Genomic DNA, 56,445 nt, shown 5'->3' on the forward strand with positions numbered 1-56,445 from the left:
GCTCGAGCGTCGCGACGACGGCGTCGGCCCCCGCGATCGTGGTCGGCACGTAGACCGACCAGAACTGCGCCCCGACTCCTCCGGCCCGCAGCCGGGGGATGTCGGTGTGGGTGCGGTCCGCCGTCGGCCCGGCGATGTCGAGCACGTCCCAGTCGTAGCCGGCCTGCTCGCGGGCCTCCCACGGCAGGTCGTTGTGGCCGTCCCAGACGGGATGCTCGGCCAGCAGGGCCTGGATCCGTTCGCTCACCATGCGGCGACCCTAGCGCCGCCGCTCCCTGCCGGCCGGGCGTGGGGTCAGTGCTCGGCGCCGAGCTTCCCGGCGAGCCGGTCCAGGCGCTCGCGGCTGTCCTCGTTGAGCCCCCGGAACTCGACCGTCTTGCCGTGCGCGGCGTACTTGTGCTCGACGGCGTCCAGCGCGGCGACCGTCGAGGCGTCCCAGATGTGGGCGTTGGACATGTCGATGACGACCCGGCGCGGGTCGCCCGCGTAGTCGAACTGGTACACCAGGTCGTTCGACGAGGCGAAGAACAGCTCGCCGTCGACCGCGTAGACGCGCTCGTCGTCCTCGTCGGACGCGTCGAGGCGGGTGACGGTCGTCAGGTGCGCCACGCGCTGGGCGAACAGCACCGCGGCGACCACGACGCCGGCGACGACGCCGTAGGCCAGGTTGTGGGTCCACACGGTCACGACCACCGTGGCGAGCATGACGGCCGTCTCCGGGACGGGCATGTTGCGCAGGGTGGAGGGCTGGATCGAGTGCCAGTCGAACGTGGCCACGGAGACCATGATCATCACGGCGACCAGGGCCGCCATCGGGATGATGGAGACGACGTCGCCGAGGGTGACCACGAGGATCAGCAGGAAGACGCCCGCCAGGAACGTCGACAGCCGTGTGCGGGCGCCGGAGACCTTCACGTTGATCATGGTCTGGCCGATCATGGCGCAGCCGCCCATGCCGCCGAAGAACCCGGTGACCAGGTTGGCCACGCCCTGGCCCCAGGTCTCGCGGGTCTTGTTCGAGTGGGTGTCGGTGACGTCGTCGACGAGCTTGGCCGTCAGCAGCGACTCGATGATGCCGACCAGCGCCATGGCGAACGCGTAGGGCGCGATGATCTGCAGCGTCTCGAGGGTCAGGGGCACGTCCGGGAAGAACAGGGCCGGCAGCGAGTCGGGCAGGTCGCCCTGGTCGCCGACGGTGGGCACGGCGATCGCGGCCACGACGGTGACGATCGTCAGCAGCACGATGGCCACCAGGGGCGCCGGGACGACCTTGGTCAGCCGGGGGAAGAACACCATGATCGCCAGGCCGGCGGCCACCAGCACGAAGACCGTCCACCGCTGCTCGGAGGGCACCGCGTCGCCGAACAGGTGCGGGATCTGCGAGGTGAAGATGAGGATCGCCAGCGCGTTGACGAACCCGACCATCACCGAGCGCGGGATGAACCGCATGAGCTGCGCGACGCCGACCAGGCCGAGCACCACCTGGATCAGCCCGCCGAGGATCACGGTCGCGATGAGGTAGTCGAGCCCGTGGTCGCGCACGACGGGGGCGATGACCAGGGCGATCGCGCCGGTGGCGGCGGAGATCATCGCCGGGCGGCCGCCGACGAAGGCGATGGTGACCGCCATCGTGAACGAGGCGAACAGGCCGATCTTCGGGTCGACGCCCGCGATGATCGAGAAGGCGATGGCCTCGGGGATGAGGGCGAGCGCGACGACGAGGCCGGCGAGGACCTCGGTGCGCAGCCGCGTCATCGAGCTGAAGGCGGCCCGGAAGGACCCCGTGGAGGTGGCCTCGGGGGCGCCGGTGACGGGCTGGGGCTCGGGGGCCGGATCGGGCAGGGAGGCACGCAGGTCGTTCGACACGCGGAGGCTTCCTCTCGGTTCGGTGGGCGCCGTGGGCGCACGGCGGACCGAGAGGGACCGCGCACGACGGGCTCCCGGCCGGGGACAGGGCACTGGGGGCGCGGCGTCGCGCGGAGGTCAGGGTGTCGCGGTCCCCGGCGCCGGGCGCACGACGGCCCGCGACGGGCGCAACTCTACCCTTACGTGAGGGTAGAGTTCACCCTCGTGTCTCACGACCCGACCATGCACCACATCGGAGCCGTCGCCGAGCGGACCGGGCTGTCGCTGCGCACGCTGCGCCACTACGACGAGGTCGGCCTGCTGCGCCCGTCGGCGCGGTCCGAGGGCGGGTTCCGCCTGTACACCGAGCCCGACGTGGAGCGGCTGCTGCTCATCCGTCGGATGAAGCCGCTCGGCTTCTCCCTGGACGAGATGGCCGACCTGCTGCGGGTCGCCGACGAGCTCGGCGCCGAGGGCGCGGGCCAGGACGGCGTCGGCGCGGACGAGGGGCGCCCCGCGGCCCGGGACCGGCTCGCCGCGTACGTGGCGGCCGCCGAGGAGCGCCGGGCCGACCTGGCCCGCAAGCTGGAGATGGCCGACGAGCTGATCGCCCTGCTGCACCGCCTCTGAGCCGGTCGGCCCCGCGCGAGCCCGCCTACCGCCGTCGGCCCCGGAGCTTGTCGATCTCGCGGCGTTCCTTCTTGGTGGGCCGTCCGGCACCCCGCTCGCGCAGACCGACGGCGGCGCGCTCCTCGCGCGTCGGCACCGGCGGGCTCTGGTCGGTGTAGGCCTTGACCGCCAGCGGCGCCCCGACGCGCTTGGGCAGCAGCTCGCGCACCACGACGACGCGTTGCCGCAACGGATCCTGCCAGGTCACGCGGTCGCCGACCTGGACCTGCGTCGCCGGCTTGGCGACGGTGCCGTTGACGCGCACCTTGCCCGAGCGCAACGTCGAGGCCGCGACCGACCGGCTCTTGAACAGCCGGACGGCCCACAACCAGATGTCGATCCGCATCCGTCCACTCTGCCACGCCCCGCGCCGTGGGGATCAGGGCTCCCGGCCCCGGGTCACGGCTCCCGGAGGACGACGGCCGTCGCGACCCGGGCGTCGTCGCCGGTCACCACGTGCACCGGACCCGTGAGGTCCACCCGCGCGCGGGGCGTCGCCGTGCCCGGCAGCGCGCGCTTCGCCGCCGCCCGCTCGTTCCGGATCGCACCCCGGGTCGCCGCCCGCAGGTCCCGCGCCTCCTCGGCCACGGCCGCCACGTGGGAACCGACCCACACGTCGACCTCGCCCGGCTCGACGACCCGGGCGAGGCGCCGGTCGCTGAACGCGAACCGGGTCGCCGGCACCGAGAACACGACCTGGGCCGACTCTCCCGGGGCGAGGGCGACCCGCTGGTACGCGAGCAGCTGGGCCACGGGCCGGGCGACCGACCCGACGAGGTCGTGCCCGTACAGCTGCACGACCTCGGACCCCGCCACGTCCCCGGTGTTCGTGACCCGCACGGTGGCCGACAGCGTGCCGTCGGTCGCCACGGCGTCGTCCACCCGCAGGTCGGCGTGCTCGAACGTCGTGTACGACAGACCGAAGCCGAACGGCCGCAGCGGCGTGGAGTCGGTGGAGGTGACGTCGCTGGGACCGCCGAGCACCGGGTGCAGGTAGGAGTACGGCTGCGCACCGGCCGACCGGGGCAGGGACACCGGGAGCCGCCCCGACGGGGCGAACGCACCCGTCAGCACGCGGGCGACGGCCGGTCCACCCTCCTCGCCGGGGAAGAAGGCCTGGAGGACGGCGCCGGGCCGCCGGTCGCCGTCGAGCGCCCAGTCGATCGCGTACGGCCGCCCGGACAGCACCACCATGACCACCGGCGTCCCGGTCGCGACGACCGCCTCGACCAGCTCGCGCTGCACGCCCGGCAGGTCCAGCGACTCGACGTCGTTGCCCTCCCCCACCGTGCCCCGGCCGAACAGGCCCGCCTGGTCGCCCACGACGACGACGGCGACGTCCGCCGACGACGCCGCGGCCACGGCCTCGGCGAACCCGGAGGTGTCCTCCCCCTCGACGTCGCAGCCGCGGGCGTGCAGCAGGTCGGGCCCGTCGAGGCCGGCGTCGGCGAACGCCGTGCCGACGGACTCCAGCACGCTGGGGATCTCGAAGCCGAGCGGGTGATCGGGGTGGTGGGCGAGCACGTGGTTGGCGAACGAGTAGCAGCCCATCAGCGCGTCGGCCCGGTGGGCGTTCGGCCCGACGACGGCGACGCGGGCCGGTGCCTTCGTCCACCGCCCCAGGGGCAGGGTCCCGTCGTTCGACAGCAGCACGACCGACTCCTCGGCGAGGCGCCGCGCGACGTCGCGATGGCGCGGCGAGTCGAGGTCGACGGCCGACGGCGGCTCGTCGGCGAACGCGTCGGCCTCCAGCAGACCGAGCCGTTCCTTCTGCGTCAGCACCCGCAGGACCGCCCGGTCGACGAGGGCCTCGTCGACCCGTCCGTCGCGCACCGCGGTCGCCAGCGGGTCGAGGTAGGCGTCGCCGGTGGGCAGCTCGACGTCCAGCCCGGCCGCGAGCGCCTGGGCGGCGGCGTCCGACCGGTCCGCCGCGACCTGCTGCATCACCTCGAGGAACGCGACGCCGAAGTAGTCCGCGACCACCACGCCGTCGAAGCCCCACTGCTCGCGCAGCACGCCGGTGAGCAGCTCGTCGGAGGCGTGCACCGGCACGCCGTCGACGTCGTTGTAGGACGCCATGACGGACTGCACGCCCCCGTCGCGCACGGCCATCTCGAACGGCGGCAGGAAGACGTCGGCGAGCTCCCGCGGTCCGGCGGCGAGCGGGGCGTGGTTGCGTCCGGCACGGGATCCCGAGTAGCCGACGAAGTGCTTGAGGGTGGCGTGCACCCCGGCACCCTGCAGGCCGCGGACGTAGGCGGTGCCGACGGTGCCCACGAGGTAGGGGTCCTCGCCGATGCACTCGTCGACACGGCCCCAGCGGGGGTCGCGCACGACGTCGAGCACCGGGGCCAGGCCCTGGTGGATCCCCAGGGCACGCATGGACCGGCCGATCACGTCGCCCATCTCGGCGACGAGGTCCGGGTCGAACGAGGCGCCCCAGGCCAGCGGCGTCGGGAACGTCGCGGCCTGCCACGCTGCCAGCCCCGTCAGGCACTCCTCGTGCACGAGGGCGGGGACGCCCAGCCGCGTGGTCGCACGCAGGCGCCGCTGCTCGTGCCACAGCCAGCGGGCACGCTCGACGGGGTCGACGGGCCGCGTGCCGTACACCCGGGTGTAGTGGCCGATCCCGTGCCGGGTGATCTCGCCGAGCCGCTCGGGACCCGCCTGGCCGGCGGCCATCTCGTCCTGCATCGGCGCGACGACCTCGCCGCCCTGGTCGAGCCAGTAGCCGACGAGCTGGGCCGTCTTCTCCGGCAGGGTCATCTCGGCGTGCAGCGCGGCGACGCGGTCGGAGACCGTCGGCATCGCGGGCACGGGGGTGCGCACGGCACCGGACATGGGAACCTCGTTCTGCGCGGTCATCCCTTCACCGCGCCCTGCAGACCGTTGACGATGCGCTTCTGCATCGCCAGGAAGAACACCAGCGCCGGGATCATGGCGAGGGTGGTGAAGGCGAAGACGCCGGCCGTGTCGGACGAGTGCTCGGACGAGAAGTCCGCGACGCCGAGCGGGAGCGTCTTCATGTCGCCCTGCAGCAGGAGCAGCGGGAGCAGGTAGGCGTTCCACGACCCGACGAAGGCGAGCACGCCGACGGTGACCATGCCCGGGCCGGACAGCGGCAGCAGGATCCGCCAGAAGAAGCCGATCCGGCTGGTGCCGTCGAGCTGGGCGGCCTCCTCGAGCTCCTTCGGCAGCGCCTGGAGGAACGGGCGCAGGATGACCACCGTCATCGGCAGGGCGAACGCCGCCTGGGGCAGCGCGACACCCCACCAGGTGTTGCCCAGCCCGAAGTTCTGGGTGAGCAGGATGAACAGCGGCACCACGGCGACCGTCGCGGGGAAGAGCAGTCCCGCGACGAACACCATGAACAGCACCTCGCGCCCCTTGAACGAGTACCGCGCCAGCGGGTAGGCGGCCATGACGCCGAAGACGACGACCAGCGCCGTCGTGACGACGGCCACGACGACCGAGTTGAGCGTGTACTGCCAGAAGTCCGGGTTGGTGACGACGCCGGTGTAGTTGCTGACGACCCACGGGTCCGGCAACGACGCCGGGGACTCCGCGAGCTGGGCGTTGCTGCGGAACCCGCCGAGCACGCCGTAGACGACGGGCCCGAGGGTCGCGCAGACCACCACGAAGGCGACCGCGTACACGACCGGGTTGCCGCCCTGGAACCTGCCCGCGCTGCCGCGGCGACGGCGTCGGACCGCCGTCGTCGTCGGCGCGGCGGGCGTCTGAGTCGACGTGGTCATCACGCCACCCCCTTGGCGTCTCGGCTGAGGAAGAGTCGCTGGTAGAGCACCGCCATCACGAGCGCGATCACGAAGAGGACCACGGACGCGGCGCCGGCGATCCCGAAGTTGTTGCTCCGGGTGCCCTCGTTGACGAGGAAGATCGCCATGGTGCTCGTGGCGTTGGCCGGACCGCCCTTGGTGAGGATCCAGACCATGTCGAAGAGCTGCAGGGAGCCGATCATGGACAGGAAGGCCCAGGTCCGGATGGTCGGGCCGAGCAGCGGGATCGTGATCTTGCGCTGCACCTGCCACCACGAGGCACCGTCGAGCTGGGCGGCCTCGTACAGCTCCTCGGGGACGCCCTGCAGGCCGGCGAGGAAGAGGATCACGGCGAGGCCGATGAACTTCCACGTCAGGATGCCCATGACGGTCCACAGCGCCAGGTCGACGTCCCCGAGCCAGCCCTGGGCCGGCGGTTCGAGGCCGACGGCGCTGATCAGCGTGTCGAGCAGGCCGTACTGCGGCTGCAGGAGCTGGAACCAGATGACGCCGGCGACGACCTCGGCGAGGACGTACGGCACGAAGATGATCGTGCGCAGCGCACCCTGGCCCCACATCTTGCGGTTGAGCAGGAGCGCGATCGCGAGCCCGAGCGGCAGCTGGATGGCGATCGACGCGGCCACGATGAACAGGTTGTTGAGCAGGGAGTCGAGGAACACGTCGTCGGTGAGCACCGAGACGTAGTTGCCGATCCCGACGAAGTCCTCCATCGGCCCGCGGCCGTTCCACCGGTACGCCGACATCTGGACGGCGGTGAGGATCGGCCACACCACGAAGACGGCGAGCATCGCCAGGGCCGGCGTCACGAAGAACGCGATCTCCAGACGCTTGCGAAGTGTCGAGTCAGCCGCCCGCCGACCCCCCGCCGGACGTCCGGCTGCCGGACGACCCTGGGGGGTCGTCCCGGCAGCCGGACCGGAGGAGGTGGCAGGCGACGCGGTGGCCGTCGGGACGGTTGCGTCGTCCGCCATCGTGCTCACCCCTGCGACGCCGCGGCTTCTTCGATGGCGTCGACGACGTCCTGCGGGCCGGCCTCGCCGGCGAACAGCAGGGCGATCTCGTCGTTCATCGCGCCACCCACGGACTGGCCGAGGCGGGTGTCCAGGTAGAGCTGGGTCTCGCCGCCGCCGTCGCGGACGGGGATGAGCTGTGCCAGCGTCTCGTTGGACAGCGAGTCGGTCGCGGCCGGGTTCGTCGGCAGACCCATGTCGAGCTCGGCGAAGCCCTGCTGGACCTCGTCGGAGACCAGGTACGCGGCGAAGTCGACCGCCTCGTCCGGAGCGTCGGCGGACACCGCCCAGGCGTCGCCGCCGCCCATCTGGTCCGCCGGGTCGCCGGCCTGGCCCTCGAAGGTCGGGAAGGCGAACCAGCCCATCCAGTCGGGCACCTGCTCGTCCTCGCGCAGGCCGCCGACGACACCGGGCTCCCAGTGGCCGGCGAGCTCCATGCCCACCTTCTCGGCGGCGAGCAGGCCGGACGCGGACGTCGGCCCGGACTGCGCGGCCGTGGCCAGGAAGCCCGGGTTGAAGGGCCCCAGGTCGAGAATCGCCTGGACGTCCTCGCCGGCGGCGAGGAAGCACTCGTCCGAGTAGTCGCCGGACTCGATGGCGGCCTCGACGGTCTCGAACTCGCACTCCCGCACGACGCCGTAGTACCAGTAGTGCGCGGCGGGCCACTTGTCCCCGGCGCCGACGGAGATCGGGTCGATCCCCGCCGCCCGGAGCTGCTCGACGTAGCCGGAGAACTCCTCGAACGTGGGGGCCGGGGAGACCTCGTCGATGCCGGCCTCGGCGAAGAGGTCCTCGTTGTACCAGAACCCGACGATGCCCATGGAGAAGGGCAGGGCGTAGACGCCGTCGTCGATCGTGTACTGGCCGGTGAAGCCCGAGATGGTGTCGACGGTCTCGGCGGCGTCGTCGCTGAGGTCGCGCAGCAGCCCGGCGTCGACGTCGTTCTGCAGCTCACCGCCGCCACGGCTCATGAAGACGTCCGGGACGTCGGTCCCGGCCTGCATGGCGGCCTGGAGCTTGGTGACCATGTCCTCGTGCTGCATGGCCTCGACCTGGACGGTGACCCCGGGGTTGGCCTCGGAGAAGTCGGCAGCGACCTGGTCGTAGTACTCCTTGCCCTCACCGGTGTTGGAGTTGTGCCACCACTCGAGGGTGATCTCCCCTCCCTCGGAGGCGGCGGCAGAGCCGCCGTCGTCGGTCGACTCCTGGTCGGCCGTGCCCTGGCCGGCGCAGGCACCGGCCAGCAGCGCGATGCTCGCACCCAGAGCGACGGCAGATGCACCTCGCGTTGTTCTCGTCATCGTGAACCCCTCGGTCGTCTTCGACGGTGGATCGACTGCTCGGGCGACGCCTCGTGCCCGCCCGGTCGCGCACCACTCTGGCAAAGCGGCGTCCCGTTCGTCAATCGTTTTCGATAACGATTTCGTGATGCCGCCCCGCCGATGTCTCCCCGGCGGCGGTGACGGATACTGTCTGACTGTGAGCACCGCCGCCGAGCCTCCGACACCGAGCACCCGTCCCGCTGCCCCCGCAGGACGCGTGACGATCTCCGACGTCGCGCGCGCCGCCGGCGTCTCCGTCGCGACCGTGTCCAAGGTCGTGAACAACCGCTACGGGGTCTCGCCCGCCACCGCGGAGCGGGTCCTCGGCGTCGTCGCCGAGCTGGGGTACGAGTCCTCCCTGGTCGCGCGCAGCCTGCGGCAGCGGTCGACCAACGTCGTCGGCGTGCTGGTCGCCGGGTTCGAGCCGTACTCCACCGAGCTGCTCAAGGGGATCTCCAGCGCCGTGGAGGGCACCGGCTACGAGCTCCTCGCCTACTCCGGCGGGTCCGACGGCGGGTCCATGGTGGGCTGGGAGCGCCGGTCGCTGTCCCGGCTGGCCGGGACGCTCATCGACGCCGCGATCGTCGTCACCCCGACCCTGGTGCTGACCGAGGCGCAGGGCATCCCCGTCGTCGCCATCGACCCGCACACGGGCCCGGAGGGCACACCGACCGTCGACAGCGACAACACCTCCGGCGCACGGGAGGCCGTCGAGCACCTGATCGGGCTCGGGCACCGCCGCATCGCCCACCTCGGGGGCCGCACCGACCTGGAGTCCGCACGGCTGCGCGAGCTCGGCTACCGGCAGGCCCTCGCGGCGGCCGGGATCGAGGTCGACCCGGGCTGGGTCCGGGTGGGCGGCTACTGGCCCGAGACCGCCGACGCCCCGGCACGCGAGCTGCTGGACCCGCCGTCCGGCGAGCGCCCCACCGCGGTCTTCGCGGCCAACGACCAGTCCGCGATCCACGTGCTGGAGGTGGCGGCCGAGAAGGGCCTGCGCGTCCCGGAGGACCTGTCCGTGGTCGGGTTCGACGACATCCCCGAGTCCGCCTCGTGCACCCCGCCGCTGACGACCGTCGCCCAGCCGCTGCACCGGATGGGCGCCGAGGCGCTGCGCATGGTGCTCGACCTGCTGCAGGGCACCCCGCGCGAGCAGCACCTGCGGCTGCCGACGTCGCTCGTCGTGCGGTCCAGCACGGGCCCCGCCCCCTCGCCGAGGTAGGCAACCCCCGGCCGAGATAGGCAATTCTTCGCCGACGTAGGCAACCTCCGGCCGACGTCGGACGAACCGTTGCTCGCCTACCTCACGGTCGGCTTGCCTACCTCGCCGCAAAGTTGCCTACCTCGGCGAAGATTCGCCTACCTCGGCGCGAAAACGCCTACCTCGCGGAGGAGTTGCCTACCTCGCGAGTCAGACGAGCCGGTAGCCCATCCCCCGCACCGTCTCGATGCGTTCGGCCCCGACCTTCCGGCGCAGGTAGCGCACGTACACGTCGACCACGTTCGACCCGGGGTCGAAGTCGTAGCCCCACACCCGCGACAGCAGCTGCTCGCGCGAGAGCACCCGGCCCGGGTGGCGCAGGAACACCTCCGCCAGCGCGAACTCCCGCGCCGACAGGTCGACGGACCGGCCCTCCACCGACACCCGGCGGGAGGCCAGGTCCAGGTGCAGACCGCCGTGCTCCAGCACCTCCCGCTCGGCACGTCCCGGGTCCCGCAGCCGCAGCCGGATCCGCGCCAGCAGCTCCTCGAACCCGAAGGGCTTGGCCATGTAGTCGTCCGCGCCGCCCTCGAGCCCGGTGACCCGGTCGGTGATGGAGTCCCGCGCGGTGAGGATGACGACCGGCATCGTCGACCCGGAGCCGCGCAGCCGGGTCAGCACCTCGAAGCCGTCGAGGCCCGGCAGCCCGATGTCGAGCACCATGAGGTCGTACTCGCCGCCCAGGGCGTGCTGCACGGCCGACGGCCCGTCGGAGACCACCGTGGGCACGAACCCGTGGGCCCGGAGCCCCTTGCGCACGAACTGCGCGATGCGGTCCTCGTCCTCGGCCACCAGGATCCTGCTCACCCGTCCGCCCTCTCGTCCGCCCCGCCGTCCGTCGCGCCGTCCACCGGCCAGGCCAGGGTGACCTGCAGACCGTGCTCGGCCGCGCCGTCGTGCGCCGCGACCCCGGGCCCGGCGGCCACGGTCCCGCCGTGCCCGGTGGCGACGGCCGCCACGATCGCCAGGCCCAGCCCCGAGCCTCGCACGTCCGGCTCGCCGACCCGCACGAACCGCTCGAAGATCCGGTCCCGGTCGGCCGGCGCCACCCCCGGCCCCTCGTCGCGGACCCACAGCCGGGCGCTGGAGCCGACGACGGCGCTGCCGACCGCGATCCGAGTCCCGGGCCGGGTGAACTTCACGGCGTTGTCGGCGAGCTGCAGCACGGCCTGGGTGAGTCGCTGCTCGTCGCCGGGCACCTGCCCCTCCGCCCGGGCGTCGACCAGCCACGTGCGGTCGCCCAGCGCCCGGGCCTTGTCCAGCAGGTCGTCGGTCAGGGGTCCGAGGCCGACCCGGCCGGGCCGCACGAAGTCGGGGCGCTCGGACTTGGCCAGCAGCACCAGGTCCTCGACGATCCGGCTCATGCGACCCGTCTCGTCCAGCAGCAGGGCGCGCGTCTCGGCCACGTCGGCCGGGTCGTCGGGCTCCAGCAGCTCCAGGTGGCCGCGCAGCACCGTCAGAGGCGTGCGCAGCTCGTGGCCGGCGTCGTCCAGGAACTGCCGCTGGGCGTCGAAGGCGGCGGCGAGCCGGTCCAGCATCGTGTTGAACGCCCGACCCAGCGTGGCGACGTCGTCCTCGCCGTGCACCGGGGCGCGGCGGGTCAGGTCGTCGCCGCCCACCTGCTGCGCGGTCGTGGCGAGCAGCTCCAGCGGCCGCAGCAGCCTTCCCACCACCCACCAGCCCACGCCCCCGACGAGGACGAGGGTGCCGAGGGAGACCAGGGCGAACGTGCGGCGCAGCTCCTGCTGCGAGGCCAGCGCGAGATCCGTGCCCACCGCGACGACGTAGGTGCCGTGCTGCGAGTCGTCGGCCGCGTGCACCGGGACGGCCACGACGTGCATCTCGCCCACGGCGGTGGGGATCCACCCCTCGACCGCGCGGCCGGCCCCGGGGCCGAGCTCGTCCACGAGCGCCACCAGGTCGGGGTCGTCGACCACCGCGGAGGCCCACGACGGCGAGTACAGGTCGGCCTCGCCGTCGACGAAGGTCACCAGCATCTCGTCGGCGCCGGGCACGTTGCGCTCGATCGCGACCCGCAGCAGCTGCTCGACCCCGGCGAAGGGCTCGCCCGTGTCGGGGTCGATGCCTCGCTCGGCCAGCACGCGGAACTCCTCGACCTCCTGGTCCAGCTCGCCGTCGATGCGGTCCAGCACCGCCCGGGCGTGGATCGCGTCGGTCACCGCCCAGGCCACCGCCATCCCCAGGGCGGACAGGAGCAGCACCGACACGACGGCCTTCGTCCGCACCGACAGCGCCGACGGCCGCCACCACCGGCGGCGAGGTCTCACCCCGGCACCCCGCCCAGCCAGCGTTCGACGGCGTCCAGCCGGCGGGAGGTCTGGTGCGGCCAGTCGGCCTCCTGGACCCGGTGCGGACCCGTGGCCAGGGACAGCAGGACACCGCCGACCCGCGCCGACAGCTCGACCGGGTCCACCACGCCCGCGAACCCGGCCGCGTACTCGAGCGCCAGGGCGTGCAGGCGCTCGCTGTCCCACCCCCGCAGCAGTGACAGCGTCTCGACGTGCGCGACCAGGCAGGCCAGGTCGTCCGCCCGCCGTCCGGGGCCGGCCGAGTCCACGTCCAGCAACCCCGTGATGCGTCCGCCGGCGAGCATGATCTGCGCCTCGTACAGGTCGCCGTGCGTCGGGTCCTCGGCGCGCTGGTCGGCGATCCGGGTCACGATCGTCTCCGCCAGGTGCAGGGCACGCTCCGCCTCCGCGGGCATGGCCGCGGCGATGACCGAGGCGTAGTGGCCCGCGTTCTCGCTCCACGACGTGCGCAGCGGCAGCTCGGCGACGCTGTCCGGCAGCCGGTCGAGCATCGCGACCACCTCGGCCGCGGTCGGCACCGGCCCCCCGTCGCGCACGGCGTGCCGCATCGACTCACCCGTCAGCGGGGCGATGACCAGCAGACCGTCGGCGTTGCGGCCCAGCGGCTTCGGCACCGGCAGACCCGCCCCGGCGAGGAGCGCGTGCCGGGCGTGCAGGTCGTCGACCTTCTCGGGGCGCACCACCTTGAGGAAGACACGCGCACCCGGCGTGCTGGCCTCGATGACCGCGCGGCGGGTCGGACGGTAGGCCCGCACCTTCAGCGTCACCGGGCCCCGCGCCACCTCGGGGACGCCCAGGTCCCCCAGCAGGGTCGCCACCGCCTCGGCGTCGTAGGCGGTCGCCAGCGCCGGCAGCGCCGGGTCGCCCGGGAACCGCCACACCGCGACCGCGTGCTCGCCGTCGTCCAGGGTGAGCACGCCGGGGACCTGCTGGTCCCCCGGCCGCCCGAGCGAGGCCCCGAGCGTCTCCGTGCGCACGCGTCCCGGGTCCGCGCCGTCCGCCCAGCGCACCCGCGCGCGGTAGGCGACCGTCGTCGAACGGCCCGGGCGGTGGTCCACCTGCCGGACCGACCAGTCGACGAGCTCTCCGCCCGCGGTGGAGACCGCGGTCGCGAGCAGCTCGGTCGCCTCCTCGCCCGTCAGCAGGTCCAGGTCGTTCTGTGCCATCGGACCATCCTCGCCAGAACCGGCGTCCAGCGCGCGCGCAGCACGCCGGTCGAGGACCGCGGACGGACCGGGCACGGGGTCAGCGCCCCGAGTCGGCGGACCGGGCGCTCTGCGCCGAGCGGTCGTCGTCGGCGTCTCCCGCGGTCTGCGCGGACTGGGCGCTCTGCACCTGCTGGGGCGCCGGTGCGGCCGTCTCGGCGCTCCGGGCGCTCTGCCCGGACGAGCCGTCCGCCGAGTCCGCCGAGTCGACGGCGGGGTCGTCCGGCGATCCGGCCGTCTCCGGCGACGGGTCGGTGACGTCGGTCGACGCGGGGCCCGTGGCCCCCGAGGAGTCGTCCGGCGACGGCTCGCCGGAGGGATCGTCCTGCCCGGTCAGCGTCACCGCGTCGACGCTCTCGACGGGGTCGACCTGGTCGTCCAGCCCGACGGCGGCCGCGCCGGCGACGCCGACCCCCAGGGCCGCCGCAGTCCCGACGACGATCCAGCGCTTCTTCACGGACGGCTTCATGGCTGCTCCCTCGAACGGTGCTGCACGTCCGCTCCCTGCGGACGATCACCATCCTGGGTGGCCGGCATGAGACCTGGCGGAGACGACGATGAGAGTCCTCTCATCGACGACGGCCCACGGACGACGACGGCCCACGGACCCCGAAGGGTGCGCGGGCCGTCGTCGTGGGCCGGGGCTCAGGAACCGAACATCTCCTTGAGCTCGCGGGTCTCGGCGTCCGACATGTTGGAGCTGATCAGGGTCGCCTTGAGACCGTGCAGGCGCTCGCGGAAACGGTCCGGGTCGCCCTGCTCGGAGATGAGGAACAGGCCGGAGGTCCCGGGCACGATCTCGGCCCGGATCCGCTCGAGGTCGTCCTTCTTGATGCCGGTGCTCGACAGGGCGCGGCTGAGCCCGCCGATCGCGGCCCCGGCGACGGCACCGACGACGGGGATGAAGAACAGGGCGCCGATCAGGAGGCCCCACAGCGCGCCCCAGCCCCCGGACCTCGCGGCGTCGTCGTTCACCCCGTGGGTCTTCGGGTGGCTCTCGCCCTCGGGCCACTCGACGACCGCGTGGTCGACCAGCGTGATCAGGCCGTCCGAGGCGGCATCCTTGACGATGCGGGCGGCCTTGCCGGCGCCCTCCGGATCGTCGAACTTCCAGACGGTGAACATGGCCATGCGGGGTCCTTCCTCCGTGCGTCACGGCCGGGCCCTTTCCCGGCCGGTTCCGATCCTGGCACCGGCGCAGGAGGGGCGCCACAGGGGACGAACCGGACGGGCAAGCGCTCACCGTGCGGACCGCACGAGCACGCGCCCCCCGCGGTCACTACGGTAGGCGTCATGACGACCTCCCCTGTCGACGCCACCACCACGCCCGCCTGGGGCGAGCTGCTGCGCCACCACCAGGAGTTCCGGGGTGACCTGCGCGGATGGTTCGCCACCGACCCGGGGCGCGCCGAACGGTTCAGCCACACGACGGGCGACCTGCTGGTCGACCTGTCCAAGAACCTGGCGACCGACGAGACGTTCGAGCTGCTGGTCCGGCTCGCCCGGGAGGTGAACCTTCCTGATCGCATCGAGGCGATGTTCACCGGCGAGCACATCAACGTCACCGAGGATCGCGCCGTGCTGCACACCGCCCTGCGCCGCGCGCCCGGCACCGAGCCGCCGCTCGTCGTGGACGGTCAGGAGATCGACGTCGACGTCGCCCGCGAGCTCGAGAAGGTCGCCGCGTTCGCCGAGCAGGTGCGCTCGGGCGAGTGGAGCGGCGTCACCGGCAAGCCGGTGCGCACGGTCGTCAACATCGGCATCGGCGGCTCCGACCTCGGGCCGGTCATGGTCTACGAGGCACTGAAGCCGTACGGCCGCGAGGACCTCGAGGTCCGGTTCGTGTCCAACATCGACCCGACGGACCTCGCCCAGAAGACCGCCGACCTGGACCCCGAGACGACGCTGTTCATCGTCGCCTCCAAGACCTTCGGCACCCTGGAGACCCTGACCAACGCGCGCATGGCCCGCGCCTGGCTGTGGGACCGGCTGCACGCCGTCGGCGCCATCGAGGACGACCACGACGCCCAGCAGGCCGCCGTGCGCGCCCACTTCGTGGCCGTGTCCACCGCGCTGGACAAGGTCGAGGCCTTCGGCATCGACCCGGCGAACGCCTTCGGGTTCTGGGACTGGGTCGGCGGCCGCTACTCCGTCGACTCCGCGATCGGCACGTCGCTGGCCGTCGCGTTCGGCCCGGACGTCTTCCGCGAGCTGCTCTCGGGCTTCCGCGCCGTCGACGAGCACTTCCGCAGCACGCCGCTGGAGCAGAACGTGCCCGCGCTGATGGGGCTGCTCAACGTCTGGTACACGAACTTCCTCGGCGCGCACACCCACGCGGTGCTCCCCTACGCCCAGCAGCTGCACCGGTTCCCCGCCTACCTGCAGCAGCTCACGATGGAGTCCAACGGCAAGTCGGTGCGCTGGGACGGTTCGCCCGTCACGACGCAGACCGGCGAGGTCTTCTGGGGCGAGCCGGGCACCAACGGCCAGCACGCCTTCTACCAGCTCATCCACCAGGGCACCCGGACGATCCCCGCGGACTTCATCGCCTTCGCCACGCCCGCCTACCCCCTGACCGACGACGCCGGCGACGGCAAGGCCGTGGCCGCCGGGGCGGACGTGCACGAGCTGTTCCTCGCGAACTTCTTCGCGCAGACCAAGGCGCTCGCCTTCGGCAAGACCGCCGACGAGGTCCGGGCCGAGGGCACCGCCGAGGAGCTGGTCAGCGCCCGCACCTTCTCCGGCAACCGGCCCACGACGTCGATCATGGCGCCCGCGCTCACGCCGTCCGTGCTGGGGCAGCTCGTCGCGCTGTACGAGCACATCACGTTCGTCGAGGGCGTCGTGTGGGGCATCGACTCCTTCGACCAGTGGGGCGTGGAGCTGGGCAAGAAGCTCGCGCTGGAGGTCGCCCCCGCCGTGTCCGGCGACGACGCCGCGCTGGCGGACCAGGACGCCTCGACGCGCCGCCTCGTGGAGTACTACCGCGCCCACCGCGCCTGAGCCGGGCCGCCGCCGCGCCGTGTCCGTGCCGCTCGACCCCCGGGCGATCCTCGCGGGTCGTCCCACCGCCCGCCCCTCGGTCGGCGTGGTGGTCACCGTGGCCGTGTCGTCGGTGTGCCTGCTCGTGGCCCTGGCGCTCCTGCTGCGCGGCGGCGCGACCGGCGTGGCGACCGCCGTCGTGCTGGCGCTCGCCCCCCTGCCTCTGCTGCTGGCCGGCATCCTCGCGCTGGACCGCCTCGAGCCCGAGCCGCCCGACGCCCTGGTCGCCGCGTTCGGCTGGGGCGCGGGCGTCGCCGTGCTGCTCGCGACCGTCGTCAACACCGCCGGCCTCGACCTGGTGTGGCGGCCGATGCTCGGCGCCGAGCTCGGGCTGTACGCCACGGCGTCGCTCACCGCGCCCGTGGTCGAGGAGCTGGCCAAGGGGGCTGTCCTCGTCGGTCTGCTGTGGTTCCGCCGCCACGAGCTGAACGGCCCCACCGACGGGATCATCTACGGGTCCATGGTCGCCCTCGGGTTCGCCACCGTGGAGAACATCAGCTACTACGCCTTCGCCCCGGAGGGCACCCTGGCGTGGACGTTCGTCCTGCGCGGCATCGTCTCCCCGCTGCTGCACCCCCTGTGCACAGCACTGATCGGCGTGGGCGTCGCGACGGCGGCGCTGCGTCCGCGGGGCCGACGCGTACTGCCGGTCGTGGCCGGGTTCGCGGGGGCCGTCGCGCTGCACGCCGTGTGGAACGCCTCGACCGCGGCCGGCCTCGTCGGCGTCGGGCTGGCCTATCTGCTCGGCGTCGGGGTGCTCGTGGGGCTCGGCGTGGTGCTCCACCGCGACCGGCGCCGCATCGTCGGCCTCGTGCAGCAGCACCTGCCGCAGTACGCCGCGCTCGGCGTCGTCGAACCCGGTGACCTCCGCATGCTGTCGTCGTTGCGGACCCGGCGTCTCGCGCGCGAACGGGTGCGCAGCACCCGAGGCCACGGCCCGGCCCGCGCGCTGGCGGACTACCAGCAGGCCGCGACCGAGCTGGCGATGCTGCACCGCCGGTACGGCCTGGGTCTGGTGCTCGACGACGAGTTCGTGGCCCGGCGCGACCCCTTGCTGCTGCTCATGGGGCACGCGCGCGCCGTCTTCGTGCGCTGAGCGGGCGTCCGGTCAGGCGCCGGCGAGCCCCAGGAACTCCGCCACCCGGTCCGTCGCCGGACGGTCCCGCAGGGTGTCCGGCGTGTCGACCTGCAGCAGCCGGCCGGCGTCCATGACGGCGACACGGTCGGCCACGGTGAACGCCTCGGTGTGGTCGTGCGTGACGAACACCGCGGTCGTCCCGGTGGAGCGCAGCGTGTCCCGCACGTCGATCGCGAGCTTCTCGCGCAGCTGCCGGTCCAGGGCGGACAGCGGCTCGTCGAGCAGCAGGAGCCGCGGTCGCGGGGCCAGCGCCCGGGCCAGCGCCACCCGCTGCTTCTCCCCGCCGGACAGGGTCGCCACGGCGCGGCGCCCGTAGCCGGCGAGCCCGACGTCCTCGAGCAGCTCGGCCACCCGCGCCCGCTGCTCGGCGGCCGGCACACCCTGCATCTCCAGGCCATAGGCGACGTTGCGCCCGACGTCCCGGTGCGGGAACAGCTGGCCGTCCTGGAACAGCAGCCCGAACTCGCGCCGGTGCACCGGCACCCGGACCAGGTCCTGCCCGCCGAACGACACGGTCCCGGCGGCCAGCGGCTCGAGTCCGGCCACCGCGCGCAGCAGGGACGACTTGCCACAGCCGCTGGGGCCGAGCAGCGCGACGATCTCCCCCACGGCGACGTCGAGGGAGACGTGGTCGACCGCCGTCGTGCCCGCGTCGCGGCGCGTGCCCTCGTAGCGCACGACGGCGTCGCGCACGGTCAGGCCCTCGGCCCCGGCCATCAGAACTCCCCTCCGCCCGCGTCACCGCGCAGGCGCTCCGCCACCATCATGACCGTCGCGGTGAGCACCGCCAGCACGACCGACGCCGCGAGCGCCATGCCGTAGTTCTCCGCGCCCGGCTGCCCGATGAGCCGGTAGATGACCACGGGCAGCGTCGCCGTGTCCGGGCGAGCGAGGAACGAGGTCGCCCCGAACTCGCCCAGCGACACCGCGAACGCGAACCCGATGGCCAGCCCGAGCGACCGGGCCGTCAGAGGCCCGTCGACGGTGCGCAGCACCCGACCGGGCGCGGCCCCCAGCGTGGCGGCGACCTCCCGCAGCCGGGGGTCGATCGCCCGCAGCACCGGCAGGACGGTGCGCACCACCAGCGGGATCGCCACGACGGCCTGGGCGATCGGCACCAGCAGCCCGGAGGTGCGCAGGTCGACGTCGAACCCGAGCGGGCGGTCCAGGGTGATGAGGAACCCGAAGCCGACCGTCACGGCCGAGACGCCGAGCGGCAGCATGAACACGGCGTCGAGCGTCCCGACGGCGCGGCGCAGCCCGAGCGATCGCGGTCGGCGCGAGACGACGAGGGCGACCAGCCCGCCGACGACTACGGCGACGACGGCCGCGAGGGCGGCGGTGCGCAGCGAGTTCGCCGTCGCCTCCCACACCGTCACCGACAGCGCGTTGCGGCCGCCCGTCGTCCCCAGCGCGACGTAGTTGTCCAGCCCCCAGCTGCCGTCCGGGGCGCGCAGCGAGCGGGCCACCAGACCCGCCAGCGGAGTCACGACCAGCAGGCCGACCACGACGAGGGTCGCCAGGGCCGGCACGGCGTCGGACGCCCGGCGCCAGGAGAACCGGTGGGCGGCGGAGCGGTCGCTGCTCAGGTGCAGAGCGCGTTCGCGCCGGGCCCGCAGGCGGGCGCTGACCAGCAGCGCCCCGGTGACGACGACGAGCTGCAGGATGCTGAGCACCGCGGCCGCGCGCAGGTCGAGGAACTGGGTGGTGCGGATCCAGATCTCCGTCTCGATCGTGCCGTAGCGCATCCCGCCGAGGACGAGGACGACGCCGAACGCCGTCGCGCAGAACAGGAACACGACGGCGGCCGCGGACGCGATCGCAGGCCCGAGGGCGGGCAGCGTCACCGTGCGGAACGCCCGCCACGGGCTGGCGCCGAGGGAGCGGGCCGCCTGCTCGGCACGCGGGTCGAGACGTTCCCACAGCCCGCCGACCGTGCGCACCACGACGGCGTAGTTGAAGAAGACCAGGGCGATCACGACCCCGGCGAACGACTCCTCGACGCCGAGCCAGCCGAACGTCCCCCCGGGGGCGAAGAGCGCACGGAAGGCCACGCCGACGACGACGGTCGGCAGCACGAACGGCACGGTCACCAGCCCGCGGGCCACCGTCCGACCGGGGAACCGGCACCGGTACAGCACGTAGGCGCCGGGCAGCCCGAGCAGGACCGCCAGGGCGGTGCCGACGGTCGCCTGCGCCAGCGTCTGGCCCACCACGCGCCACGTGCGCGGCTGGGACAGGACCTCCCCGAACCCGGACAGGTCGAGCACCCGCGTGCCGCCGTCGTCGGCGAAGAAGCCCTGGGCGACCAGGGCCGCGACGGGCCACGCGAAGAAGACCCCGAGGAACAGCAGGGGCAGCCCTGCGGCGAGGGCCCACCACAGCCAGGTCCCCGGGGCCGGTCGACGGCGGGGCGCCCGCACGGACGCCCCGCCGCTGGCGGGGGACGTCACCCGATGACCGTCGCCGTCCACTGCTCGATCCACTCGTCGCGGTGCGCATCGATCTCGGCCGGCGCGACGTCGAACGGGTCCTCGGCCAGCGGGGCGAACTGCTCCCACTCGGCCGGCAGCTCGACGCTGTCGTCGGCCGGGTACATGTACATGTTCGGCGGGACGTCGGCCTGCACCTCGGCGGAGGAGAGGAAGTCCACCAGGGCGCGCGCGCCGTCCGGGTTGTCGGTCCCGGCCAGGACGCCGGCGTACTCGACCTGGCGGAAGCAGGTGTCCAGCAGCGCCGCCGTCGTGGTCTCGCTGCCGTCCTCGGTGACCGTGAACGCGGGCGAGGTCGCGTACGACAGCACGATCGGCCGCTCACCGCCCTCCCCGGCGCCGGAGAAGTCGACGTAGTAGGCGTCCGACCAGCCGTCGGTGACCTTGAGGCCGTTGTCGGAGAGGTCGGCCCAGTACTGCTCCCAGCCGTCCTCGCCGAAGGCGTCGACGGTAGCGAGCAGGAACGCGAACCCGGGCGAGGAGGTCGCCGGGTTCGTCACGACCGTGAGGTCCTCGTAGGCCGGGTCGGTGAGATCCTCGAGCGTGCTCGGCGGCTCGACCCCCTCGTCCTCGAACCAGGTGGTGTCGACGTTGAGGCAGACGTCGCCCTTGTCGATCGGGGTGAGGCCCTCGAGCGCGGGGTCGACAAGGTCGGTCACGGACGGGTCGAGCTCGTCCGGGGTGTACGGCTCGAACACGCCGGCCTCGACGGCGCGTGAGGCGAACGTGTTGTCGACCCCGTAGACGACGTCGCCGAGCGGGCTGTCGGCCGTCAGCACGAGCTGGTTGACCAGCGTGCCGGCGTCGCCCGCGGCGGCCTGCTCGACCGTGAGGCCCGTCTCGGACTCGAAGGACTCCAGCAGGCCCTCGCTCAGGGCGAAGGAGTCGTGGGTGACGAGCGTGACGGTGCCGGACAGCTCCGGGGTGCCGCTCTCGCTCGCGGACGTCGTGGGCGAGCTCTGCGCCTCGCCCGGCGTGTCCTCGCCCGTGCAGGCCGCCAGCGCGGGCAGCAGGGCGACGACGGCGGTGGTCGCCAGCGTGCGACGGGTACGACGATTCATCTGTCCTCCTCAGACGTGCGAGAAGGGGGTCCGCCGATCGGGGGTCCGATGCGACGGGATCGAGAAGCCCGACTTCCTCCACCGGTGCTAACCGGATCAGGTTCGAGGGTCTGCGGTGGTCCGCACTCTCAGCGCCGGTGGCGCTCCCCTGTCGTTCCCTCCGAGCCTACACACCGTGAGCGCGCTACGGTGGTGGCGTTCGTGGTGCGGACGCCCGCCGTGAGACGGCCGTCACGCACCACCCGGCGCACCGATCGACAGGAGGACCCGTGGAGCAGTCCGAGAGCACCGAGCCGACGCTGGCCGTCAAGGTCGGGACGATGGCGGCGACGCTCGCTGCCGGTTGGGTGGCCCAGAAGCTCATCAAGACGATCTGGGAGAAGTCCACGGGCAAGGACGCGCCCATCGACCTGGACGCGGACGACATCCCGATCCTCCAGGCCATCACGTTCGCCGCCGTCACCGGTGGTGCCGCGGTGCTCGCGCGGCGGCTCGCCCGCCAGGGTGTCGCCAAGGCCGTCGACCGGCGCGCGCACCAGGTCTCGACGGTCTGACGCGGTCGACGCCGGACGCGACCGGCCCGGGACCGGCGGCTCGCGCCGTCCGGCGTGCGGTCAGCGCGAGCTGCTCTGGCGCCGGCGCGCCAGCTGGGCCTCGTGCCCGTGCGGCCGGTCCACGCTGTGCACGGACTCCAGGGCGGTCCGCAGACGGTCGTCGGGCTCGCCGGTCGCGGACCGGAGCGCGGTGACGACCTGTGCTGCCGCCGCCTGTACCGGAATCCCGGCGCGTGCCGCGACCTCGCTGATCTGCTCGGCGGCCGCCGCCTCGTCGACGCCCCGCACGACCATCAACGACCCCTTGACCTGCTCGACGGCGGCGGCCGAGACCATGGCCCGCCCGACGGCGCGGTGCGTCTCGCGCTCCAGGGTCTCGCGGGCGACCGGGCTCACGTCGAGGACGTAGCCGCCCACCTGCGCGATCGTGCCGTCGTCGGCGACCTGCCCGCGACCCGTGACGACGACGGTGCGCGCCTTGCCGTGCGGGTCGATGATGCGGTGCGCACTGCTGAACGGGCGACCGGCGCGCAGGGAGACGATGGCGGTGCGGGAGACGCGGGCCCGGTCGTCCGGATGGGTCCGCGCGCGGATGAGATCGACCGTCGGCGTGATGTCACCGGGTTCGCAGCCGTACATGCGATAGACCTCGTCCGACCACCAGACCGCACCCGAGGGTGCGTCGATCCGATAGCGGCCCACGACGAGCTGGGTACCGGTGGACAAGGCGTCGGTGACGCTCGAGAGCGCAGAGCCCCTCATGGTCCTCGACGACGACGGCGAGCTCATCGGATCTCCTCCCGACTGTCCCCGGGCCGGACCGGGGCCGGTGGGGCCACCGTACTCCGACGAGTGACGACCGCCACCTGGGCAGATGTCCGCACGCGCAGGTTCACCCGCAGGTTCACCCGCGGTCCACGATGTGCCCGACCCAATCGTCGGCGGTGACGACGGCGGTGTCAGGCCGGCGCAGGGTCGGCGCGGGTTCGGCCGGGTGGGCGCGGGGTTGGGGGGATAGCAGTCAGGCCCCCAACCCGTGAGGGGTTGGGGGCCTGCTGTGAAGGGTGTCCGGCGGCGTCCTACTCTCCCACCCCGTCTCCAGGGCAGTACCATCGGCGCTGAAGGGCTGAGCTTCCGGGTTCGGTATGGGACCGGGCGTTTCCCCTTCGCTGTGACCGCCGTAACAGTATCGAGTTGTCGGGTCCCCCACGTATTTGCCCCGGCTGCCACGCAGGGTGGCGGGGGGGGTGGGGGTGGTGCCCGTTTCTCGGGAACCGCACAGTGGACGCGGAGCAAGCAGTGTAGGTGTGTTGAAGTTGTCGGCTGATTAGTACCGGTCAGCTGCGACAGTCGTTGGTCCTGTCTTCCACTTCCGGCCTATCTACCCAGTGGTCTAGCTGGGTGCCTTCACAGGTCTAGCCTGTTGGAAACCTCATCTTGAAGCAGGCTTCCCGCTTAGATGCTTTCAGCGGTTATCCCTCCCGAACGTAGCGAACCAGCGGTGCTCCTGGCGGAACAACTGGCATACCAGAGGTTCGTCCGTCCCGGTCCTCTCGTACTAGGGACAGCCCTTCTCAAGTTTCCTGCGCGCGCAGCGGATAGGGACCGAACTGTCTCACGACGTTCTAAACCCAGCTCGCGTGCCGCTTTAATGGGCGAACAGCCCAACCCTTGGGACCTACTCCAGCCCCAGGATGCGACGAGCCGACATCGAGGTGCCAAACCATCCCGTCGATATGGACTCTTGGGGAAGATCAGCCTGTTATCCCCGGGGTACCTTTTATCCGTTGAGCGACGGCGCTTCCACGAGCCACCGCCGGATCACTAGTTCCGACTTTCGTCCCTGCTCGACCTGTCGGTCTCACAGTCAAGCTCCCTTGTGCACTTGCACTCGACACCTGATTGCCAACCAGGCTGAGGGAACCTTTGAGCGCCTCCGTTACTTTTTGGGAGGCAACCGCCCCAGTTAAACTACCCACCAGGCACTGTCCCTGGTCCGGATCACGGACCGAGGTTAGATGGTCGATGCGGTCAGAGTGGTATTTCAACGGCGACTCCACCGGCGCTGGCGCGCCGGTTTCATAGTCTCCCACCTATCCTACACAAACCGCACCGAACACCAATACCAAGCTGTAGTAAAGGTCCCGGGGTCTTTCCGTCCTGCTGCGCGTAACGAGCATCTTTACTCGTAGTGCAATTTCGCCGAGTTCGTGGTCGAGACAGCGGAGAAGTCGTTACGCCATTCGTGCAGGTCGGAACTTACCCGACAAGGAATTTCGCTACCTTAGGATGGTTATAGTTACCACCGCCGTTTACTGGGGCTTAAATTCTGGGCTTCGCCGAAGCTGACCCGTCCTCTTAACCTTCCAGCACCGGGCAGGCGTCAGTCCGTATACATCGTCTTGCGACTTCGCACGGACCTGTGTTTTTAGTAAACAGTCGCTTCTCCCTGGTCTCTGCGGCCCTCACCGCTACCCCCAGCAAGTGGGTTCACGGATCAGGCCCCCCTTCTCCCGAAGTTACGGGGGCATTTTGCCGAGTTCCTTAACCACGATTCTCTCGATCGCCTTAGTATTCTCTACCTGACCACCTGAGTCGGTTTGGGGTACGGGCGGCTAGAACCTCGCGTCGAGGCTTTTCTTGGCAGCTGAGGATCACCCGTTTCCCGCATACGCGGTCACCGTCGACTCTCACCCTGGTGTCTCGCGGATTTGCCTACGAGACGGGCTACGGCCTTGGACGTGGTCAACCATCGCCACGCCGGGCTACCTTCCTGCGTCACCCCTGTTAACACGCTTACCTAGTACCGGTTCGGGTCCCACGCCTAGACACCGGTGACGTCCCGAAGGACGTCGGTGGTGGTTCGGGGTGGTTAGCATCACCGGATTCGGTATGGGCGGTTCTTCGCCGGTAGGAGAATATCAACTCCTTGTCCATCGACTACGCCTGTCGGCCTCGCCTTAGGTCCCGACTTACCCAGGGCGGATTAACCTGGCCCTGGAACCCTTGGTCATTCGGCGGACGGGTTTCTCACCCGTCTTTCGCTACTCATGCCTGCATTCTCACTCGTGTGGTCTCCACCGCTGGATCACTCCGCGGCTTCACCGCCCACACGACGCTCCCCTACCCGCCCACACACCTGAACAGCGACCTGAGTCGCTGCTGGGCTTGTGTGAGCGCCACGGCTTCGGCGGTGTACTTGAGCCCCGCTACATTGTCGGCGCGGAATCACTTGACCAGTGAGCTATTACGCACTCTTTCAAGGGTGGCTGCTTCTAAGCCAACCTCCTGGTTGTCTGGGCAACTCCACATCCTTTCCCACTGAGCACACGCTTAGGGGCCTTAGCCGGTGGTCTGGGCTGTTTCCCTCTCGACTACGAAGCTTATCCCCCGCAGTCTCACTGCCACGCTCTGGCTTGCCGGCATTCGGAGTTTGGTTGACGTCAGTAACCTGGTAGGGCCCATCGGCCATCCAGTAGCTCTACCTCCGGCAAGGAACGCGTGACGCTGCACCTAAATGCATTTCGGGGAGAACCAGCTATCACGAAGTTTGATTGGCCTTTCACCCCTAACCACAGGTCATCCCCTCAGTTTTCAACCTAAGTGGGTTCGGTCCTCCACGCCGTCTTACCGGCGCTTCAACCTGCCCATGGCTAGATCACTTCGCTTCGGGTCTAGACCCGGCGACTGAATCGCCCTGTTCGGACTCGCTTTCGCTACGGCTTCCCCACACGGGTTAACCTCGCCACCGAGCACTAACTCGCAGGCTCATTCTTCAAAAGGCACGCCGTCACCCCCACCAAGGAGGCTCCGACGGCTTGTAGGCACACGGTTTCAGGTACTATTTCACTCCCCTCCCGGGGTACTTTTCACCGTTCCCTCACGGTACTGATCCGCTATCGGTCACTAGGTAGTATTTAGGCTTAGCAAGTGGTCTTGCCAGATTCACACGAGATTTCACGGGCCCCGTGCTACTTGGGATCCCCTCCACCAGGCCGCGCGATTTCGTCTACGGGACTCACACCCTCTACGGTCCGCCTTTCAATGCGGTTCGACTATCACACGACTTTCTTACTGGCCGGAGTCCTGTCAGAGACTCCTAGAAGGTCCCACAACCCCGCACACGCAACGCCTGACAGCTTGACACGCATACGGTTTGGCCTCATCCGCTTTCGCTCGCCACTACTCACGGAATATCTCTTCCTGCCGGTACTGAGATGTTTCACTTCCCGGCGTTCCCTCCAGGCGCCCTATACATTCAGGCGTCGGTGACCGCACATGACTGCGGCCGGGTTCCCCCATTCGGACACCCTCGGATCACAGCTCGTTTGCCAGCTCCCCGAGGCTTATCGCAGGCTACAACGTCCTTCTTCGGCTCCTAGTGCCAAGGCATCCACCATGTGCCCTTCAAAACTTCGACACACTACAAAATTGCTACAGAAATCCAAGAAAACACACCCCGCACCGTCAACGACGATGGGGATGTACTTGAACATCTGGGATGCTCGCGTCCACTGTGCAGTTCTCAAGCAACGGACGAACCCGCCGGCCCACGATGCGCACCTACCCCCACACCACCACCAGCAGCTCGCGCCACCAGCAACAGCATGAAGACGGTCTGCGACCGACCGACGACCCGTATCCATCAAAGACCCCGACCAACAACGTGGCCGGCTGCCTCAGGACCCAACAGTGTGCTCTACCGACCCCCCACCCAGCAGACCGGACGTTCCGACCACGACCCGGCACCCCCCAAGGAGGCACCGCACGCGGTGTACTGATCCGACCCACCCGCAGGCGGCCGTACGGTCAATGTTCCACCCAGAGCAACCACCAGACGCACGTTCGGCGCCTACAGCGGCTGTACATGACCCCCTGCGACCCGACCGACCCCCAAGGGCCGACCGGCAGGAAGTATGTGCTCCTTAGAAAGGAGGTGATCCAGCCGCACCTTCCGGTACGGCTACCTTGTTACGACTTAGTCCCAATCGCCAGTCCCACCTTCGACCACTCCCCCCGGAAAACCGGTTGGGCCGTGAGCTTCGGGTGTTACCAACTTTCGTGACTTGACGGGCGGTGTGTACAAGGCCCGGGAACGTATTCACCGCAGCGTTGCTGATCTGCGATTACTAGCGACTCCGACTTCATGGGGTCGAGTTGCAGACCCCAATCCGAACTGAGACCGGCTTTTTGGGATTCGCTCCACCTTACGGTATCGCAGCCCTCTGTACCGGCCATTGTAGCATGCGTGAAGCCCAAGACATAAGGGGCATGATGATTTGACGTCATCCCCGCCTTCCTCCGAGTTGACCCCGGCAGTCTCCCATGAGTCCCCGGCATAACCCGCTGGCAACATAGGACAAGGGTTGCGCTCGTTGCGGGACTTAACCCAACATCTCACGACACGAGCTGACGACAACCATGCACCACCTGTGCACCGACCTTGCGGAACCACCATCTCTGGCAGCGTCCGGTGCATGTCAAGCCTTGGTAAGGTTCTTCGCGTTGCATCGAATTAATCCGCATGCTCCGCCGCTTGTGCGGGCCCCCGTCAATTCCTTTGAGTTTTAGCCTTGCGGCCGTACTCCCCAGGCGGGGCACTTAATGCGTTAGCTGCGGCACGGAACTCGTGGAATGAGTCCCACACCTAGTGCCCAACGTTTACGGCATGGACTACCAGGGTATCTAATCCTGTTCGCTCCCCATGCTTTCGCTCCTCAGCGTCAGTTGCGGCCCAGAGACCTGCCTTCGCCATCGGTGTTCCTCCTGATATCTGCGCATTCCACCGCTACACCAGGAATTCCAGTCTCCCCTACCGCACTCTAGTCTGCCCGTACCCGATGCACGCCCCAGGTTGAGCCTGAGGTTTTCACACCAGACGCGACAAACCGCCTACGAGCTCTTTACGCCCAATAATTCCGGACAACGCTTGCGCCCTACGTATTACCGCGGCTGCTGGCACGTAGTTAGCCGGCGCTTCTTCTGCAGGTACCGTCCACCCGAAGGCCTTCTTCCCTGCTGAAAGAGGTTTACAACCCGAAGGCCGTCATCCCTCACGCGGCGTCGCTGCATCAGGCTTTCGCCCATTGTGCAATATTCCCCACTGCTGCCTCCCGTAGGAGTCTGGGCCGTGTCTCAGTCCCAGTGTGGCCGGTCGCCCTCTCAGGCCGGCTACCCGTCGAAGCCTTGGTAGGCCATCACCCCACCAACAAGCTGATAGGCCGCGAGCCCATCCCCCACCGAAAAACTTTCCAACACCCACCATGCGGCAGGCGCTCATATCCGGTATTAGACCCCGTTTCCAAGGCTTATCCCGAAGTGGAGGGCAGGTTGCTCACGTGTTACTCACCCGTTCGCCACTGATCCACCCAGCAAGCTGGGCTTCACCGTTCGACTTGCATGTGTTAAGCACGCCGCCAGCGTTCGTCCTGAGCCAGGATCAAACTCTCCGTAAAAGAGAGAAAACACCACCAACCACACAGGCCGGCGATGCCATATCGATACTGGCCAGACCAAACAAACTAGCAAAACTAGCTGTCCAATCTAGTCCAAAGGAACCAATGAAGGTTCAAAATTTGGCATTGACTATCAAGCACACTGTTGAGTTCTCAAACAACCGACACACACCATCCAAGACCGGAACATCCCGTCCCGGCCCCGTCCGGGGCAACCCTTCAACCTTACCCGAACCGATCCGCCCTGTCAAACCGTGGATCTGAGATCCAGCTGACTGGGTGACCCGTCTCAGGCTGACCGGGCACACAACTGTACCTGATCCGAGAGGTCTGTGGGAAGTCCGCTCAGCGAGACCGGCCACCGTTTCCCTGACCTACCGGGCTGGTGTCCGTCGCTCCCTGCCGGGCGAACGACGAGAACATTACACACCCTCTGACCCGCACACCAAATGCGCAGGTCAGAGGGCATGTCGTCACTCCACGACGGCGACCGCGAGGGTCTTCTTGCCGCGGCGCAGCACGGCGTAGCGACCGTGCAGCAGGTGCTCGTCACGCAGCACGTCCTCGTCGCCGGCGACCTTGACGTTGTTGACGTAGGCGCCGCCGTCGGCGATCGCCCGCCGGCCGGCCGCCTTGGACGGCACCAACCCGCTCTCGACGAGCGCGTCGAGCACGCTGACACCCGGGCGGACCGTGGCGCGCGGCAGCTCGGCGGTGGCGGCACCCAGGGTGCCGGCGTCCAGCTCGGTCAGCTCGCCGCGGCCGAACAGCGCCTGGCTGGCGGCGATGACCGCGTCGGTGGCCTCCTGTCCGTGCACGAGCGTCGTCACGTCGGTGGCGAGCGTCTTCTGGGCCACGCGGGCGAAGGGCCGCTCGGCGACCTCACGCTCGAGCTCCTCGATCTCCTCCCGCGTGCGGAAGGTGAAGATCTTCAGGAACCGCACGACGTCGGCATCGGCCTGGTTCAGCCAGAACTGGTAGAAGGCGTACGGGCTCATGAGCTCCGGGTCGAGCCAGACGGCCCCGCCCTCGGTCTTGCCGAACTTCGTGCCGTCGGCCTTGGTGATCAGCGGCGTCGTCATCGCGTGCACCGCCGCGCCCTCGGTGCGGCGGATGAGCTCGACGCCCGAGAGCAGGTTCCCCCACTGGTCGTTGCCGCCGGTCTGCAGCGTGCAGTCGTACCGGCGGAACAGCTCGCGGAAGTCGATGCCCTGCAGGATCTGGTAGCTGAACTCCGTGAACGACAGGCCCTCGTCGCTGCGCAGACGCCGCGCGACGGTGTCCTTGGCCAGCATCGTGCCGAGCCGGTAGTGCTTGCCGACGTCCCGGAGGAAGTCGATCGCCGACAGCCCGGACGTCCAGTCGAGGTTGTTCACGACCCGGGCGGGGTTGTCCCCCGTCAGGTCGAGGAACCGGGACACCTGGGCGCGGATCTTCTCGGTCCAGTCCGCGACGGTCTCCTTGGTGTTGAGGACCCGCTCTCCGGACTCGCGCGGATCCCCGATCATGCCGGTGGCGCCGCCGACCAGAGCGATCGCGCGGTGTCCGGCCAGCTGCAGGTGCCGCAGCAGGATCAGCTGGACCAGGTGGCCGTGGTGCAGGCTCGGAGCCGTCGGGTCGAACCCGCAGTAGTAGGTGACCGGCCCCTTCGAGAGTGCGTCGCGCAGCGCGGCCTCGTCGGTGGACTGCGCCACCAGGCCTCGCCAGTGCAGCTCGTCGAGAACGTCGGTCACCGTGGTGCTCCTTCGGGTCAGCAGACGCGGCCCGGGCGGGCCGCCCTCCTAGTGTGCCCGACGCCGCCGGCATCGTTGCCCCGTGCCGCCAGAAAGATTACTCTGCATGTTTCTTCCTGCCCCCGTCGTCGAGGACCACGATGATCGAGCACTTCACGTACGGACTCCTGACCCCCGCACTGTCGTTCGTGCTCTCGTGCCTCGGGTGCGCCGCAGGGCTGTCCTGCACCGCCCGAGCGCGCCTCTATACCGGCCGGGCGCGGCGGTGGTGGCTCTGGATGGGCGCCGTCGCCATCGGAGGCACCGGCATCTGGGTCATGCACTTCGTGGCTATGCTCGGGTTCTCGGTCGAGGGTGCCGAGATCCGCTACGACATCCCGCTGACCGTGGCGAGCGCCCTGCTCGCGATCGGCGTCGTCGCGATCGGCCTGTTCATGGTGGACCGCAGCGGTGGACGGACGGGAGCCGTCGTCGTCGGCGGGACGGTCGCCGGCCTCGGGGTGTCGAGCATGCACTACCTCGGCATGCGCGCCATGCACACGGACGTGGCGATCGACTACGACCCGTGGCTCGTGACGCTCTCCGTCGCGATCGGCGTCGTGGCGGCATCGGCGGGCCTCTGGCTCGCGTTCATCGTCCGGACCACCGCCGCCGGGGCGGCAGCAGCCGTCGTGATGGGTGTCGCCGTCTCCGGGATGCACTACACCGGGATGGCCGCGATGAACGTCGAAGGGCACGCCGACCACGGCATGAGCGCTCCGGACGGACTCACGACCGGCGAGCTCCTCGTCCCGCTGATCATCTTCCTCACGCTGTCGACGCTTGCCCTCGTCGTCACGGTCGTCCTCGCCCGGAGCCCCGGCGAGATCACGGCCGACCGCGCCTTCGACGAGTGGCGGCACGAGCTGCGCCGTTCGACCGACGACGTCGACTCCCGGGAGCCCGGGAGCGACGATCAGCGCACCCGGCCGGCCACCGGACGGTAGGAGGAGACGGTGGGCTCGTCGACGAGCCAGGAGCGCCAGCCGAACCGGGCAGGATCGGCTCCCTCTCCCCCGACGCCGACGCGGGGTCCCGTCGCGATCGTGCGGGGCAGCGGGTCGACCGGGAGCTGGACGGCCACCGCCCCGGACGGCTCGGTGACGTCGCACGAGTCGTCCTGCAGGTCGAGCGAGAGCGCCACGGCGAGCCGGGCGGGCCCGCGCGCGATCTGCCGCTCCGAGTCGCAGCGGCCGGCGGCCTCGCGCCGCTCTCGTGCCACCGCCCGGCCCTCCACGACCTCACCGGCGCGCAGCAGCACGGCACCCGCGTCGCCGACCGACCCGCAGACGATGTTGACGCAGTGGTGCAGGCCCAGGTGCCGGTAGACGTAGAGCCGACCCGGACGGCCGAACATCGAGCGGTTGCGGGCGGTCGGGCCGCGGAACGCGTGGGAGGCGGGGTCGTCGGCACCGCCGTACGCCTCGACCTCGGTGATGCGCAGGGTGACGTCACCGTCGGGACGTCGCCGCACGAGGTACGCACCGAGCAGGTCACGGGCCACGTCGTGCACGCTGCGCGCGTACCAGGACGTGCCGGGGACCTGCCACGGGACCGCGGCGGCCTGCTCGTGGGTCGTCTCGCTCATCACGCCTCCTCCGCCCGGTCCGGGCCGCGCAACCGTCCGAATCCGTCCAGCAGGACGTCGGCCCGCTCGCGCGTCTGCTCCGCAGCGTAATGCTCGGCCTCGTCGGCCATCCAGCGCAACCAGTGCTCCCGGGCCTCCGCGCCGTCCCGCGCCAGTCCGCGGCGCAGACGCTCGTCGTCGTCGGCGGCGACCCAGATGCGCAGGGCGGCCCACGGGTCGGCGCTGCGGGCGGCTGCTCCGCACCCCTCGACGACCAAGAACGGCGCCGGCTCGACGGCGTGCGCCTCGGCCCATGCGCCCGCCGGCCAGTCGTAGCGGCGGTACTCCCCCGCCGCTCCGCGGGCCAGCGGTTCCAGCACACGTCGCGCGAGCCGCCGGGCACCGCCGTCCGGGCCGTCCTCCCAGCCCTCGTACAGGTCGTCCATGTGCACGACCTGGCAGCACAGCTCGACCGCGAGCTGGGTGGCGAGCGAGGTCTTGCCGGACCCGGCCGGTCCGTCGACGCACACGAGCCGGGTGCGTCGCCACGAGGGCGACGCACCCGGCCCGGGCAGCCGCGCGGAGGCGGCGTGGACGCGGTGCACGACGACGTCGAGCACCTGCGGCGGAACGGTCACTCAGCCCTCGGCCCAGAAGCGGAACTCGGTGGCCCGCTCCTTCGCCGCCTCGAGCTGCTCGGCCACACGCACCGGGGCGGTCCCGCCGACGGCGTCCCGGGACGCCACCGACCCGGGCACGGAGAGCACCTCGCGCACGCCCGGAGTCAGGTGCTCCGAGATCTCCGCGAGGTCGTCGTCCGACAGGTCCCACAGCTCGATGCCGCGCTCCTCGCACACGCGCACGCAGGACCCGGCGACCTCGTGGGCGACCCGGAAGGGCACGCCCTCGCGCACCAGCCACTCGGCGACGTCCGTGGCCAGGGAGAATCCCTGCGGCGCCAGCTCGGCCATGCGCGCGGTGTCGAAGGTCAGCGTGCGCACCATGCCGGCGAACGCCGGCAGCAGCACCGTCAGGGTGCCGACCTGGTCGAAGACCGGCTCCTTGTCCTCCTGCAGGTCGCGGTTGTACGCCAGCGGCAGGCCCTTGAGCGTGGTGAGAAGACCCGTCAGGTCACCGACGAGCCGGCCGGACTTCCCCCGCGCCAGCTCGGCGATGTCCGGGTTCTTCTTCTGCGGCATGATGCTCGACCCGGTCGACCAGGCGTCGTCCAGGCGCACGAACCCGAACTCCTTGGTGTTCCACAGGATGATCTCCTCGGAGATCCTCGACAGGTCGATGCCGATCATCGCCGCCACGAACGCGAACTCGGCCACGACGTCGCGCGCCGCGGTGCCGTCGATCGAGTTCTCCACGGGACCGTCGAACCCCAGCCCGGCGGCGACGGCGGCCGGGTCGAGGCCGAGGGACGAGCCCGCGAGCGCCCCGGACCCGTACGGCGAGCGCGCGGCCCGCACGTCCCAGTCGATGAGCCGGTCGACGTCGCGCAGGAGCGGCCACGCGTGCGCCAGCAGGTGGTGCGCCAGCAGCACGGGCTGGGCGTGCTGCAGGTGGGTGCGCCCCGGCATGACGGCCTCGCCGGCGGCCTCGGCCTGCGTGATGAGCTCGTCGACGACCGTGACGAGCTGCTCGGCGATGACGCGGGCGTGGTCGCGCAGGTACATGCGCACCTGCGTCGCGATCTGGTCGTTGCGCGAACGACCCGCCCGCAGCTTGCCGCCGAGGTCGTCGCCGGCCCGCTGCAGCAGGCCGCGCTCGAGGGCCGTGTGCACGTCCTCGTCCTCCGGGGCGGCAACGAACGCCCCCGAGGCGACGTCCTCGGACAGCCGGTCCAGCGCCTCGTGCATGGCGGTCAGCTCGTCGTCGGTCAGCAGACGCGCGGCGTGCAGCACCTCGGCGTGGGCGCGCGAGCCGCGGATGTCGTACTGCGCCAGCGCCCAGTCGAAGTCCGTCGACTTGCTCAGCCGTGCCAGCTCGGGGGCGGGCCCCCCGGCGAACCGGCCGCCCCACAGGGCGACCGGTCCGTCGCTCGACACGCCGTCGGGCAGGGTCTCGTCGCTCATCGTCAGAGGGTCCCCACGCCGAAGTCCGGGCCGTTGCCGAACCGCTCGTCACGGGCGGCGGCCTGCTTGGCGGCCAGGCCGTAGATCTCGATGAACCCCTTGGCGTGCGACTGGTCGAAGGCGTCGCCCTCGTCGTAGGTCGCGAGGTTGAAGTCGTACAGCGAGGCCTCCGAGCGACGGCCGGTGACCGTGGCACGGCCCCCGTGCAGCACGAGGCGGATCTCGCCCGAGACGTACTTCTGGGTGTCGGCGACGAACGTGTCGAGGCTCTTCTTCAGCGGGGAGAACCACATGCCGTCGTAGACGAGCTCGCCCCAGCGCTGCTCGACGCCCTTCTTGAAGCGGGCCTGCTCACGCTCGAGCGTGACGTTCTCGAGCTCCTGGTGGGCGGCGATGAGCGCCATCGCGCCCGGCGCCTCGTACACCTCGCGCGACTTGATGCCCACGAGCCGGTCCTCGACGATGTCGATCCGGCCCACGCCCTGGGCGCCGGCGCGGCGGTTCATCTCCTCGATGGCCTGCAGCGGCGTGACCGCGACGCCGTCGAGGGCCACCGGGACGCCCTGCTCGAAGGTGATGACGACCTCGTCGGCGACCGGCGGGAACGTCGGGTCGTCGGTGTAGGAGTAGACGTCCTTGGTGGGCTCGTTCCAGATGTCCTCGAGGAAGCCCGTCTCGACGGCGCGGCCCCAGACGTTCTGGTCGATGGAGAACGGGTTGTTCTTCGTCGTCGCGATCGGCAGGTCGTGCTTCTCGGCGTAGTCGATCGCCTTCTCGCGGGTCAGCGCGAGGTCGCGGACCGGGGCGATCGAGGTCAGCTCCGGGGCGAGCGAGGTGGTGGCCACCTCGAAGCGGACCTGGTCGTTGCCCTTGCCGGTGCAGCCGTGCGCGACGGTCTTGGCGCCGAACTGGCGCGCGGCGCGCACCATGTGCTTGACGATGACGGGGCGCGAGATCGCCGAGACGAGCGGGTACCGGTCGAGGTAGAGGCCGTTGGCCTGCAGGGCCGGCATGCAGTACTCGGTGGCGAACTCGTCGCGGGCGTCGGCCACGTAGGCCTCGACGGCGCCGCAGTCGAGAGCGCGCTGCCGGATGACGTCGAGGTCCTCGCCTCCCTGGCCGACGTCGACGGCGACGGCGACGACCTCGGCCCCGGTGGCCTCGGCGATCCAGCCGATGGCCACGGAGGTGTCCAGGCCGCCGGAGTAGGCGAGCACGACGCGATCAGTCATGAGGGTCTTCTTCCTTGCGTTGCGGTCGATGTCGAGTCTGGCAGGCTTTCGCGGGCTCAGGCGTCCTGGGGCGCGGTGAGCTCGAGGAACCGGTGGGCGAGGTCGTCGCCCCCGGCCGGGTCCCGGGCGATCACGAGGATCGTGTCGTCCCCGGCGATGCAGCCGAGGACGCCGGGGAAGACGGAGTGGTCGATGGCCGAGGCGAGGTAGTTCGCCGCCCCGGGCGGGGTGCGCAGCACCACCTGGTTGCCCGACGCCTCGGCGGAGACGAGCAGGTCGGCGCAGAGCCGGGCCAGCCGGGCGGCCAGGTAGCCGCCGTCGTACCCGTCCACGCCGGCGGCGCGCACGGTGCGGTCACCACCCTCGCCGGGGACGGCGTAGACGAGGGCGCCCGAGGCGCTGCGGACCTTCTCGGCCCGCAGCTCGATGAGGTCACGCGACAGCGTGCCCTGCGTGACGGACAGACCCTCGGCGGCGAGCTCGCGGGCCAGCTCGGCCTGGGAGTGGATCGCCGTGCGGTGCAGGATCTCGGTGATACGGGCCTGGCGGGCCGCCTTGGTGGCGGGGGCGTGACCGGACGGCGTGGTCATCGCTGCTCCAGCAGGAACGTCAGGACGGCCTTCTGGGCGTGCCGGCGGTTCTCCGCCTCGTCCCACACGGCCGAACGCGGCCCGTCGATGACCTCCGCGGCCACCTCCTTGCCACGGTAGGCCGGCAGGCAGTGCAGGAAGATCGCGTCGGGCCGCGCGCGGTCCATGAGCTCCGGCGTCACCTGGTACGGCGAGAGGTCCTGGACGCGCTGCGCCGCGGACTCCTCGTCGCCCATCGAGACCCACGTGTCGGTCACCACGACGTCCGCGTCGGCGACCGCCGCGGCCGGGTCGTCGGTCGTCACCGTGACCGAGCCACCCGTGGTGGCCGCGATCTCCTCGGCGCGGCGCACGACGTCGGCGTCCGGCTGGTAGCCCTCGGGCCCGCCGACCAGCACGTGCAACCCGGCCGTCGCGCCGCCGATCAGGTACGAGGCGCCCATGTTGTTCGCCGCGTCGCCGACGTAGGCCAGCCGCTGCCCGGGCAGCGCGTCGAGACCGCCGCGGTGCTGGGCGACGGTGAGCAGGTCGGCCAGGATCTGGCACGGGTGGAACTGGTCGGTCAGCGCGTTGACCACGGGGACGGCGGAGACGGCGGCCATCTCGTCGAGGCGCTCCTGGCCGAAGGTGCGCCACACGATCGCCGAGACCTGCCGGTCCAGCACGCGGGTGACGTCCGCGACGGACTCGCGCACGCCCACCTGGGCGAGCCGGCCGTCGACCACCATCGGGAAGCCGCCGAGCTCGGCGATCCCGGCCGAGAACGAGGCCTGCGTGCGCAGCGTGGGCTTGTCGAACAGCAGCGCGACGCTCTGCGGACCGGCCAGCGGCGTGCGCGCGAACGGCTCGGCCCGCAGCTCGAGCGCCCGACGGAGCACCTCGCGCTGCTCGGCGGGCGTCAGGTCGTCGTCGCGCAGGAAGTGGCGGGGCATCTCAGCCTTCCTTCGGGGTCTCGGGCACGGTGACCTCGGCGAAGAACCGTGCGGCGTCCAGGGCCTGGTCCGTGGTGAGGATCAGCGGCGGGGCGAGGCGGACGGCGTCGGGCGCGACGGGGTTGACGATGAACCCGGCCTCCAGCGCCGCAGCCGCCACCTGGGCCGCCACCGGACGGGTGAGCCGGACCGCCAGCAGCAGGCCCCGCCCCCGCACCTCGGCGACCAGGGGGTTGCCCGCGGCGGTGATCGCCCGGCGCAGGGTCTCGCCGACCTGACGCACCTGGGCGAGCAGCCGGTCCCGCTCGATGACGCCGATCGTCGCCAGCGCCGCGGCGGCCGCCACCGGGTTGCCGCCGAACGTCGTCCCGTGCTGGCCGCGCCCCAGCAGCGTCGCCGCACGCTCGCCGTAGGCGATGACGGCGCCGACCGGGAAGCCGCCGCCCAGGCCCTTGGCGAGGGTGACGACGTCGGGCACGATGCCGCCGCCGATCTCCGGCTGCTGGTAGGCGAACCACGACCCGGTGCGTCCGACGCCGGTCTGCACCTCGTCGAGGACGAGCAGCGCGTCGGCGTCGTGCGTCAGCCGGCGGGCGAGCGCCAGGTAGCCGGCGGGCAGCTCGCGCACCCCGGCCTCGCCCTGGACGGGTTCGACGACCAGCGCCGCGACCTCGCCGCGTTCGGCCACGGCGGCCGGCGAGAAGGCCTCCTCCAGCGCGGCCGTGTCCCCGAAGGCGACGTGCTCGACCCCGCCGGGCAGCGGCTCGAACGGCTCGCGGTAGGCCGGCTTGTGGGTCAGGGCCAGAGCCCCGACGGTCCGACCGTGGAAACCGCCCTCGAGCGCGAGGATCCGGGTCCGACCGGTGCGCCGCGCCATCTTGAACGCGGCCTCGTTGGCCTCGGTCCCCGAGTTGGCGAAGAAGACCTTCGACCCCGACGGCGCCTCGGCGAGCGCCAGCAGCCGTTCGGCGAGCGTGATCTGCGTGGGCGTGCCGAAGAAGTTCGACACGTGCCCGAGCGTGCCGAGCTGGGCGCTGACGGCCGCCGTCAGGGTGGGGTGGGCGTGGCCCAGGGAGTTGACGGCGATCCCGGCCAGCAGGTCGAGGTAGCGCGTGCCCTCGGCGTCCCAGACGTAGGCACCCTCGCCGCGCACGAGGATGCGCTGCGGCGGGCCGAAGGTGTCCATCACGGCGCCGGTGTAGGCGTCCTGCCACTCGGCGGTGGTCAGCTCGCGACGGGTGGCCATCTCGTTCATGCCGCCTCCCCCGTCGGGTCGGGGACGACCATCGTGCCGTTGCCGCGCGTGGTGAAGACCTCCAGCAGCACCGAGTGCGGCTGGCGTCCGTCGATGACCGACGCCTTGGGCACGCCGCCCTGCACGGCGCGCAGGCAGGCCTCCATCTTGGGCACCATGCCCGCGCTCAGCGTCGGCAGGAGCTGGTGCAGGTCGCCGGCGGTGATCTCCTCGACGAGCGAGCCGCGGTCCGGCCAGTCGGTGTACAGCCCCTCGACGTCGGTCAGCACGATGAGCTTCTTCGCGCCGAGCGCGACCGCGAGCGCCGAGGCCGCGGTGTCGGCGTTGACGTTGAGCACCTGGGTGGGGTCGTCGACGTCGGGGGCGACGGTGGACACCACCGGGATCCGTCCGGCGTCGAGCAGGTCCTGCACGGCACCGGGGTTCACCCGCACGACGTCACCGACGAGGCCCACGTCGACCGGGGACCCGTCGACCGTGGCGTGCCGGCGCACCGCGCCGAACAGGCCGGCGTCCTCCCCGGACAGCCCGACGGCACGGGGGGCGTGGGCGTTCAGCAGGCCGACGAGGTCGCGCTGGACCTGGCCGGTCAGCACCATGCGCACGACGTCCATCGCCTCGGGCGTCGTGACGCGCAGGCCGCCTCGGAACTCGGAGTGGATGCCGACGCGGTCGAGCATCGTGGAGATCTGCGGGCCGCCGCCGTGCACGACGACGGGGTGCAGGCCGACCTGGCGCAGGAAGACCATGTCCTGGGCGAAGGCCGCCTTGAGCTCGTCGTCGACCATGGCGTTGCCGCCGTACTTGACCACGACGAGCGCGCCGGCGAACTCCTGCAGCCAGGGCAGCGCCTCGATCAGCACCTCCGCCTTCTGGTCGGGGCGCAGGTCGGTGCGGGTGTCGAAGGTGAACTCGTCGTCGGGAGTCGCGGGGTTCGTGTCGCTCATGAGGAGTACGCGCTGTTCTCGTGGACGTAGTCGTGGGTCAGGTCGTTGGTCCAGACCGTGGCGCTCGCCGGACCGGCGTGCAGGTCGATCTCGACCTGCACCTCGCGGTCGGCGGCGAGGTCGACGAGCTCGCGGGGCTCGCCCACGCCCTGGGCGCGGCACACCTGGACGCCGTTGACGGAGACGTCGAGGGCCAACGGGTCGTACGGAGCGACGTCCTCGGGCACGGTGCCGACGGCGGCCACGATCCGCCCCCAGTTGGGGTCGTTGCCGAAGATCGCTGTCTTGAACAGGTTGGACCGGGTGACGGCACGCGCGACCGCGACGGCGGCGTCCTCCGAGCTCGCGTTCACCACGGTGACGGCGATGTCGTGCCCGGCACCCTCGGCGTCGGCGACGAGCTGACGGGACAGGTCGGCGCACACCTCCGTGAGCGCCTCGCCGAGCGTGGCCTCGTCGACCTCGACGCCGGACGCGCCGGAGGCGAGCAGGATCACGGTGTCGTTGGTGGACTGGCACCCGTCGGAGTCGACCCGGTCGAAGGTCCGGGCGGTGGCCGCGCGCAGGGCGGCCCGGGCGGTCGCCGGGTCCACGACGGCGTCGGTGGTGACGACGCTGAGCATGGTGGCCATCGCGGGCGCGAGCATCCCCGCGCCCTTGGCCATGCCGCCGACGCTCCAGCCCTCGCGCTCGGCCACGGCGGTCTTGGCGACGGTGTCGGTGGTCATGATGGCGTGCGCGGCGTCCGCGCCGCCGTCGGCGGCCAGGGACCCGGCCGCGGTGTCGATCCCGCCGAGCAGGGCGGGCATGTCCAGCCGGACGCCGATGAGTCCGGTGGAGCACACCAGCACGTCCCCGGCCCCGACCTCGTCCTGCGGTGCGGCGGCCGCGGCGGACAGCACCGCCGCGACGTGCTCGGCGGTGCGGTGGGTGTCGGCGAAGCCGTCCGGGCCGGTGCAGGCGTTGGCACCGCCGGAGTTCAGGACGACGGCGCGGGCGGCCCCGTCCGAGACGGCCTGCCGGGTCCACACCACGGGTGCGGCCTGCACCCGGTTGCCGGTGAGCACGGCGGCGGCCGTGCGCAGCGGACCGTCGTTGACGACGAGGGCGACGTCGCGCCCGCCGGAGGCCTTCAGCCCGCCGGCGACACCGGCGGCGCGGAAACCCTGGGGGGTGGTGACGGTCACGGGGCGACTCCTTCGGTGACGAGGCCGGCGGTCTCGGGCAGGCCGAGCGCGATGTTCATCGCCTGCACCGCCTGCCCGGCGGTGCCCTTGACGAGGTTGTCGATCGCCGTGACGGTGACGACGCGGCCGGCCGCGGCGTCGAGGGCGACCTGGACGAGGGCCGAGTTGCTGCCGAGCGTGGCCGCGGTGGAGGGCCACTGGCCGGCGGGCAGGAGCTCGACGAACGGTTCGTCGGCGTAGGCGGCCTCCCAGACGGCCCGCACGGCGTCGGCGTCCGCGACCCGCCCGGGGGCGATCCGCGCGGTCGCGGTGGCCAGGATGCCCCGCGACATCGGCACGAGCGTCGGGGTGAAGCTGATCGACACCTCCGACGCGCCGGCCGTGCGCAGGTTCTGCGTGATCTCGGGGATGTGGCGGTGCGTGCCGGCGACGGCGTACGGGGACGCGGCCCCGAGCCCCTCGGCGGCGAGCAGGTGCGGCTTGAGCGCCTTGCCCGCCCCCGAGAACCCGTTCGCCAGGACGGCCACGAGGTCGGTCGGGTCGAGCAGCCCGGCGGCCACCCCGGGCTGCAGGCCGAGGGTCACCGCGGTGACGTTGCACCCCGGCACGGCGATGCGGCGGGCACCGACGAGCAGGTCCCGCTGGGTGCCGGTGTCACCGTCGGAGGAGTCGAGGACGAGCTCGGGCAGCCCGTAGGGCCAGGTGCCGGCGTGCTCGGAGCCGTAGAAGGCCTGCCAGTCCGCGGCCGAGGCGAGGCGGTGGTCCGCCCCGAGGTCGAGGACGAGCACGTCGTCGGGCAGCTGGGCCGCGATCTCGCCCGAGGCGCCGTGCGGCAGACCGAGGACGACGACGTCGTGCCCGGCCAGCGCCTCGGCCGCGGTGGGCTCGAGCACGCGGTCCGCCAGCGAGCGCAGGTGCGGCTGCAGCGCGCCGAGGCGGCTGCCGGCGTTGGAGTGCGCGGTGAGCGTCCCGATCTCGAGGTGCGGGTGCTGCACGGCGAGGCGGAGGAACTCCCCGCCGGCGTACCCGGAGGCACCGGCGACGGCGACGCGCAGGGGCTTCTGCGAGGGGTGCGTGCTGGCCATGGCGCCACTATACATATCTATGCACCCTGCACTGAACCTATTCGGCTAGGTGTCCACGGACCGGAACATCACGTGCAGTCCCACGTCGCCGTGGGCCGGGCTGCGGAACGCGCCCGGCACGGTCCCCACCGTCCGCCACCCCAGGGAGTGCCACAACCGCACGGCGGCGGTGTTGGTCTCGACGACCGCGTTGAACTGGATGCCGCGGTAGCCCTCGGCACGGTGCCAGGCGATCACGTGCTCGGCCAGCGCACGGGCGACGCCGCGCCCCCGTGCGGCCGGCGCGACCATGAACGCCGCGGTGCCGACGTGGTCGCCGTGCCCGGGCTTGTTCGGGCCCATGCGGGCCGTCCCCAGGACCGCGCCGCCGGCCTCCGCGAGCACCGTGCGGGCGGGTGGCGCAGCCAGCCACAGGTCGCGCGCCTCGTCGCTCGTCAGGTCCGTGGGATAGGTGTACGTCTCCCCCTCGCGCACGACCGGTTCGACGATCCGCCACAGGGCGGGCCAGTCGTCCGGGCGGGCCGTCCGGATCGTCAGGGGCGGCGCACCGGGTGAGGGGTCGGTGATCACGGCCCCATCGTGGCACGCCGGACGGTCCGGGTCGCGGCTACGGTCGCCCCATGACGACCGACCCCGCCGTGCTCGCCGAGTACGAGTCGCGGGCACGCACCTACGACGCCAGCGCCGTGCACCGCGCGCTGGCGGGCGCCGTCGTGGACTTCGCCCGGCCCGACGGCGCCGGCACCGTCGTGGACGTCGCCACAGGCACCGGGCTAGTGCTGCGGATCCTCGCGCGGCGGTCGCCGTCGGCGCGGACGGTCGGCCTCGACCTCGCCCCGTCCATGCTCGCCGTCGCCCGCGACGCACTCCCGCGCGCCACCCTGCTCCGCGCCGACGCCGCCGCGCTCCCCCTGGCCGACGGCTGCGCCGACCTCGTCACCTGCGTCACGGCGCTGCACCTCCTGCCCGACCCGACGCCCGTCCTGCGCGAGTGGGCGCGCGTGCTGCGCCCCGGCGGGCGCGCGGTCACGGCCACGTTCCGGATCGCGGACCGCCCGGCGGGTTCCCGCGGCTTCCCCACGTTCCACACGCGGACGGCCTCGCCGGCCGCGCTCGCCCGGACCGTCGCGCCCGCGGGCCTGCGCGTGACGCGGCACCGCACCTGGGACCACGACAGCGGCGACTCGCTGCTCCTGGCCGAGCTCGAGCCGGTCCCCCGCACCGCCTGACGTCGTAGGCTCGAGCCATGCGTGCAGTGGTGGCCCGCGCCGCGGGTGGTCCCGAGGTCCTGGAGTACACCGAACGTCCCGACCCCACGCCCGGTCCGGACGACCTGCTCGTGCGGGTCGCCGCCGCCGGCGTCAACTTCATCGACACCTACCGGCGGTCGGGCACCTACCCGATGGAGTTCCCGCACGTCGTGGGCGTCGAGGGTGCCGGTGAGGTGGAGGCGGTCGGCGACGACGTCGTCGGGTTCGCCGTCGGCGATCGCGTCGCGTGGCACGCCGCACCCGGCTCGTACGCCGAGCTGGCCCGCGTCCCGGCCGCGGGCGCCGTGCACGTCCCGGCCGAGCTGGACCTCACGACGGCGGCCGCCCTGCCCCTGCAGGGGATGACGGCGCACTACCTGGTCGCGTCCACGTTCGAGGTCGGGCCGGGGCACGACGTGCTGCTCACCGCCGGCGCGGGCGGTGTCGGGCTGCTGGCGACCCAGCTCGCCGTCGCCCGCGGCGGTCGCGTCCTGACGACCGTCTCCTCTCCCGAGAAGGCCGCCCTGTCGTCCGCCGCCGGGGCCGCGCACACCGTCGACTACGCCGCGATGGCGGACCTGACCACCGAGCTGCCCGCCGTCGTGCGCCGCCTGACCGACGGCGAGGGGGTGCACGTCGTCTACGACGGCGTCGGAGCGGCGACCTTCGACGCCTCCCTCGCCGCGCTGCGCCCCCGCGGCACGCTGGCGCTGTTCGGCGCCGCCTCGGGCCCCGTGCCGCCGGTCGACCCGCAACGCCTCAACGCGGCCGGATCCGTCTACCTGACCCGGCCCTCGCTCGTGCACTACACGGCCGGCCGGTCCGAGCTGGAGTGGCGGGCCGCCGAGGTGTTCGACGCCGCGGTGGCCGAGGACCTGGAGGTGCGGATCGGCGCGACGTACCCGCTGGCCGACGCCGCGCAGGCGCACCGTGCCCTGGAAGGACGCCGCACGACCGGCAAGGTGCTGCTCATCCCCTGAACCTCGGCGCCGGGGCGCGTAGCGTGGCGGCCATGACCTCCACCACCCCCGAGCGACCCGTGCGCGTCGCTGTCCAGCTCCAGCCCCAGCACGCCGACTACGGCCAGATCCGCGACGCCGTGCTGCGCGCCGAGGACCTGGGCGTCGACGTGGTCTTCAACTGGGACCACTTCTACCCGCTGTCCGGCGACCCCGACGGCAAGCACTTCGAGTGCTGGACCATGCTCGGTGCCTGGGCCGAGCAGACCGAGCGCGTCGAGATCGGCGCCCTGGTCACCGGCAACGGCTACCGCAACCCCGACCTGCTGGCCGACATGGCCCGCACCGTCGACCACGTCTCCGGCGGCCGGCTGATCCTCGGGATGGGGGCCGGCTGGTTCGAGAAGGACTACCGGGAGTTCGGCTACGAGTTCGGCACGGCCGGCTCGCGCATCGCCGGCCTGGCCGAGGCCATGCCGCGCCTCCGCCACCGGCTGGCCGTCGGCAACCCCGCGCCCACCCGCGAGATCCCGATCCTCATCGGTGGCGGCGGGGAGAAGAAGACCCTGCGGATCGTGGCCGAGCACGCGGACGTGTGGCACTCCTTCGGCGACGTCGACACGCTGCGCCGCAAGTCGGCGATCCTGGACGAGCACGGCGCCGCCGTCGGCCGGGACACCGCCCGGCTGGTCGAGCGCTCCGTCGGGGTCCACGGGGCGCCCGACGCGACCGGTCCCGACCTGGTCGCGGCCGGAGCGACCCTGCTGACGATCGGCGTCGGCGGCCCGGACTACGACCTCAGCACCGTCGCGGACTGGATCGCCTGGCGCGACGCCCAGGGCTGAGCGGTCAGCGCTCCGTGAGGGTCCGACGCAGCGGATCGTCGTCGCCGGCCGGCAGCACCCGCAGCCGGCGCGGCACGGCGGCCGTCGCCTCGGCGGCGACCGCCCGCAACGACTCCGGGGTGTCGTCGGAGACGCGCACGAACCAGCCCGAGCAGTCGTCGAGCTCGCCGCGGGCGAAGGCGACCGCGACGTCCACGGTGCGCTCCACGGGCGTCCACTCCGTGCGCCCCTCGTGGGTCCGCATCCCGGCGGTCATGTCCGTGGCCACCACGCCCGGCGCGAGCTCGAGCGTCCGCAGCCCCTGGTCGTGGCCCGTGGCGTGCAGCTGCTGGCCGAGGCGCATCAGCGCGGTCTTGGACAGGTTGTACGCGCTGGAGTAGGTCATGTCGTGCGAACCCGCCCCGCTGTTCAGGTCGATCACCCGGCCGCCCCCGCGGGCGAGCATCGCCGGCACGACGTTCCGCACGAGGAGGAACGGGCCGCGCAGGTTGGTGGCCATGACCGACCACCACTCCTCCGCGTCCGCCTCCCACACGGGGACCTCGGCGTCGATGCGCCCGGCGTTGTTGACCAGCAGGTCGATCGGGCCGAGCTCGTCCTCGGCACGGCCCACCGCGGCGGAGACGGCCCGCGGGTCCGTCACGTCGCACGGCAGGACGACCGCCGTCCGGCCGGCGGCCCGGACGAGCCCGGCGACCTCGGCCAGCCGGTCGGCGTCGCGGGCCAGCAGCGCCAGGTCGAGACCGGCCTCGGCCAGACCCAGCGCGACGGCCCGGCCGATGCCGCGCGTGGCCCCGGTGACCAGCGCGGTCCGCGCCGCGGGGACCTGGACCTGGTGCGACTCAGCCACGGAGGACCGCCCCGACGCGCTCGGCGGTGACGCGCACGACGCCGTCGCGGACGGCGCGCACGTCGTCGGCGGTCAGCGTCCGGTCCGCGGCACGCAACCGAACGGAGTAGGCCAGCGACTTCTTGCCCTCGCCGACCTGCTCGCCGGTGAAGAGGTCGAAGAGCTCCACGCGCTCGAGCAGGTCCCCGGCACCCGCCACGACCGCGGCCTCGACCTCGGCGGCCGGGACCCCGGCGTCGACGACGAGGGCGAAGTCCTCCTTGGCCGCGGGGAAGGCCGACACCGGCGCGGCCGTGCGGGGCGCCGTGTCCGCCGCCGCGACCAGCGCCGACAGGTCGAGCTCGAACGCGGCCGTGCGACGCGGCAGGCCGAGCTCCTCCAGGACCTTGGGGTGCAGCTCGCCGGCGTGACCCACGGTCCGCAGCGATCCGTCACCGTCGGCGACGGCGAACCGGGCGCACCGCCCGGGGTGCCACGGCATGTGCTCGGGGTCGTTCGCGACCACGACCTCCACGCCCACGAGGTCGGTCACCGTCCGGGCCGCCTCGACGGCGTCGGCCCAGTCGACGGGACGCCCCTCGCCCCACCAGCCGGCGGGCGCGCGGTTCCCGGCCAGGACGCCGGCGACACGGCGGGGCTGGTCCGGCGTGGCGGCGGCCAGCGCGTCGAGCTGGTCCGGCGTGGGCCGCACGCCCACCGGCAGCTGCGGGGCCGCCGGGGCGCCGTCGGCCGGGCGGGTCACCTGGCCGACCTCGAAGACGGCGACGTCGTCGATCCCGCGCGAGACGTTGCGTCGCGCGGTCTCGAGCAGGCTGACCAGCAGGTTGGTCCGCATCAGGGGACGGTCGTCCGCCAGCGGGTTCGCCAGCCGCAGCGCCCGGCGACGCGCGTCGTCGGCGGGCAGCCCGAGCGCGTCGAGGTCCTGCGGGCCGACGAACGGGTACGACAGCACCTCGACCAGGCCCGCGTCCGCGAGCGCCCGGGCGACCGACCGTCGCACACGCTGCTCGGGCGTCAGGCCCCGGCCGCCGGGGGCCGCCGGGAGCTCGGAGGCGATCTGGTCGTAGCCGGCGATGCGCACGACCTCCTCGACCAGGGCGGCCGGCTCCACCAGGTCCGGGCGCCAGGTCGGCGGGGTGACGGTCAGCGTCTCCTCGCCGGTCACCGTGCAGCCGATCTGCTCGAGGATGCCCACGACCTGCGCGCGCGAGTAGGACACGCCCGAGGTGCGCGCGGGCAGGTCGACGTCCATCTCGATCGGCGCGGGCGACGTGGTGGTGTCCAGGTCGCTCACCGCCGGGTCCGCGGTCCCGCCGCCGAGCTCGACGAGCAGGTCGACGACGCGCTGCGCGGCCACGGGCGCCAGCAGCGGGTCGACGCCGCGCTCGAAGCGCTTGGCCGCCTCGGAGGGCAGCTTGTGCCGGCGTGCGGTGCGGGCGACGGTGACCTGGTCGAAGTGCGCGGCCTCGACGAGGACGTCGGTCGTCGCGTCGGACACCTCCGACGAGGCCCCGCCCATGACGCCGGCCAGGCCCAGCACGCGTGCCCCCCGGGCGCCGTCGGGCGAGTCGGTGATGAGCAGGTCCTCGGCGTGCAGGGCGCGGTCGACGTCGTCGAGGGTGGTAAGGCGCTCCCCCGGCGTGGCCCGGCGGACCACGATCGGCGCGGCGACCTGGGCGAGGTCGTAGGCGTGCAGCGGCTGGCCCAGGTCGAGCATCACGTAGTTCGTGACGTCCACGGCGAGCGAGATCGACCGCATGCCCGAGCCCTCGAGCCGGCGCTTCATCCAGGGCGGGGTGGGCGCGGCCGGGTCGATGCCGCGCACGACGCGCGTGACGAACCGGTCGCAGCCGACCTGCCCGTCGATCGGGGCGGCGTCGTCGACCTCGACGGCGAAGCCGTCGTCCGTGGCGGCCGGCGGCGCCGTCGGCAGCGCGTCCGGTCGGCCGCGATCGGTGAACGCGGCGCCCGTGGAGTGGGCGTACTCGCGCGCCACGCCCCGGTAGCTGAACGCATAGCCGCGGTCCGGGGTGACGTTGATCTCGAGCACCTCGTCCCCGAGTCCGAGGAGCGCGACCGCGTCCTGGCCGGGCGTGAGGTCCGCGGCGTCGAAGCCGGCCTCCGTCAGCACCAGGATGCCGGCGTGGTCCTCGCCCAGACCGAGCTCCTTGGTCGAGCAGATCATCCCGTCCGAGACGTGCCCATAAGTCTTGCGCGAGGCGATCGCGAACCCGCCCGGCAGCACCGTGCCGGGCAGCGAGACCACGACCAGGTCCCCGACGCCGAAGTTGTGCGCGCCGCACACGACGCCCCGCGCTCCCCCGGCGGGCACGTCGGCGTCGTCGATGCCCGCGATCTGCGCCGCGTTGTGCTCGCCGCCGACGTCGACCAGGCACCAGTTGATCGTCTTGCCGTTCTTCTGCTCCTCGGGGGTCAGCTCGAGGACGCGGCCCACCACGAGCGGCCCGGTGACCGCGGCGGGGTGGATCTCCTCCTCCTCCAGGCCGACCCGGACGAGGTCGGCGGCGAGCTGCTCGGCGCTCAGGTCCGCGGGCAGCTCGACGTGGTCGGCGAGCCAGTCAGCAACGATGCGGGGCATCAGATCTCCGTCCCGAACTGCATGGAGAAGCGCACGTCGCCCTCCACGATGTCGTGCATGTCAGCGATAGAGTGGCGGAGCATCAGCGTGCGCTCGATCCCCATGCCGAACGCGAACCCGGAGTACTCCTCCGGGTCGACGCCGGCGGCCCGCAGCACGTTGGGGTGCACCATGCCGCAGCCGCCCCACTCGATCCAGCCGGCCCCACCCTTCTTCTGCGGGAACCACAGGTCCATCTCGGCGCTGGGTTCGGTGAACGGGAAGAAGCTCGGCCGCAGGCGGGTCTTGGCCTCCGGCCCGAACATCGCCCGGGCGAAGGCGTCCAGCGTGCCGACGAGGTTGGCCATCGTCAGTCCCTTGTCCACGGCGAGGCCCTCGACCTGGTGGAACACCGGAGTGTGCGTGGCGTCCAGGGCGTCGGTGCGGAACACCTTGCCCGGGCAGGCGATGTAGAGCGGCACGCCGCGCGCCAGCAGGGAGCGCGCCTGCACCGGCGAGGTGTGCGTGCGCAGCACCAGGTTCGGCGCCGCGGACGGATCCTCCCCGGCACCCGCGCCGTCGGTGCCGGGCCCGTCGGTGCCCGCGACGTAGAAAGTGTCCTGCATCTGCCGGGCCGGGTGGTCGGGCCCGAAGTTGAGGGCGTCGAAGTTGAACCACTCGGCCTCGACCTCGGGACCGTCCGCGATCTCCCACCCCATCCCGACGAAGAAGTCGGCGACGCGCTCCTGGACGAGCTCGATCGGGTGCCGGGCACCGACCGGGGCCCGGTGCGTCGGGAGGGTGACGTCCACGGTCTCCTCGACCAGCACGCGGGCGTCCCGCTCGGCCTCGAGCTCAGTCTGGCGGGCGGCCAGCGCCTGGTTGATCCGTCCGCGCCGGGGGCCGACGTTCTTGCCGGCCGCGGCCTTGTCGGGGCCGGGCAAGCCGCCGATGGCACGGTTCGCCAGGGCCAGCGGGCTCCTGTCACCGGTGTGCCGGGTACGGACGGTCTTCAGCTCGTCGAGCTGGGTCGCTGCGGCGACGTCGGCCAGCGCGGCGTCCACCGCCGCGTCCAGGGCGGCGACGTCCAGCGGGTCGGGCAGCGGTTCGGGCGCAGTCATGCGTGCCTTCCTGCGTGGTGGGAGAGCGGCACCGCACAGTCTATGGTCACCCGAGGGGCAGCACCGCGACGTCCTCGTGGGCCGGACCGCCGGAACGACCCGCCCCGAGGCGCGAGGCGACCACGTGCACGGTACGGACCGGCCAGGTCGGGCCCCGGTAGACCGCCAGCGCGCGGGCCCAGCGGGCGAACGGCGTCGCCGGGTCCGCCTCGCGCGCGGCGCCTCGGCCGCGTCCGTTCCGGTCCCTGCCCCGCCGCGCGGCCGAGACCCTCGCCACGGTCAGGTGGGGGCGGCCGCCGGCCCGGTCGGCGCCCGCGATCCCCACGGCGTCCGCCGCGCGGGCCACCTCGTGCGACAGCGCCCGCAGCCGGTCCACCTCACCGCCGACGCCGACCCACAGCGTGCGCCCCCCGAACGTGCCGCTGCCGACCAGCGCCGTCTCGAACGGCGCCGCGCGGGCCACCACCGTGGCGAGCTCGTCGACGTAGTCCTCCACGGCCCCGTCGGGGACCTCCCCGTGGAAGGCGAGCGTCACGTGGCGCTGCGCGGACGGGACCCAGCGCAGCCCGCTGCCCGGTGCGGACGCCGACGGTCCTCCGACCCCGCCCAGCGCCAGGTCGAGGTGCTCGAGCGCCTCCCGGGGCGGGTACACCGCCGTGAACAGTCGCACCCGCCGATGGTACGGCGGCCTCCGTGCCCGGTCGTCCGTGTCGGGGTGGCGGGAGGCGGCTGCGTCGGTCCGGATCGGCCCGGCGAAAAAAAGATCGATCCGTCTGCATCCGATCCGCGCCCCGACGCCGAACACCCGGGTGTCATGGCCCCGAAGGAGAGGAAAGACCCATGAAGCGCATCGCCATCGCCGGAGTGTCCGCGGCGCTCGCCGCCCTGGCCACGGTCGGATCCGCCGGTTCGGCCTCCGCCGCCGCCCCGGTCGGAGCGGGAGACGGCGGCAAGCCGACCGGCGTCGCCTGCCAGCAGTTCGGCATCGGCGTGCTCCAGGACACCGGCGTCCTGAGCAGCGTGGCCGCGAACGGGCTGGAGTGGCCGATCGGAAGCGGCGACTACCTGCCGTTCAGCACGGTGCTGAACATCCACCGTACGGACCCCGGCACCGCGAACGTCGTCCTCAAGGCCTACGCGGACGTGCTGCTGCCCGGCGCGGACGTCGACGCTGCGATCGACGCCGCCTGCCCGGCCTGATCCCGGGCCCATCGACCGGCCGAGGGCCCCGCGTGTTCGTCCCACGCGGGGCCCTCGGTCATGTCCGGGGTCGGACGCCTCAGCGGTGGGCGCGTCCCGAGGCATAGAGGCAGACCGTCGCGGCCGTCGCCAGGTTGAGCGACTCGGCCTGCCCGCGGATCGGGACGCGGACGACGGCGTCGGCCAGCGCGCGGTCCGGCGCCGGCAGTCCCCACGCCTCGTTGCCGAAGACCCAGGCCGTGCCGCACGCCAGGTCCGGCACGTCCGCGGCGTCGCTGCCGGCGACGTCGAGCAGGTCGTCGAGGTCGTACCGGCCGGTGCCGTCGGCGGCGAGCACGGTGCAGTCCGCGGCGCGGGCCGCGTCGACGGCCTGCGCCAGCGTCACCCCCGTCACGACCGGCAGGTGGAAGAGCGACCCCGCGGTGGAGCGGACGACCTTCGGGTTGTGGACGTCGACGCTGTCGCCGGCCAGCACCACCAGGTCCGCCCCGGCGGCGTCGGCGGCGCGGATCACGGTGCCGGCGTTGCCCGGGTCCCGCACCGAGGCCAGCACGGCCACGAGCAGGGCGCGGTCGGGCGACCCGGCCGTGGCGAGCGCGGTCGTCAGCTCGGGAGCCCGGGCGCGGACGACGGCGAGCACGCCCTGGGCGTCGGCGCTCATGGCGTCGAGCACCTCGGGGGTCCCGACGTGGACGTAGAGGTCGGCGTGCTGCGCCGCGTCGAGGATCTCCGGATGGCGGCGGGCAGCGGCCGCGGTGACGTAGAGGTCGCGCACGTCCTGCGGGGCGTGCCGCACGACCTCCCGGACGCCCTGCGGGCCCTCGACGAGGAACTGGCCGTGCTTGGACCGAGCAGAACGCCCGGACAGCGCCCTGACCTGCTTGACGCGACCTGCTCGCGGGTTGGCGAGCGTCACGTCGGGGATGCGGGGCATCGGCAGGCGGGCTGTCCGGGCGTCCTGGGTGACCGAGCGAGTGCTCAGGCGGCCTTCGGCGCGTTGACGTCCTGGGGCAGGGCGTCCTTGGCGACCTGGACCAGCGCGTTGAACGCGGCGGTGTCGTTGACCGCGAGCTCGGCGAGCATGCGACGGTCGACCTCGACGCCCGCGGCCTTGAGGCCCTGGACGAACCGGTTGTAGGTCAGACCCTGCTGGCGGGCCGCAGCGTTGATGCGCTGGATCCACAGCTTGCGGAAGTCGCCCTTCTTGGCCTTCCGGTCACGGTACGAGTAGACGAAGGAGTGGGTGACCTGCTCCTTGGCCTTGCGGTACAGACGGGAACGCTGGCCGCGGTAGCCGCTGGCGCGCTCGAGGGTCGTACGGCGCTTCTTGTGGGCGTTGACCGCCCGCTTCACGCGTGCCACGTGATGCTCCTTGCAGTTCGGGTCGACAAGCGATCTCGGCGGCCGGGGCCGCCGACAGGATCACTTACCGAGCATCTTCTTGATTCGCTGGACGTCGGCCTTGGCCACCGGCTCGTCGGAGGCCAGCCGGCGGGTGCGCTTGGTCGGCTTGTGCTCGAACAGGTGGCGACGGTTCGCCTGCTCGCGCATGAGCTTGCCCTTGCCGGTCGTCCGGAAGCGCTTCTTGGCGCCGGAGTGCGTCTTGTTCTTCGGCATGACTGCCGTCTCTCCTCGTGTCGGTCACCCGCCCGGAGGCGGGGACGTGGTGCTGACCGGGGCCGGTGGGGCCGGCCCGGTGTCAGGTGGTTCGTGCGGCGATCAGCCCTGGCGCGGACCGGGCTTCGGACCCGGCTTGGGTCCGGACGCACCGGCGCCGGACTCGGAGACCGTCGGCTCCGGGGCCGGCTCCGAGGCCACCTCCGGTGCCTCCTCCGGCTCGGGCTGGCCTTCCGCGGCGCGCCGCTCGGCCTTGACCTCCGACTTGGTCTTGCGCTGGGCGTTGACCTCGGCGGACCGCTTGCGCTGCTCGCTCTTGGCCTCGGACTTCTTCTTGACCGGTCCGAGGACCATGGTCATGTTGCGCCCGTCCTGCTTCGGCATCGACTCGACGAAACCGAGCTCGGAGACGTCGTCCGCGAGCCGCTGCAGCAGGCGCACGCCGGCCTCCGGGCGGGACTGCTCACGACCACGGAACATGATCATGACCTTGACCTTGTCGCCGGCCGAGAGGAACCGCTCGACGTGCCCCTTCTTGGTGGCGTAGTCGTGCGGGTCGATCTTGAGGCGGAAGCGGATCTCCTTCAGGAGGGTGTTCGCCTGCTTGCGCCGCGCCTCGCGCGCCTTCATGTCCGACTCGTACTTGTACTTGCCGAAGTCCATGAGCTTGGCGACGGGAGGACGGGCTGCCGGGGCGACCTCGACGAGGTCGAGGTCCGCGTCCTGGGCAAGCTTCAGGGCGACTCCCGTGGCGACCACGCCGACCTGTTCCCCGCCCGGGCCGATGAGCCGGACCTCGGGGACGCGGATCCGGTCGTTGATGCGAGGCTCGCTGATGGTGATGCTCCTAGGTGCTCGTCGTGACGACCGTCAGGTACGGGAAAGGCCCCCGACCCGAGGAGCAGGTGGAGGCCATCGATACCGTCCGTCCGTGGCGTACGCCGACGAACGACCGTGGTGGGACGACGTCGCGCCGTCCGACCGGACCCGGCCCCTGTCGGCGACTGCCTGTCGGTGCTCGGGTGGGATGATCTCCACTTGCATGCACCCGGCCACTGGGCAGCCGGGTCGGTCGACCACCGACTGTAGCACGGAACCCCCCGCGCCCGGCGAGCACCCGAGGTGTCGACTCGGTCACGCCGCCGCGCCCCCCGAAGACTGGAATCATTCCAGAGAACAGCCTAGGGTGGTTGCCATGAGCACCACACCGGTCGACACGTCGACGGAGCGCCGCCTGCTGCGCGACGCCGGTCTGCGCGTGACCGGTGTGCGCCTCGCCGTCCTGCGCGCGCTCGGCGAGCACCAGCACTCGACGGCCGACACCGTGGTGCGGGCCGTGCGCGCCGAGCTCGGCTCCGCCTCGGTGCAGGCGGTCTACGACTCCCTGCACACCCTGACCGACGCCGACCTGCTGCGCCGCGTGGAGCCCGCCGGGCACCCCGCACGCTACGAGCGACGGGTCGGCGACAACCACCACCACGTGGTCTGCCGCGGGTGCGGCGCCGTCGCCGACGTCGACTGCGCCGTCGGGCCGGCTCCCTGCCTCGTGCCCGGCGACGCCCACGGCTTCTCCGTCGACCTCGCCGAGGTGACGTTCTGGGGCATGTGCCCCGCGTGCACCGACGCCTCCTGAAAGATCCCCCGAGAAAGGACGTCCCCCATGACGACCCCCCACACGACGACGCAGACCGGCAGCCCGGTCGCGAGCGACCAGTACTCGCTCACCGTCGGCGCCGACGGCCCCACCGTGCTGCACGACCGCTACCTGGTCGAGAAGCTCGCGTCCTTCAACCGCGAGCGCGTCCCCGAGCGCAACCCGCACGCCAAAGGCGGCGGCGCGTTCGGCGAGTTCGTGGTCACCGAGGACGTCTCGCAGTACACCTCCGCCGCCGTGTTCCAGCCGGGTGCGACCTCCGAGACCCTGCTGCGGTTCTCGTCCGTGGCCGGCGAGCAGGGCTCCCCCGACACCTGGCGCGACGTGCGCGGGTTCGCGCTGCGTTTCTACACGGAAGAGGGCAACCTCGACGTCGTCGGCAACAACACGCCGGTGTTCTTCCTGCGCGACGCGATGAAGTTCCCGGACTTCATCCACTCCCAGAAGCGTCTCGGTGCCTCCGGGCTGCGGGACGCGGACATGCAGTGGGACTTCTGGACCCTGTCGCCCGAGTCCGCCCACCAGGTCACCTACCTCATGGGTGACCGTGGGCTGTCGCGGTCGTGGCGGCACCTCAACGGCTACGGCTCGCACACCTACCAGTGGATCAACGCCGAGGGCGAGCGCTTCTGGGTGCAGTACCACTTCATCGCGAAGCAGGGCGTCGAGATGATGAGCAACGCCGACGCCGAGCGCATCGCCGGCGAGGACGCGGACTACTACCGCCGCGACCTGTACGAGGCGATCGAGCGCGGCGAGCACCCCTCGTGGGACGTCAAGGTCCAGGTCATGCCGTACGAGGACGCCAAGACCTACCGGTTCAACCCGTTCGACATGACGAAGGTCTGGCCGCACGCGGACTACCCGCTCATCAAGGTCGGGACGTTCACCCTGAACCGCAACCCGCGCAACTTCTTCGCGGAGATCGAGCAGGCCGCGTTCTCCCCGGGCAACCAGGTGCCCGGCACCGACATCTCGCCCGACAAGATGCTCATGGCGCGCGTGTTCTCGTACAACGACGCGCACCGCCACCGCATCGGCGCGAACTTCAACCAGCTGCCGGTGAACCAGCCGCACGCCTCCGAGGTGCACACCTACATGCACCAGGGACCGATGCAGTACCACTTCAACGGTCCCGAGCACCCGGTCTACACGCCGAACTCGTTCGGCGGCCCCGCCGCGGACCCGACGCGCGCCTCCGAGGGGAGCTGGGAGACCGACGGCGAGCTCATGCGCTCGGCCTACACGCTGCACGCCGAGGACGACGACTTCGGCCAGGCCGGCACCCTGTACCGCGAGGTCTTCGACGACGCGGCCAAGGCGCGCTTCCTCGAGACGCTGACCGGCCAGGGCAAGGCCATCACGATCGACGAGATCCGTGAGCGGTTCTTCCAGTACTGGACGAACGTGGACGCCGAGCTCGGGGCGAAGCTGCGCTCCGAGGTCGCCGCGTGACGCGCACGCGCTGACGTCCCGGGGGCGCCGTCGGCGCCGGATCTCGCCGGCGTCGCCCCCGCACCGAGGCCGGACCCGCACGCGCGGGTCCGGCCTCGGTCGTCCGGGCGCCGGGAGGTGCCAAGATGGACCCCATGAACGCCAGCACCGACCCCCTCGACGCGACCGGGGCCACGCGCGACATCGCCGACGTGGCCGCCGTCGAGGTCATCACCACCTCCGCGGTCCACCTCATGAGCGCCGCGGCGGTCAAGTGCGGCCTCGCCGCCGAGGACGACGCCCCCGAGCACCTCGACCTCGACGAGGCCCGCAAGCTCATCACCGCCCTGGCCGCGCTCGTCACGGCCAGCGCCCCCGACATCGGGAACCAGCACGCCCGCTCGCTGCGCGACGGCCTGCGCTCCCTGCAGCTCGCCTTCCGCGAGGCCTCCGTCGTCCCGGACGCCCCCGGCGAGGGGCCCGGGGAGGCTTTCACGGGCTCCGTCGTCTGACATGACCTCCCCCACGCCGTCCTGGGAGGCCGCGGGGCCGGTGCACCGGCCCGAGGACCCCGCACCGGGACGTCGCGCGCCCCGCCGTCCCGGCCGCGGGGCGCGCGTCACCGCCGTGGTCCTCGGGATCGCCCTCATCGTGACCCTCGCGACCGCGGGCTACCTGTGGCAGACCACGACGGCCTGGGAGGACCACGCCGCCGAGTGGGAGTCGGAGGCTCAGCGGTACGCCGACGAGGTCGCGGCGCTGCAGGCCGAGCTCGACGGCGTCACGGCCGAGCTCGTCGCGGCCCGTGAGCAGCTCGACACGGCCACCGAGCGGATCACCGAGCTGGCCGACGAGAAGGCACAGCTCGGCGACGAGAACGTCGCCAGCCAGCAGTACCTCGACTACCAGCGCCGGGTCAGCGAGGCCGCGGGGGTCGTGGCCACGGCGCTCGAGCAGTGCACCCAGGCCCAGTTCCAGCTCATCGGCTACCTGGAGAACCGGGAGGCCTACGACCCGGCCGACCTCGACCGGTTCGGCGACGACGTGCAGGCGCTGTGCGACGAGGCCGGCGAGGCCAACGAGCAGCTGCAGCAGGAGCTGGCCCAGTGAGAGCGCCGGTGCGGGGCGCCCTGGCGGCGGCGGGCGTCGCCGTCGTCGCGGCGTGCGGCACGCTGCCGGACATGCCCCCGTCGGTGCCGACCGACATCGTCCCGAGCGTGGCGGCACCGTCGCTGGACGCCGCCGAGTCCGGACGACTCTCCCCCGACGGCTTCGACGCCGTGCAGCGCATGGCGGTGCGGATCCGCAACGTGGGCTGCGAGGGGCTGTCCACCGGGTCCGGGTTCGCCCTCGACGCCACGACGCTGATCACCAACCGGCACGTCGTGGCGGACTCGGAGTCGTTGCAGGTCAACACCTACGACGGCCGCGACATCGACGTCTCGGCGGCGAGCACCGCGACGCTCGCCGACCTCGCCGTGGTGCGCACCGAGGACGAGCTGCCGTCCTCCCCCGAGCTCGCCGAGGCGGACCCCGCGCCGGGTGCCCGGGTGAGCGTCGTCGGCTACCCGTCGGGCGGCAGGCTGACCGTGACCGCGGGCGAGGTGATCGGCACCACGACCGACCCGCTCAACGAGAACCTCGGCGAGGTGCTCGTCACCGACGCCCCCGTCGAGCCCGGGTCCTCCGGCTCCGCGGCGCTGGACGAGTCCGGCCGCGTCATCGGCGTGGTGTACGCCAAGACGACCGACGGACGCTCCCTGGTCGTGCCGCAGTCGACGCTGCGCGAGATGCTCGACGACACCAGCGCGTTCACGCCGCTGCCGGCCTGCTGAGGCCGACGCCGCGGCCTCAGCGGGCGGCGGCGATCCGCAGCTCGAGGGAGTCCACCCGCTCGGCGACGACCTTGGCCGCGGCGAGGCGGGCGTTGACCTGGCCCAGGACGGTGTCGAGACCGGCCCGGTCCAGGCCCGGGTTCAGCTCCAGCCGGACGGCCACCTCCGCCGACCGACCCGGGACCGCCGTCGCGCGGACGACGTGCTGCACCGGGGCGGCCGCGTCGGCGATGGCCCGGGACACCTCCGCGTCCACCTCGAGGCCGTCGTCGG

At 72.0% G+C, this 56,445-nt stretch carries 52 protein-coding genes, 3 rRNA genes and 1 riboswitch (2 of these 56 running past the window's edge); of the genes, 15 read left to right on the top strand and 40 right to left on the bottom strand.

Annotated elements, in window-relative coordinates:
• Together V5O49_RS06500 and V5O49_RS06505 are read right to left on the bottom strand one after the other, a co-directional pair.
• A protein-coding gene (locus V5O49_RS06500) for a dipeptidase (RefSeq protein WP_332901524.1) crosses the window boundary here: on the bottom strand, nt 1–250 show its 5' end (the start). The gene continues 869 nt to the left of window position 1, outside the view; 250 of the gene's 1,119 nt are visible here — the first part of the coding sequence; its start codon is at nt 248–250; its stop codon lies off the left edge, out of view.
• A 44-nt stretch (nt 251–294) separates the two neighbouring features.
• The gene (locus V5O49_RS06505; protein ID WP_405001144.1) at nt 295–1,866 is read right to left on the bottom strand and encodes a SulP family inorganic anion transporter; all 1,572 of its coding nucleotides are present in this window, start codon (nt 1,864–1,866) and stop codon (nt 295–297) included.
• A 222-nt stretch (nt 1,867–2,088) separates the two neighbouring features.
• On the opposite strand from V5O49_RS06505, the gene V5O49_RS06510 reads away from it, so the two are divergent.
• A complete protein-coding gene (locus tag V5O49_RS06510; RefSeq protein WP_332901771.1) occupies nt 2,089–2,475 on the top strand; it encodes a MerR family transcriptional regulator in 387 nt (128 codons plus the stop codon).
• 25 nt (nt 2,476–2,500) lie between these two features.
• On the opposite strand, the gene V5O49_RS06515 is transcribed toward V5O49_RS06510, so the two are convergent.
• Genes V5O49_RS06515 through V5O49_RS06535 form a run of 5 tightly spaced genes read right to left on the bottom strand, consistent with a single transcriptional unit; the run spans nt 2,501 to nt 8,622 of the window.
• Nucleotides 2,501–2,860: an RNA-binding S4 domain-containing protein gene (locus V5O49_RS06515; protein ID WP_278235573.1), complete on the bottom strand. Its 360-nt coding sequence runs from the start codon at nt 2,858–2,860 to the stop codon at nt 2,501–2,503.
• Between the two features lie 53 nt (nt 2,861–2,913).
• Nucleotides 2,914–5,379 carry a beta-xylosidase/alpha-l-arabinosidase gene (locus tag V5O49_RS06520; protein WP_405001145.1) on the bottom strand — a complete coding sequence of 822 codons (2,466 nt, stop codon included), beginning with the start codon at nt 5,377–5,379 and terminating at the stop codon, nt 2,914–2,916.
• Nucleotides 5,376–6,269 (bottom strand): carbohydrate ABC transporter permease, encoded by an 894-nt coding sequence (locus V5O49_RS06525; RefSeq protein ID WP_332901525.1) that lies wholly within the window; start codon nt 6,267–6,269, stop codon nt 5,376–5,378. Before V5O49_RS06525 ends, V5O49_RS06520 begins: the two co-directional genes overlap by 4 nt.
• Complete coding sequence (locus V5O49_RS06530) at nt 6,269–7,282, bottom strand: carbohydrate ABC transporter permease (protein ID WP_332901526.1); 1,014 nt, start codon at nt 7,280–7,282, stop codon at nt 6,269–6,271. The genes V5O49_RS06525 and V5O49_RS06530 overlap by 1 nt, the downstream gene beginning before the upstream one ends.
• Before the next feature lie 5 nt (nt 7,283–7,287).
• The gene (locus tag V5O49_RS06535; RefSeq protein ID WP_332901527.1) at nt 7,288–8,622 is read right to left on the bottom strand and encodes an extracellular solute-binding protein; all 1,335 of its coding nucleotides are present in this window, start codon (nt 8,620–8,622) and stop codon (nt 7,288–7,290) included.
• Between the two features lie 238 nt (nt 8,623–8,860).
• On the opposite strand from V5O49_RS06535, the gene V5O49_RS06540 reads away from it, so the two are divergent.
• On the top strand, nt 8,861–9,865 hold the full coding sequence (locus tag V5O49_RS06540) for a LacI family DNA-binding transcriptional regulator (protein WP_332901528.1): 1,005 nt from the start codon (nt 8,861–8,863) through the stop codon (nt 9,863–9,865).
• A 189-nt stretch (nt 9,866–10,054) separates the two neighbouring features.
• Here the strand turns inward: V5O49_RS06540 and V5O49_RS06545 are convergent, their stop codons facing one another.
• The 5 genes from V5O49_RS06545 to V5O49_RS06565 all read right to left on the bottom strand — a co-directional run bounded on the left by V5O49_RS06545 (nt 10,055) and on the right by V5O49_RS06565 (nt 14,570).
• Nucleotides 10,055–10,711, bottom strand: a complete 657-nt coding sequence (locus V5O49_RS06545; protein WP_332901529.1) for a response regulator transcription factor — start codon at nt 10,709–10,711, stop codon at nt 10,055–10,057.
• A complete protein-coding gene (locus V5O49_RS06550) occupies nt 10,708–12,192 on the bottom strand; it encodes a sensor histidine kinase (RefSeq protein WP_332901530.1) in 1,485 nt (494 codons plus the stop codon). The genes V5O49_RS06545 and V5O49_RS06550 overlap by 4 nt, the downstream gene beginning before the upstream one ends.
• Complete coding sequence (locus tag V5O49_RS06555) at nt 12,189–13,400, bottom strand: phosphotransferase (RefSeq protein ID WP_332901531.1); 1,212 nt, start codon at nt 13,398–13,400, stop codon at nt 12,189–12,191. Before V5O49_RS06555 ends, V5O49_RS06550 begins: the two co-directional genes overlap by 4 nt.
• A 79-nt stretch (nt 13,401–13,479) precedes the next feature.
• On the bottom strand, nt 13,480–13,908 hold the full coding sequence (locus V5O49_RS06560; protein WP_332901532.1) for a hypothetical protein: 429 nt from the start codon (nt 13,906–13,908) through the stop codon (nt 13,480–13,482).
• Nucleotides 13,909–14,084: 176 nt separating this feature from the next.
• Complete coding sequence (locus V5O49_RS06565; protein WP_332901533.1) at nt 14,085–14,570, bottom strand: DUF1269 domain-containing protein; 486 nt, start codon at nt 14,568–14,570, stop codon at nt 14,085–14,087.
• Nucleotides 14,571–14,732: 162 nt separating this feature from the next.
• On the opposite strand from V5O49_RS06565, the gene pgi reads away from it, so the two are divergent.
• Together pgi and V5O49_RS06575 are read left to right on the top strand one after the other, a co-directional pair.
• Nucleotides 14,733–16,442 carry a glucose-6-phosphate isomerase gene (gene pgi, locus V5O49_RS06570; RefSeq protein WP_332901534.1) on the top strand — a complete coding sequence of 570 codons (1,710 nt, stop codon included), beginning with the start codon at nt 14,733–14,735 and terminating at the stop codon, nt 16,440–16,442.
• Between the two features lie 25 nt (nt 16,443–16,467).
• Complete coding sequence (locus V5O49_RS06575) at nt 16,468–17,577, top strand: PrsW family intramembrane metalloprotease (protein WP_332901535.1); 1,110 nt, start codon at nt 16,468–16,470, stop codon at nt 17,575–17,577.
• A 12-nt stretch (nt 17,578–17,589) separates the two neighbouring features.
• Here the strand turns inward: V5O49_RS06575 and V5O49_RS06580 are convergent, their stop codons facing one another.
• Genes V5O49_RS06580 through V5O49_RS06590 form a run of 3 tightly spaced genes read right to left on the bottom strand, consistent with a single transcriptional unit; the run spans nt 17,590 to nt 21,172 of the window.
• Nucleotides 17,590–18,336 (bottom strand): ABC transporter ATP-binding protein, encoded by a 747-nt coding sequence (locus tag V5O49_RS06580; protein WP_332901536.1) that lies wholly within the window; start codon nt 18,334–18,336, stop codon nt 17,590–17,592.
• Complete coding sequence (locus tag V5O49_RS06585; protein WP_405001146.1) at nt 18,336–20,072, bottom strand: ABC transporter permease; 1,737 nt, start codon at nt 20,070–20,072, stop codon at nt 18,336–18,338. The genes V5O49_RS06580 and V5O49_RS06585 overlap by 1 nt, the downstream gene beginning before the upstream one ends.
• The gene (locus tag V5O49_RS06590; protein ID WP_332901537.1) at nt 20,069–21,172 is read right to left on the bottom strand and encodes a thiamine ABC transporter substrate-binding protein; all 1,104 of its coding nucleotides are present in this window, start codon (nt 21,170–21,172) and stop codon (nt 20,069–20,071) included. Before V5O49_RS06590 ends, V5O49_RS06585 begins: the two co-directional genes overlap by 4 nt.
• Before the next feature lie 56 nt (nt 21,173–21,228).
• Nucleotides 21,229–21,332, bottom strand: a riboswitch (TPP riboswitch).
• A gap of 109 nt (nt 21,333–21,441) precedes the next feature.
• Between V5O49_RS06590 and V5O49_RS06595 the strand changes: the two genes are divergently transcribed.
• A complete protein-coding gene (locus V5O49_RS06595) occupies nt 21,442–21,726 on the top strand; it encodes a DUF4235 domain-containing protein (RefSeq protein ID WP_278235587.1) in 285 nt (94 codons plus the stop codon).
• Nucleotides 21,727–21,786: 60 nt separating this feature from the next.
• Here the strand turns inward: V5O49_RS06595 and V5O49_RS06600 are convergent, their stop codons facing one another.
• From V5O49_RS06600 to tyrS, 5 genes are all read right to left on the bottom strand, one after another.
• Complete coding sequence (locus tag V5O49_RS06600; RefSeq protein ID WP_332901538.1) at nt 21,787–22,452, bottom strand: PAS domain-containing protein; 666 nt, start codon at nt 22,450–22,452, stop codon at nt 21,787–21,789.
• A gap of 340 nt (nt 22,453–22,792) precedes the next feature.
• Nucleotides 22,793–22,909: ribosomal RNA gene (gene rrf, locus V5O49_RS06605) — 5S ribosomal RNA — on the bottom strand.
• 124 nt (nt 22,910–23,033) lie between these two features.
• Nucleotides 23,034–26,146: ribosomal RNA gene (locus tag V5O49_RS06610) — 23S ribosomal RNA — on the bottom strand.
• A gap of 509 nt (nt 26,147–26,655) precedes the next feature.
• A 16S ribosomal RNA gene (locus V5O49_RS06615) occupies nt 26,656–28,181 on the bottom strand.
• The 16S, 23S and 5S rRNA genes sit together here, the layout of an rRNA operon.
• A gap of 473 nt (nt 28,182–28,654) precedes the next feature.
• Entirely contained in the window at nt 28,655–29,914 is a 1,260-nt protein-coding gene (gene tyrS / locus V5O49_RS06620) for a tyrosine--tRNA ligase (RefSeq protein WP_332901539.1), read from the bottom strand.
• A gap of 140 nt (nt 29,915–30,054) precedes the next feature.
• Here tyrS and V5O49_RS06625 point away from each other — a divergent pair, with 140 nt between their 5' ends.
• Nucleotides 30,055–30,900, top strand: a complete 846-nt coding sequence (locus tag V5O49_RS06625; RefSeq protein WP_332901540.1) for an MHYT domain-containing protein — start codon at nt 30,055–30,057, stop codon at nt 30,898–30,900.
• Here V5O49_RS06625 and V5O49_RS06630 read toward each other — a convergent pair.
• The 11 genes from V5O49_RS06630 to V5O49_RS06680 are packed head-to-tail and all read right to left on the bottom strand — an operon-like array spanning nt 30,870 to nt 41,399.
• Nucleotides 30,870–31,541, bottom strand: coding sequence for a DNA-3-methyladenine glycosylase (locus V5O49_RS06630; RefSeq protein WP_332901541.1), 672 nt, complete (start codon nt 31,539–31,541; stop codon nt 30,870–30,872). The genes V5O49_RS06625 and V5O49_RS06630 overlap by 31 nt on opposite strands.
• On the bottom strand, nt 31,541–32,158 hold the full coding sequence (locus V5O49_RS06635) for a uridine kinase family protein (protein ID WP_332901542.1): 618 nt from the start codon (nt 32,156–32,158) through the stop codon (nt 31,541–31,543). The genes V5O49_RS06630 and V5O49_RS06635 overlap by 1 nt, the downstream gene beginning before the upstream one ends.
• Nucleotides 32,159–33,601: an argininosuccinate lyase gene (gene argH, locus V5O49_RS06640; protein WP_332901543.1), complete on the bottom strand. Its 1,443-nt coding sequence runs from the start codon at nt 33,599–33,601 to the stop codon at nt 32,159–32,161. It lies immediately after the preceding gene.
• A gap of 2 nt (nt 33,602–33,603) precedes the next feature.
• Complete coding sequence (locus V5O49_RS06645) at nt 33,604–34,833, bottom strand: argininosuccinate synthase (RefSeq protein WP_332901544.1); 1,230 nt, start codon at nt 34,831–34,833, stop codon at nt 33,604–33,606.
• Between the two features lie 56 nt (nt 34,834–34,889).
• Nucleotides 34,890–35,423, bottom strand: a complete 534-nt coding sequence (locus V5O49_RS06650; protein ID WP_278237194.1) for an arginine repressor — start codon at nt 35,421–35,423, stop codon at nt 34,890–34,892.
• On the bottom strand, nt 35,420–36,355 hold the full coding sequence (gene argF / locus V5O49_RS06655; RefSeq protein ID WP_332901545.1) for an ornithine carbamoyltransferase: 936 nt from the start codon (nt 36,353–36,355) through the stop codon (nt 35,420–35,422). Before argF ends, V5O49_RS06650 begins: the two co-directional genes overlap by 4 nt.
• 1 nt (nt 36,356) lies before the next feature.
• On the bottom strand, nt 36,357–37,610 hold the full coding sequence (locus V5O49_RS06660) for an acetylornithine transaminase (RefSeq protein ID WP_405001147.1): 1,254 nt from the start codon (nt 37,608–37,610) through the stop codon (nt 36,357–36,359).
• Nucleotides 37,607–38,557, bottom strand: coding sequence for an acetylglutamate kinase (gene argB / locus V5O49_RS06665; protein WP_332901546.1), 951 nt, complete (start codon nt 38,555–38,557; stop codon nt 37,607–37,609). The genes V5O49_RS06660 and argB overlap by 4 nt, the downstream gene beginning before the upstream one ends.
• The gene (argJ, locus tag V5O49_RS06670) at nt 38,554–39,744 is read right to left on the bottom strand and encodes a bifunctional glutamate N-acetyltransferase/amino-acid acetyltransferase ArgJ (RefSeq protein WP_332901547.1); all 1,191 of its coding nucleotides are present in this window, start codon (nt 39,742–39,744) and stop codon (nt 38,554–38,556) included. Before argJ ends, argB begins: the two co-directional genes overlap by 4 nt.
• A complete protein-coding gene (gene argC, locus V5O49_RS06675; protein WP_278237190.1) occupies nt 39,741–40,829 on the bottom strand; it encodes an N-acetyl-gamma-glutamyl-phosphate reductase in 1,089 nt (362 codons plus the stop codon). Before argC ends, argJ begins: the two co-directional genes overlap by 4 nt.
• 45 nt (nt 40,830–40,874) lie before the next feature.
• Nucleotides 40,875–41,399, bottom strand: coding sequence for a GNAT family N-acetyltransferase (locus V5O49_RS06680; protein WP_332901548.1), 525 nt, complete (start codon nt 41,397–41,399; stop codon nt 40,875–40,877).
• Nucleotides 41,400–41,449: 50 nt separating this feature from the next.
• Between V5O49_RS06680 and V5O49_RS06685 the strand changes: the two genes are divergently transcribed.
• Genes V5O49_RS06685 through V5O49_RS06695 form a run of 3 tightly spaced genes read left to right on the top strand, consistent with a single transcriptional unit; the run spans nt 41,450 to nt 43,883 of the window.
• The gene (locus tag V5O49_RS06685) at nt 41,450–42,058 is read left to right on the top strand and encodes a class I SAM-dependent methyltransferase (protein WP_332901549.1); all 609 of its coding nucleotides are present in this window, start codon (nt 41,450–41,452) and stop codon (nt 42,056–42,058) included.
• Nucleotides 42,059–42,075: 17 nt separating this feature from the next.
• On the top strand, nt 42,076–43,059 hold the full coding sequence (locus V5O49_RS06690) for a quinone oxidoreductase family protein (RefSeq protein ID WP_332901550.1): 984 nt from the start codon (nt 42,076–42,078) through the stop codon (nt 43,057–43,059).
• Nucleotides 43,060–43,091: 32 nt separating this feature from the next.
• Nucleotides 43,092–43,883 carry an LLM class F420-dependent oxidoreductase gene (locus tag V5O49_RS06695; RefSeq protein ID WP_332901551.1) on the top strand — a complete coding sequence of 264 codons (792 nt, stop codon included), beginning with the start codon at nt 43,092–43,094 and terminating at the stop codon, nt 43,881–43,883.
• 4 nt (nt 43,884–43,887) lie between these two features.
• Here V5O49_RS06695 and V5O49_RS06700 read toward each other — a convergent pair whose 3' ends face one another.
• Genes V5O49_RS06700 through thpR form a run of 4 tightly spaced genes read right to left on the bottom strand, consistent with a single transcriptional unit; the run spans nt 43,888 to nt 49,102 of the window.
• Nucleotides 43,888–44,733, bottom strand: coding sequence for an SDR family NAD(P)-dependent oxidoreductase (locus V5O49_RS06700; RefSeq protein ID WP_332901552.1), 846 nt, complete (start codon nt 44,731–44,733; stop codon nt 43,888–43,890).
• Nucleotides 44,726–47,332: a phenylalanine--tRNA ligase subunit beta gene (gene pheT / locus V5O49_RS06705; protein WP_332901553.1), complete on the bottom strand. Its 2,607-nt coding sequence runs from the start codon at nt 47,330–47,332 to the stop codon at nt 44,726–44,728. Before pheT ends, V5O49_RS06700 begins: the two co-directional genes overlap by 8 nt.
• Nucleotides 47,332–48,432, bottom strand: coding sequence for a phenylalanine--tRNA ligase subunit alpha (gene pheS / locus V5O49_RS06710; protein WP_332901554.1), 1,101 nt, complete (start codon nt 48,430–48,432; stop codon nt 47,332–47,334). Before pheS ends, pheT begins: the two co-directional genes overlap by 1 nt.
• Nucleotides 48,433–48,478: 46 nt before the next feature.
• Nucleotides 48,479–49,102 (bottom strand): RNA 2',3'-cyclic phosphodiesterase, encoded by a 624-nt coding sequence (thpR, locus tag V5O49_RS06715; protein WP_332901555.1) that lies wholly within the window; start codon nt 49,100–49,102, stop codon nt 48,479–48,481.
• A 170-nt stretch (nt 49,103–49,272) separates the two neighbouring features.
• Here thpR and V5O49_RS06720 point away from each other — a divergent pair, with 170 nt between their 5' ends.
• Nucleotides 49,273–49,632, top strand: coding sequence for a hypothetical protein (locus tag V5O49_RS06720; protein ID WP_332901556.1), 360 nt, complete (start codon nt 49,273–49,275; stop codon nt 49,630–49,632).
• A 79-nt stretch (nt 49,633–49,711) separates the two neighbouring features.
• Here V5O49_RS06720 and V5O49_RS06725 read toward each other — a convergent pair whose 3' ends face one another.
• The 4 genes from V5O49_RS06725 to infC all read right to left on the bottom strand — a co-directional run bounded on the left by V5O49_RS06725 (nt 49,712) and on the right by infC (nt 52,092).
• Nucleotides 49,712–50,566: a TrmH family RNA methyltransferase gene (locus tag V5O49_RS06725; RefSeq protein ID WP_332901557.1), complete on the bottom strand. Its 855-nt coding sequence runs from the start codon at nt 50,564–50,566 to the stop codon at nt 49,712–49,714.
• 44 nt (nt 50,567–50,610) lie between these two features.
• Nucleotides 50,611–50,994, bottom strand: a complete 384-nt coding sequence (gene rplT, locus V5O49_RS06730) for a 50S ribosomal protein L20 (RefSeq protein ID WP_278237180.1) — start codon at nt 50,992–50,994, stop codon at nt 50,611–50,613.
• Between the two features lie 60 nt (nt 50,995–51,054).
• Complete coding sequence (gene rpmI, locus V5O49_RS06735) at nt 51,055–51,249, bottom strand: 50S ribosomal protein L35 (protein ID WP_278237179.1); 195 nt, start codon at nt 51,247–51,249, stop codon at nt 51,055–51,057.
• Between the two features lie 102 nt (nt 51,250–51,351).
• A complete protein-coding gene (gene infC, locus V5O49_RS06740) occupies nt 51,352–52,092 on the bottom strand; it encodes a translation initiation factor IF-3 (RefSeq protein WP_332901775.1) in 741 nt (246 codons plus the stop codon).
• Nucleotides 52,093–52,444: 352 nt separating this feature from the next.
• Here infC and V5O49_RS06745 point away from each other — a divergent pair, with 352 nt between their 5' ends.
• The 5 genes from V5O49_RS06745 to V5O49_RS06765 all read left to right on the top strand — a co-directional run bounded on the left by V5O49_RS06745 (nt 52,445) and on the right by V5O49_RS06765 (nt 56,172).
• Nucleotides 52,445–52,882, top strand: coding sequence for a Fur family transcriptional regulator (locus V5O49_RS06745; protein WP_332901558.1), 438 nt, complete (start codon nt 52,445–52,447; stop codon nt 52,880–52,882).
• 27 nt (nt 52,883–52,909) lie between these two features.
• Complete coding sequence (locus V5O49_RS06750) at nt 52,910–54,358, top strand: catalase (protein ID WP_332901559.1); 1,449 nt, start codon at nt 52,910–52,912, stop codon at nt 54,356–54,358.
• Between the two features lie 134 nt (nt 54,359–54,492).
• The gene (locus V5O49_RS06755; RefSeq protein WP_278237176.1) at nt 54,493–54,849 is read left to right on the top strand and encodes a DUF1844 domain-containing protein; all 357 of its coding nucleotides are present in this window, start codon (nt 54,493–54,495) and stop codon (nt 54,847–54,849) included.
• A 1-nt stretch (nt 54,850) separates the two neighbouring features.
• The gene (locus V5O49_RS06760) at nt 54,851–55,447 is read left to right on the top strand and encodes a hypothetical protein (protein ID WP_332901560.1); all 597 of its coding nucleotides are present in this window, start codon (nt 54,851–54,853) and stop codon (nt 55,445–55,447) included.
• The gene (locus V5O49_RS06765; RefSeq protein WP_332901561.1) at nt 55,444–56,172 is read left to right on the top strand and encodes a S1C family serine protease; all 729 of its coding nucleotides are present in this window, start codon (nt 55,444–55,446) and stop codon (nt 56,170–56,172) included. Before V5O49_RS06760 ends, V5O49_RS06765 begins: the two co-directional genes overlap by 4 nt.
• A gap of 16 nt (nt 56,173–56,188) precedes the next feature.
• On the opposite strand, the gene V5O49_RS06770 is transcribed toward V5O49_RS06765, so the two are convergent.
• Nucleotides 56,189–56,445 carry the 3' end of an SseB family protein gene (locus V5O49_RS06770; protein ID WP_332901562.1) on the bottom strand. Its footprint extends 481 nt past the window's final position, so only the last 257 of its 738 coding nucleotides appear in the window; its start codon lies off the right edge, out of view; the stop codon is at nt 56,189–56,191.

The sequence above is a fragment of the Isoptericola haloaureus genome (assembly GCF_036689775.1).
GTDB lineage: Bacteria > Actinomycetota > Actinomycetes > Actinomycetales > Cellulomonadaceae > Isoptericola > Isoptericola haloaureus.

Bases quoted from the DNA above. Each gene is read 5' to 3' on its own strand.
- V5O49_RS06510 (WP_332901771.1), top strand. From the start codon at position 2,089: ATGCACCACATCGGAGCCGTCGCCGAGCGGACCGGGCTGTCGCTGCGC.
- V5O49_RS06515 (WP_278235573.1), bottom strand. From the start codon at position 2,860: ATGCGGATCGACATCTGGTTGTGGGCCGTCCGGCTGTTCAAGAGCCGG.
- V5O49_RS06520 (WP_405001145.1), bottom strand. From the start codon at position 5,379: ATGACCGCGCAGAACGAGGTTCCCATGTCCGGTGCCGTGCGCACCCCC.
- V5O49_RS06525 (WP_332901525.1), bottom strand. From the start codon at position 6,269: ATGACCACGTCGACTCAGACGCCCGCCGCGCCGACGACGACGGCGGTC.
- V5O49_RS06530 (WP_332901526.1), bottom strand. From the start codon at position 7,282: ATGGCGGACGACGCAACCGTCCCGACGGCCACCGCGTCGCCTGCCACC.
- V5O49_RS06535 (WP_332901527.1), bottom strand. From the start codon at position 8,622: ATGACGAGAACAACGCGAGGTGCATCTGCCGTCGCTCTGGGTGCGAGC.
- V5O49_RS06555 (WP_332901531.1), bottom strand. From the start codon at position 13,400: ATGGCACAGAACGACCTGGACCTGCTGACGGGCGAGGAGGCGACCGAG.
- V5O49_RS06560 (WP_332901532.1), bottom strand. From the start codon at position 13,908: ATGAAGCCGTCCGTGAAGAAGCGCTGGATCGTCGTCGGGACTGCGGCG.
- V5O49_RS06565 (WP_332901533.1), bottom strand. From the start codon at position 14,570: ATGGCCATGTTCACCGTCTGGAAGTTCGACGATCCGGAGGGCGCCGGC.
- pgi (WP_332901534.1), top strand. From the start codon at position 14,733: ATGACGACCTCCCCTGTCGACGCCACCACCACGCCCGCCTGGGGCGAG.
- V5O49_RS06580 (WP_332901536.1), bottom strand. From the start codon at position 18,336: ATGGCCGGGGCCGAGGGCCTGACCGTGCGCGACGCCGTCGTGCGCTAC.
- V5O49_RS06590 (WP_332901537.1), bottom strand. From the start codon at position 21,172: ATGAATCGTCGTACCCGTCGCACGCTGGCGACCACCGCCGTCGTCGCC.
- V5O49_RS06625 (WP_332901540.1), top strand. From the start codon at position 30,055: ATGATCGAGCACTTCACGTACGGACTCCTGACCCCCGCACTGTCGTTC.
- V5O49_RS06630 (WP_332901541.1), bottom strand. From the start codon at position 31,541: ATGAGCGAGACGACCCACGAGCAGGCCGCCGCGGTCCCGTGGCAGGTC.
- argH (WP_332901543.1), bottom strand. From the start codon at position 33,601: ATGAGCGACGAGACCCTGCCCGACGGCGTGTCGAGCGACGGACCGGTC.
- V5O49_RS06645 (WP_332901544.1), bottom strand. From the start codon at position 34,833: ATGACTGATCGCGTCGTGCTCGCCTACTCCGGCGGCCTGGACACCTCC.
- V5O49_RS06650 (WP_278237194.1), bottom strand. From the start codon at position 35,423: ATGACCACGCCGTCCGGTCACGCCCCCGCCACCAAGGCGGCCCGCCAG.
- argF (WP_332901545.1), bottom strand. From the start codon at position 36,355: ATGCCCCGCCACTTCCTGCGCGACGACGACCTGACGCCCGCCGAGCAG.
- V5O49_RS06660 (WP_405001147.1), bottom strand. From the start codon at position 37,610: ATGAACGAGATGGCCACCCGTCGCGAGCTGACCACCGCCGAGTGGCAG.
- argB (WP_332901546.1), bottom strand. From the start codon at position 38,557: ATGAGCGACACGAACCCCGCGACTCCCGACGACGAGTTCACCTTCGAC.
- argC (WP_278237190.1), bottom strand. From the start codon at position 40,829: ATGGCCAGCACGCACCCCTCGCAGAAGCCCCTGCGCGTCGCCGTCGCC.
- V5O49_RS06685 (WP_332901549.1), top strand. From the start codon at position 41,450: ATGACGACCGACCCCGCCGTGCTCGCCGAGTACGAGTCGCGGGCACGC.
- V5O49_RS06690 (WP_332901550.1), top strand. From the start codon at position 42,076: ATGCGTGCAGTGGTGGCCCGCGCCGCGGGTGGTCCCGAGGTCCTGGAG.
- V5O49_RS06695 (WP_332901551.1), top strand. From the start codon at position 43,092: ATGACCTCCACCACCCCCGAGCGACCCGTGCGCGTCGCTGTCCAGCTC.
- pheT (WP_332901553.1), bottom strand. From the start codon at position 47,332: ATGCCCCGCATCGTTGCTGACTGGCTCGCCGACCACGTCGAGCTGCCC.
- pheS (WP_332901554.1), bottom strand. From the start codon at position 48,432: ATGACTGCGCCCGAACCGCTGCCCGACCCGCTGGACGTCGCCGCCCTG.
- V5O49_RS06720 (WP_332901556.1), top strand. From the start codon at position 49,273: ATGAAGCGCATCGCCATCGCCGGAGTGTCCGCGGCGCTCGCCGCCCTG.
- V5O49_RS06725 (WP_332901557.1), bottom strand. From the start codon at position 50,566: ATGCCCCGCATCCCCGACGTGACGCTCGCCAACCCGCGAGCAGGTCGC.
- rpmI (WP_278237179.1), bottom strand. From the start codon at position 51,249: ATGCCGAAGAACAAGACGCACTCCGGCGCCAAGAAGCGCTTCCGGACG.
- V5O49_RS06745 (WP_332901558.1), top strand. From the start codon at position 52,445: ATGAGCACCACACCGGTCGACACGTCGACGGAGCGCCGCCTGCTGCGC.
- V5O49_RS06750 (WP_332901559.1), top strand. From the start codon at position 52,910: ATGACGACCCCCCACACGACGACGCAGACCGGCAGCCCGGTCGCGAGC.
- V5O49_RS06755 (WP_278237176.1), top strand. From the start codon at position 54,493: ATGAACGCCAGCACCGACCCCCTCGACGCGACCGGGGCCACGCGCGAC.
- V5O49_RS06760 (WP_332901560.1), top strand. From the start codon at position 54,851: ATGACCTCCCCCACGCCGTCCTGGGAGGCCGCGGGGCCGGTGCACCGG.